The sequence below is a fragment of the Vibrio gazogenes genome (assembly GCF_023920225.1).
Classification (GTDB): domain Bacteria; phylum Pseudomonadota; class Gammaproteobacteria; order Enterobacterales; family Vibrionaceae; genus Vibrio; species Vibrio gazogenes.
Window position 1 is genome coordinate 2,479,874 of sequence record NZ_CP092587.1, and the last position, 57,671, is coordinate 2,537,544.

56 protein-coding genes and 14 tRNA genes (1 of these 70 cut by a window edge) are annotated in these 57,671 nt (G+C 45.0%); 32 read left to right on the forward strand and 38 right to left on the reverse strand.

The features are described 5' to 3' along the window. The 6 genes from flaG to MKS89_RS11005 form a co-directional block, all read right to left on the reverse strand. On the reverse strand, positions 1-296 hold the 5' portion of the coding sequence (flaG, locus tag MKS89_RS10980) for a flagellar protein FlaG (protein ID WP_072956547.1). The gene continues 148 nt to the left of window position 1, outside the view; 296 of the gene's 444 nt are visible here — the first part of the coding sequence; its start codon is at positions 294-296; its stop codon lies beyond the left edge, outside the window. Between the two features lie 74 nt (positions 297-370). Next, positions 371-1,501 (reverse strand): flagellin, encoded by a 1,131-nt coding sequence (locus MKS89_RS10985; protein ID WP_072956545.1) that lies wholly within the window; start codon positions 1,499-1,501, stop codon positions 371-373. Positions 1,502-1,757: 256 nt separating this feature from the next. Next, the gene (locus MKS89_RS10990; protein ID WP_072956542.1) at positions 1,758-2,891 is read right to left on the reverse strand and encodes a flagellin; all 1,134 of its coding nucleotides are present in this window, start codon (positions 2,889-2,891) and stop codon (positions 1,758-1,760) included. Between the two features lie 601 nt (positions 2,892-3,492). Continuing rightward, a complete protein-coding gene (locus MKS89_RS10995; protein WP_072956540.1) occupies positions 3,493-4,626 on the reverse strand; it encodes a flagellin in 1,134 nt (377 codons plus the stop codon). Positions 4,627-4,763: 137 nt separating this feature from the next. Next, positions 4,764-5,666 carry a Dyp-type peroxidase gene (locus tag MKS89_RS11000; protein ID WP_072956537.1) on the reverse strand — a complete coding sequence of 301 codons (903 nt, stop codon included), beginning with the start codon at positions 5,664-5,666 and terminating at the stop codon, positions 4,764-4,766. A 490-nt stretch (positions 5,667-6,156) separates the two neighbouring features. After that, positions 6,157-6,444 carry a winged helix-turn-helix domain-containing protein gene (locus MKS89_RS11005; RefSeq protein WP_038183694.1) on the reverse strand — a complete coding sequence of 96 codons (288 nt, stop codon included), beginning with the start codon at positions 6,442-6,444 and terminating at the stop codon, positions 6,157-6,159. Between the two features lie 204 nt (positions 6,445-6,648). Between MKS89_RS11005 and MKS89_RS11010 the strand changes: the two genes are divergently transcribed. Genes MKS89_RS11010 through MKS89_RS11025 form a run of 4 tightly spaced genes read left to right on the forward strand, consistent with a single transcriptional unit; the run spans position 6,649 to position 9,025 of the window. Next, on the forward strand, positions 6,649-6,996 hold the full coding sequence (locus tag MKS89_RS11010; RefSeq protein ID WP_072956535.1) for an ArsC family reductase: 348 nt from the start codon (positions 6,649-6,651) through the stop codon (positions 6,994-6,996). A gap of 14 nt (positions 6,997-7,010) precedes the next feature. After that, positions 7,011-8,147 carry a succinyl-diaminopimelate desuccinylase gene (gene dapE, locus MKS89_RS11015; protein WP_072956533.1) on the forward strand — a complete coding sequence of 379 codons (1,137 nt, stop codon included), beginning with the start codon at positions 7,011-7,013 and terminating at the stop codon, positions 8,145-8,147. 1 nt (position 8,148) lies between these two features. Further along, positions 8,149-8,832: a M15 family metallopeptidase gene (locus tag MKS89_RS11020; RefSeq protein ID WP_072956531.1), complete on the forward strand. Its 684-nt coding sequence runs from the start codon at positions 8,149-8,151 to the stop codon at positions 8,830-8,832. A gap of 1 nt (position 8,833) precedes the next feature. After that, complete coding sequence (locus tag MKS89_RS11025) at positions 8,834-9,025, forward strand: hypothetical protein (RefSeq protein WP_072956530.1); 192 nt, start codon at positions 8,834-8,836, stop codon at positions 9,023-9,025. 29 nt (positions 9,026-9,054) lie between these two features. Here MKS89_RS11025 and bamC read toward each other — a convergent pair whose 3' ends face one another. Both bamC and dapA read right to left on the reverse strand, forming a co-directional pair. Further along, entirely contained in the window at positions 9,055-10,077 is a 1,023-nt protein-coding gene (bamC, locus tag MKS89_RS11030; protein ID WP_072956528.1) for an NlpB/DapX family lipoprotein, read from the reverse strand. A 100-nt stretch (positions 10,078-10,177) separates the two neighbouring features. After that, positions 10,178-11,056 (reverse strand): 4-hydroxy-tetrahydrodipicolinate synthase, encoded by an 879-nt coding sequence (gene dapA / locus MKS89_RS11035; RefSeq protein WP_072956526.1) that lies wholly within the window; start codon positions 11,054-11,056, stop codon positions 10,178-10,180. A 387-nt stretch (positions 11,057-11,443) separates the two neighbouring features. On the opposite strand from dapA, the gene bcp reads away from it, so the two are divergent. After that, positions 11,444-11,908 carry a thioredoxin-dependent thiol peroxidase gene (gene bcp / locus MKS89_RS11040; protein WP_072956525.1) on the forward strand — a complete coding sequence of 155 codons (465 nt, stop codon included), beginning with the start codon at positions 11,444-11,446 and terminating at the stop codon, positions 11,906-11,908. 221 nt (positions 11,909-12,129) lie between these two features. Here the strand turns inward: bcp and MKS89_RS11045 are convergent, their stop codons facing one another. Then, entirely contained in the window at positions 12,130-14,001 is a 1,872-nt protein-coding gene (locus MKS89_RS11045) for a methyl-accepting chemotaxis protein (protein WP_072956523.1), read from the reverse strand. 156 nt (positions 14,002-14,157) lie between these two features. Beyond that, positions 14,158-15,216 (reverse strand): AI-2E family transporter, encoded by a 1,059-nt coding sequence (locus tag MKS89_RS11050; RefSeq protein WP_072956521.1) that lies wholly within the window; start codon positions 15,214-15,216, stop codon positions 14,158-14,160. A 436-nt stretch (positions 15,217-15,652) separates the two neighbouring features. Here MKS89_RS11050 and bepA point away from each other — a divergent pair, with 436 nt between their 5' ends. From bepA to wrbA, 3 genes are read left to right on the forward strand one after another with little or no spacing between them, the layout of a single operon-like run. Continuing rightward, a complete protein-coding gene (bepA, locus tag MKS89_RS11055) occupies positions 15,653-17,113 on the forward strand; it encodes a beta-barrel assembly-enhancing protease (RefSeq protein ID WP_106406928.1) in 1,461 nt (486 codons plus the stop codon). An 18-nt stretch (positions 17,114-17,131) separates the two neighbouring features. Continuing rightward, on the forward strand, positions 17,132-17,482 hold the full coding sequence (gene arsC / locus MKS89_RS11060) for an arsenate reductase (glutaredoxin) (protein ID WP_072956519.1): 351 nt from the start codon (positions 17,132-17,134) through the stop codon (positions 17,480-17,482). Next, positions 17,479-18,063 (forward strand): NAD(P)H:quinone oxidoreductase, encoded by a 585-nt coding sequence (wrbA, locus tag MKS89_RS11065; protein ID WP_072956516.1) that lies wholly within the window; start codon positions 17,479-17,481, stop codon positions 18,061-18,063. The genes arsC and wrbA overlap by 4 nt, the downstream gene beginning before the upstream one ends. Positions 18,064-18,194: 131 nt before the next feature. Here the strand turns inward: wrbA and MKS89_RS11070 are convergent, their stop codons facing one another. Next, on the reverse strand, positions 18,195-19,616 hold the full coding sequence (locus MKS89_RS11070; RefSeq protein WP_159439588.1) for a DUF2066 domain-containing protein: 1,422 nt from the start codon (positions 19,614-19,616) through the stop codon (positions 18,195-18,197). A gap of 103 nt (positions 19,617-19,719) precedes the next feature. On the opposite strand from MKS89_RS11070, the gene MKS89_RS11075 reads away from it, so the two are divergent. Beyond that, a complete protein-coding gene (locus MKS89_RS11075; RefSeq protein ID WP_072956512.1) occupies positions 19,720-20,961 on the forward strand; it encodes a uracil-xanthine permease family protein in 1,242 nt (413 codons plus the stop codon). Positions 20,962-21,037: 76 nt separating this feature from the next. Here the strand turns inward: MKS89_RS11075 and ybaK are convergent, their stop codons facing one another. The 8 genes from ybaK to hemA form a co-directional block, all read right to left on the reverse strand. Then, the gene (ybaK, locus tag MKS89_RS11080) at positions 21,038-21,541 is read right to left on the reverse strand and encodes a Cys-tRNA(Pro) deacylase (protein ID WP_072956508.1); all 504 of its coding nucleotides are present in this window, start codon (positions 21,539-21,541) and stop codon (positions 21,038-21,040) included. Positions 21,542-21,652: 111 nt separating this feature from the next. After that, positions 21,653-23,377, reverse strand: a complete 1,725-nt coding sequence (gene ushA, locus MKS89_RS11085) for a bifunctional UDP-sugar hydrolase/5'-nucleotidase UshA (protein WP_077316361.1) — start codon at positions 23,375-23,377, stop codon at positions 21,653-21,655. A 299-nt stretch (positions 23,378-23,676) separates the two neighbouring features. Continuing rightward, on the reverse strand, positions 23,677-24,528 hold the full coding sequence (kdsA, locus tag MKS89_RS11090; protein ID WP_072956505.1) for a 3-deoxy-8-phosphooctulonate synthase: 852 nt from the start codon (positions 24,526-24,528) through the stop codon (positions 23,677-23,679). 24 nt (positions 24,529-24,552) lie between these two features. After that, entirely contained in the window at positions 24,553-25,362 is an 810-nt protein-coding gene (locus tag MKS89_RS11095) for a SirB1 family protein (RefSeq protein ID WP_072956974.1), read from the reverse strand. 18 nt (positions 25,363-25,380) lie between these two features. After that, a complete protein-coding gene (locus MKS89_RS11100; protein WP_072956502.1) occupies positions 25,381-25,764 on the reverse strand; it encodes a SirB2 family protein in 384 nt (127 codons plus the stop codon). Positions 25,765-25,820: 56 nt separating this feature from the next. Beyond that, on the reverse strand, positions 25,821-26,675 hold the full coding sequence (gene prmC, locus MKS89_RS11105; protein ID WP_072956972.1) for a peptide chain release factor N(5)-glutamine methyltransferase: 855 nt from the start codon (positions 26,673-26,675) through the stop codon (positions 25,821-25,823). A gap of 6 nt (positions 26,676-26,681) precedes the next feature. Continuing rightward, positions 26,682-27,770 (reverse strand): peptide chain release factor 1, encoded by a 1,089-nt coding sequence (prfA, locus tag MKS89_RS11110; RefSeq protein WP_072956500.1) that lies wholly within the window; start codon positions 27,768-27,770, stop codon positions 26,682-26,684. Between the two features lie 32 nt (positions 27,771-27,802). After that, on the reverse strand, positions 27,803-29,059 hold the full coding sequence (gene hemA, locus MKS89_RS11115) for a glutamyl-tRNA reductase (RefSeq protein WP_072956497.1): 1,257 nt from the start codon (positions 29,057-29,059) through the stop codon (positions 27,803-27,805). Positions 29,060-29,228: 169 nt separating this feature from the next. Here hemA and lolB point away from each other — a divergent pair, with 169 nt between their 5' ends. The 18 genes from lolB (at position 29,229) to MKS89_RS11205 (ending at position 35,530) form a co-directional block, all read left to right on the forward strand. Further along, the gene (lolB, locus tag MKS89_RS11120; protein WP_072956494.1) at positions 29,229-29,837 is read left to right on the forward strand and encodes a lipoprotein insertase outer membrane protein LolB; all 609 of its coding nucleotides are present in this window, start codon (positions 29,229-29,231) and stop codon (positions 29,835-29,837) included. Further along, on the forward strand, positions 29,819-30,727 hold the full coding sequence (ispE, locus tag MKS89_RS11125) for a 4-(cytidine 5'-diphospho)-2-C-methyl-D-erythritol kinase (protein WP_072956491.1): 909 nt from the start codon (positions 29,819-29,821) through the stop codon (positions 30,725-30,727). The genes lolB and ispE overlap by 19 nt, the downstream gene beginning before the upstream one ends. A 105-nt stretch (positions 30,728-30,832) precedes the next feature. After that, complete coding sequence (locus MKS89_RS11130; protein WP_072956489.1) at positions 30,833-31,777, forward strand: ribose-phosphate pyrophosphokinase; 945 nt, start codon at positions 30,833-30,835, stop codon at positions 31,775-31,777. Between the two features lie 198 nt (positions 31,778-31,975). Continuing rightward, positions 31,976-32,566 (forward strand): aminoacyl-tRNA hydrolase, encoded by a 591-nt coding sequence (pth, locus tag MKS89_RS11135; RefSeq protein WP_072956486.1) that lies wholly within the window; start codon positions 31,976-31,978, stop codon positions 32,564-32,566. A 10-nt stretch (positions 32,567-32,576) separates the two neighbouring features. Beyond that, on the forward strand, positions 32,577-33,668 hold the full coding sequence (gene ychF / locus MKS89_RS11140) for a redox-regulated ATPase YchF (RefSeq protein ID WP_072956485.1): 1,092 nt from the start codon (positions 32,577-32,579) through the stop codon (positions 33,666-33,668). 283 nt (positions 33,669-33,951) lie between these two features. After that, positions 33,952-34,028: transfer RNA gene (locus tag MKS89_RS11145), tRNA-Met, on the forward strand. Between the two features lie 43 nt (positions 34,029-34,071). Further along, positions 34,072-34,156 (forward strand) — tRNA-Leu (locus MKS89_RS11150). A 37-nt stretch (positions 34,157-34,193) separates the two neighbouring features. After that, a tRNA-Gln gene (locus MKS89_RS11155) sits at positions 34,194-34,268 on the forward strand. Positions 34,269-34,347: 79 nt separating this feature from the next. After that, positions 34,348-34,424, forward strand: a tRNA-Met gene (locus MKS89_RS11160). Positions 34,425-34,449: 25 nt separating this feature from the next. Next, positions 34,450-34,536, forward strand: a tRNA-Leu gene (locus MKS89_RS11165). A 15-nt stretch (positions 34,537-34,551) separates the two neighbouring features. After that, positions 34,552-34,626 (forward strand) — tRNA-Gln (locus MKS89_RS11170). A 75-nt stretch (positions 34,627-34,701) separates the two neighbouring features. After that, positions 34,702-34,786, forward strand: a tRNA-Leu gene (locus MKS89_RS11175). 38 nt (positions 34,787-34,824) lie between these two features. Further along, positions 34,825-34,899 (forward strand) — tRNA-Gln (locus MKS89_RS11180). Between the two features lie 76 nt (positions 34,900-34,975). Continuing rightward, positions 34,976-35,060 (forward strand) — tRNA-Leu (locus MKS89_RS11185). Positions 35,061-35,091: 31 nt separating this feature from the next. Beyond that, positions 35,092-35,168, forward strand: a tRNA-Met gene (locus MKS89_RS11190). A gap of 25 nt (positions 35,169-35,193) precedes the next feature. Next, positions 35,194-35,280, forward strand: a tRNA-Leu gene (locus tag MKS89_RS11195). 15 nt (positions 35,281-35,295) lie between these two features. Beyond that, positions 35,296-35,370, forward strand: a tRNA-Gln gene (locus MKS89_RS11200). A 75-nt stretch (positions 35,371-35,445) separates the two neighbouring features. Further along, a tRNA-Leu gene (locus MKS89_RS11205) sits at positions 35,446-35,530 on the forward strand. 163 nt (positions 35,531-35,693) lie between these two features. Here the strand turns inward: MKS89_RS11205 and MKS89_RS11210 are convergent. From MKS89_RS11210 to MKS89_RS11280, 15 genes are all read right to left on the reverse strand, one after another. After that, complete coding sequence (locus tag MKS89_RS11210; protein WP_072956419.1) at positions 35,694-36,827, reverse strand: flagellin; 1,134 nt, start codon at positions 36,825-36,827, stop codon at positions 35,694-35,696. 547 nt (positions 36,828-37,374) lie between these two features. After that, a complete protein-coding gene (locus MKS89_RS11215) occupies positions 37,375-38,514 on the reverse strand; it encodes a flagellin (RefSeq protein ID WP_072956417.1) in 1,140 nt (379 codons plus the stop codon). Between the two features lie 437 nt (positions 38,515-38,951). Beyond that, positions 38,952-40,145, reverse strand: a complete 1,194-nt coding sequence (flgL, locus tag MKS89_RS11220; protein WP_072956414.1) for a flagellar hook-associated protein FlgL — start codon at positions 40,143-40,145, stop codon at positions 38,952-38,954. A 13-nt stretch (positions 40,146-40,158) separates the two neighbouring features. Beyond that, the gene (gene flgK, locus MKS89_RS11225; RefSeq protein WP_072956411.1) at positions 40,159-42,033 is read right to left on the reverse strand and encodes a flagellar hook-associated protein FlgK; all 1,875 of its coding nucleotides are present in this window, start codon (positions 42,031-42,033) and stop codon (positions 40,159-40,161) included. Positions 42,034-42,187: 154 nt separating this feature from the next. Beyond that, positions 42,188-43,126, reverse strand: coding sequence for a flagellar assembly peptidoglycan hydrolase FlgJ (gene flgJ, locus MKS89_RS11230; protein WP_072956409.1), 939 nt, complete (start codon positions 43,124-43,126; stop codon positions 42,188-42,190). Between the two features lie 11 nt (positions 43,127-43,137). After that, on the reverse strand, positions 43,138-44,229 hold the full coding sequence (locus MKS89_RS11235) for a flagellar basal body P-ring protein FlgI (RefSeq protein ID WP_072956406.1): 1,092 nt from the start codon (positions 44,227-44,229) through the stop codon (positions 43,138-43,140). Between the two features lie 70 nt (positions 44,230-44,299). Beyond that, the gene (gene flgH / locus MKS89_RS11240) at positions 44,300-45,082 is read right to left on the reverse strand and encodes a flagellar basal body L-ring protein FlgH (RefSeq protein WP_072956404.1); all 783 of its coding nucleotides are present in this window, start codon (positions 45,080-45,082) and stop codon (positions 44,300-44,302) included. Between the two features lie 24 nt (positions 45,083-45,106). Further along, the gene (flgG, locus tag MKS89_RS11245) at positions 45,107-45,895 is read right to left on the reverse strand and encodes a flagellar basal-body rod protein FlgG (RefSeq protein ID WP_072956402.1); all 789 of its coding nucleotides are present in this window, start codon (positions 45,893-45,895) and stop codon (positions 45,107-45,109) included. Between the two features lie 19 nt (positions 45,896-45,914). Continuing rightward, entirely contained in the window at positions 45,915-46,664 is a 750-nt protein-coding gene (locus MKS89_RS11250) for a flagellar basal body rod protein FlgF (protein WP_072956399.1), read from the reverse strand. A gap of 184 nt (positions 46,665-46,848) precedes the next feature. After that, positions 46,849-48,153: a flagellar hook protein FlgE gene (gene flgE / locus MKS89_RS11255; protein ID WP_072956397.1), complete on the reverse strand. Its 1,305-nt coding sequence runs from the start codon at positions 48,151-48,153 to the stop codon at positions 46,849-46,851. Positions 48,154-48,180: 27 nt separating this feature from the next. Further along, entirely contained in the window at positions 48,181-48,891 is a 711-nt protein-coding gene (gene flgD, locus MKS89_RS11260; protein WP_072956395.1) for a flagellar hook assembly protein FlgD, read from the reverse strand. Positions 48,892-48,908: 17 nt separating this feature from the next. Next, entirely contained in the window at positions 48,909-49,325 is a 417-nt protein-coding gene (gene flgC / locus MKS89_RS11265; RefSeq protein ID WP_038183591.1) for a flagellar basal body rod protein FlgC, read from the reverse strand. A gap of 5 nt (positions 49,326-49,330) precedes the next feature. Beyond that, complete coding sequence (gene flgB, locus MKS89_RS11270) at positions 49,331-49,726, reverse strand: flagellar basal body rod protein FlgB (protein ID WP_072956392.1); 396 nt, start codon at positions 49,724-49,726, stop codon at positions 49,331-49,333. Between the two features lie 235 nt (positions 49,727-49,961). Then, the gene (locus MKS89_RS11275) at positions 49,962-50,789 is read right to left on the reverse strand and encodes a CheR family methyltransferase (RefSeq protein ID WP_072956389.1); all 828 of its coding nucleotides are present in this window, start codon (positions 50,787-50,789) and stop codon (positions 49,962-49,964) included. After that, the gene (locus MKS89_RS11280; protein WP_072956386.1) at positions 50,786-51,739 is read right to left on the reverse strand and encodes a chemotaxis protein CheV; all 954 of its coding nucleotides are present in this window, start codon (positions 51,737-51,739) and stop codon (positions 50,786-50,788) included. The genes MKS89_RS11275 and MKS89_RS11280 overlap by 4 nt, the downstream gene beginning before the upstream one ends. 84 nt (positions 51,740-51,823) lie before the next feature. Here MKS89_RS11280 and flgA point away from each other — a divergent pair, with 84 nt between their 5' ends. From flgA to MKS89_RS11295, 3 genes are all read left to right on the forward strand, one after another. Beyond that, on the forward strand, positions 51,824-52,567 hold the full coding sequence (gene flgA / locus MKS89_RS11285) for a flagellar basal body P-ring formation chaperone FlgA (RefSeq protein WP_072956383.1): 744 nt from the start codon (positions 51,824-51,826) through the stop codon (positions 52,565-52,567). 117 nt (positions 52,568-52,684) lie between these two features. After that, positions 52,685-53,005: a flagellar biosynthesis anti-sigma factor FlgM gene (gene flgM / locus MKS89_RS11290; RefSeq protein ID WP_072956381.1), complete on the forward strand. Its 321-nt coding sequence runs from the start codon at positions 52,685-52,687 to the stop codon at positions 53,003-53,005. 62 nt (positions 53,006-53,067) lie between these two features. Further along, a complete protein-coding gene (locus MKS89_RS11295; RefSeq protein ID WP_072956368.1) occupies positions 53,068-53,493 on the forward strand; it encodes a flagella synthesis protein FlgN in 426 nt (141 codons plus the stop codon). 132 nt (positions 53,494-53,625) lie between these two features. Here MKS89_RS11295 and flgP read toward each other — a convergent pair whose 3' ends face one another. Further along, positions 53,626-54,057, reverse strand: a complete 432-nt coding sequence (gene flgP, locus MKS89_RS11300; protein WP_072956365.1) for a flagellar assembly lipoprotein FlgP — start codon at positions 54,055-54,057, stop codon at positions 53,626-53,628. Positions 54,058-54,066: 9 nt separating this feature from the next. Then, entirely contained in the window at positions 54,067-54,702 is a 636-nt protein-coding gene (locus tag MKS89_RS11305) for a FlgO family outer membrane protein (protein WP_072956363.1), read from the reverse strand. Between the two features lie 235 nt (positions 54,703-54,937). Here MKS89_RS11305 and MKS89_RS11310 point away from each other — a divergent pair, with 235 nt between their 5' ends. Next, a complete protein-coding gene (locus tag MKS89_RS11310; protein WP_235862502.1) occupies positions 54,938-56,014 on the forward strand; it encodes a flagellar assembly protein FlgT in 1,077 nt (358 codons plus the stop codon). 84 nt (positions 56,015-56,098) lie between these two features. Beyond that, positions 56,099-56,174 (forward strand) — tRNA-Arg (locus MKS89_RS11315). Positions 56,175-56,187: 13 nt separating this feature from the next. Here the strand turns inward: MKS89_RS11315 and MKS89_RS11320 are convergent. Beyond that, complete coding sequence (locus MKS89_RS11320) at positions 56,188-56,784, reverse strand: class I SAM-dependent methyltransferase (RefSeq protein ID WP_072956358.1); 597 nt, start codon at positions 56,782-56,784, stop codon at positions 56,188-56,190. 202 nt (positions 56,785-56,986) lie between these two features. Further along, a complete protein-coding gene (gene ompW / locus MKS89_RS11325) occupies positions 56,987-57,631 on the reverse strand; it encodes an outer membrane protein OmpW (RefSeq protein ID WP_072956355.1) in 645 nt (214 codons plus the stop codon). Positions 57,632-57,671 lie beyond the last annotated feature (40 nt).

A 57,671-nucleotide genomic window follows, 5' to 3' on the forward strand; every position in this document is an offset into this window, starting at 1 on the left:
TCATCAACTCGAAACGCCAACCCTTTATTGAGTGAAGAAACAAATTCATGCATCTGCTCCATCACTTTAGCTCGCTGTTCTTCGTTAATTCGCTTCCGCTCTTTTGACAGTTTTTCGACTGTCTGAGCGGAATCTGCTTGCCGATCTTTCATCTCTTCGGCAAGTTTGTCCATTCGTTCTGCATCGTTATTCACAGAAACACTTCTTGCACTATTACTGTCATTCTCTGAAGCAATTTTAGTGCCATTTTGTGAGCCGTAAGGCTGGATGTTCGATGTGTAGGATGAAACTTCCATAACAATCTCCCTTCCACCTCATTGGGTTCAAATCATCAGACTACTTTGACCCCAAGCTCAAAATAGTCCGTCGATTATCCCAATAGACTAAGAGCTGCAGATGGAGCCTGTTTCGCCTGCGCCAGTACCGAAGTACTTGCTTGTTGCAGAATTTGAGACTTGGTCATCTGCGTTGTTTCTTTGGCATAGTCAGTATCTTTAATGCGACTCCGTGATGCATTCACGTTTTCGTTAATATTTTCAAGGTTACTGATTGCATGTCCAAAACGGTTTTGGAAAGCCCCCAAAGAAGCCCGCTGACTATCAACTGATTTCAGCGCACCGTCAATCACAGCCACCGCCAGTTGGGAACCACCGACAGTTGAGACATCAACACTTTGAACGTTCATATCCTGACCTTGACCGAAACCGATTTCAGATCCCAGTCCACCGCCAATGGTGACATCGCCAGTTACTTTTTGTGAAGAAGCAAATAGCTGTAATTTACCATCATCTCCAACAGAAGCCTGAATATCACTATTCTGTCCATTAATGTAAGTTGCTACCTCTTCCAGATCATCGCCAGCTTTCGCATTAATCGTCAACTCTTGAGCGTCACCATCTTTGTTAGTATAACTCAAGGTAAGATCGGTTGCGTTAGAGACCGTCCAGTCTGATGCTTTTCCCTCTTGCGCGACATAGGCCCGACCACCCATATTTTGCGTATCGGTACGCATGTTACTCATCGTCAAAGATACGGCTTCACCAGAATCAGCACCGATCTGAAAAGATTTGCTACCAAACGTCCCATTGAGGAGTTTATTTCCCCCGAACGATGTCGTTTCAGCAATCCGATTCAGCTCATCATTTAATGCTGAAACCTCTTCCTGAATCGCACTACGCTCCGAACTTGAGTTGGAGCCATTTGAAGATTGTAGAGACAGATCTCGCATCCGCTGCAAGATAGATGTGGTTTCACTCATCGCACCTTCAGCGGTTTGTGCAATTGAAATGCCATCATTCGCATTTCTAACCGCCATGTCTAACCCGCGGCTTTGCGAAGTTAAGCGATTCGAAATTTGCAACCCTGCGGCATCATCTTTCGCACTGTTAATCCGATAACCGGAAGATAGCCGCTCCATTGATTTCTGAGCGCTATCCGCAGCATTATTCAAATAACGCTGCGCGGTCATACCCGAGATATTGGTATTTACACTAATTGGCATATTGATCTCCTTTAACGGATAGTTGATGTGCTGCTGTGTCTCTCACCTCACTTTCACACATCTCATTTCTCTCAATCTTGTTAACGGCTAGGGATCTATATCCTTTAGAATATTTTTAATTTTTTCGTTCAACTGGCCCATTGTGTAAAAAAAGCGTGAATTACATCAAAATTATTGCCTAAACGATGCCTCTCATGTACAAAAAAATCCAGCCGAAGCTGGATTTTTAAACAAAGTCTGTCTTGTGGTAAATGGTTTATCCAAGCAGGCTCAATGCTGAGTTTGGCGCTTGTTTGGCCTGCGCCAGAATCGAACTTGATGCCTGACCCAGAATCTGAGCTTTGGTCAATGCAGTTGTTTCTTTCGCAAAGTCGGTATCTTTGATCCGGCTCTTCGATGCATTGACATTCTCATTGATGTTATCCAAGTTACTGATTGCATGGTTGAATCGGTTCTGGAATGCACCCAGTTCAGCACGATGACTATCAACATATTTTAATGCTGAGTCAATGATAGCAACAGACTGTTGCGCGCCACCGACAGAAGTCACATCAATGGTATCGACGGTTACATCTTTACCTTCACCAATGCCTAACTCACCCGCTAATGCACCACCGAATGTAACGTTACCATCAACTTTATTATTACCGGCAAAGATTTGTAGTTTGCCATCTTGGTCGACTGACGCTTTAATCGCATCGGTTTGACCATTGATGTAGGTTGCAAGTTCTTCAATATCATCGCCCGCTTTAGCAGAGATAGCGATGTTTTGCTCTTTCCCGTCTTTGTCTATCAGATTGATCTGAAGATCATTCTGCCCGGCTTGAACGCTCCAGTTTTTGTCCTTACCATTTTCCGCGATATAGCTGGTGCCACCCATGTGTTTATTATCGCTACGCATATCTTTCAGGTTCAGCATAACAGCTTCACCATTATCAGCACCAATCTGGAACGATTTCGTTTGGAAAGTGCCGTTTAAGAGCTTGTTACCACCAAAAGAGGTTGTTTCCGCAATCCGATTCAATTCATCATTCAACGCTGTCACTTCTTCTTGAATCGCAGTTCGCTCTGATTTAGAGTTCGAACCATTCGAAGACTGGAGTGACAAGTCTCGCATCCGTTGCAGAATGTTGGTCGTTTCGTTCATTGCCCCTTCAGCGGTTTGCGCAATAGAGATACCATCATTCGCGTTGCGTACAGCGACATCTAAGCCGCGACTTTGTACACTCAAGCGGTTAGAAATTTGCAAACCCGCAGCATCATCTTTCGCGCTATTGATTTTAAAGCCTGATGATAAACGTTCCATTGATGTATTCTGAGCTTGTGTTGCAGAATTCAGGTAACGCTGTGCGGTCATTGCTGATACGTTTGTGTTTACATTCACTGCCATGATGACTTCTCCAATTGATTTTCCGATGTTTCCGGTTTCCGACGTCTCGGAAAACCAAGTAGCTCTCTCAAAGTTACTTTTATTAACGACGTAAATAGGAAAATCTTAAGTATTTTTTTGATTTTTTTCCGACAAAAAACTCAATCGCGCAAGGATTGAGCAGTTAATCATGTTCATTGCATTTTTTGCTAAAGATGCTCTCAAACCGGACGATACAGGGCGTTTTTCTTTTTTTTGCAACGGTTCATCAACAGCCGTAGACCGTGACATCAATATACTTTTGATACCTTTTAGCCTTTTCTACGACGAATCCCTTTTTTTACTCGATATGAGAGAACATACTTGATATGAGAAAGACGAGCGGAAGACATTTCGAACAAACCAGAAGGGAGCCTGCAACCATATCGGTGTTAAATCACTCAACTCATATTCTCACTGAATAGGATGTGAGTCGCTAAATCATGCACAATATGAAAGGCAATGATTCACTGGGGAAATAGGATTTGTTTAACGGGCATCAGCAACCATACGCTGCTGCAAAACCGTGAACCCCAAACGAGATACAGTACTTATCTCAATCGTCTTTTATTTCTAAACTGATTCATCTTAATAAGTATAAAGCGACATTGGGCTGCCTTTTGGCTTGTGCCAAAATTGACATACTGACTCGCTGCAAGATCTGTTGCTTCATACTTTGAGTTGCTTCCCGAGCATAATCCGTATCTCGGATACGGCTTCTGGAAGCGGCCAGATTCTCATGAATATTGTCCAAATTCTGGATGGCATGTCCGAAACGATTCTGAAATGCACCCAACTCAGCCCGATTTTTATCGACGAACGATAACGCAGTATCCAAGACGGAAACCGCCCTTTGTGCACCACCGACCTGAGTGATATTGATATCATTAACCGATTCATACCCCATCACACCGATTTGTAGTTCACTGGCAAGCGAGCCACTGAAATCAATCGTGCCAGCGGTCTCTTTGCCGGCCATAAATATCTGCAATTGCCCCTGCTCATTCACCGAAGCAGAAACTTGATCCGTCTGGCCATTGATATAGGTTGCTAACTGTTCAATATCATCCCCGGCTTTGGCTTCAATATCGATCTGTTGATCGACCCCTTGCGCATCCTTAAAACGCATGGTGAGCTGATTCTGCTCCGACTGAACGCGCCAATTTGATGGTGGCACCTTCTGGGCGAGGTAGCTAAACCCTCCCATATCGAGTGTATCGGTACGCATGTTACTGAATGAAAGTTGTACTGCTTCTCCGGCACTCGCACCGATCTGAAAAGATGAAGTGCCAAAAGTCCCGTTCAATAACTTTCTGCCACCGAAAGAGGTGGTCTCAGCAATGCGGTTCAACTCATCATTCAGGGCAACATATTCTTCTTGCAACGCCTGCCGATCCGCTTGGGAATTCGAACCATTGGCCGACTGTAACGCCAGATCACGCATTCGCTGTAAGAGCGATGTGCTTTCCTGCATAGCGCCTTCAGCGGTCTGCATGATTGAAATGCCATCATTTGCATTTCTCACCGCAACATCCAACCCGCTCATTTGTGTCCCCAAGCGATTTGATATCTGCAAACCGGCCGCATCATCTCTTGCATGATTGATACGGTAACCGGAAGATAAACGCTCCATCGCTTGTACCCAGGCACTGTTTGCCTGATTAACATAATGCTGAGCCAGCAATGCCGATATATTGGTATTGACTGTAATTGCCATAATTTTCACCTAAAATCACTCAGGATTCCCCCCCCTATCGGTGTTTCTAGAGATATCTTTAGTGAAAAAAACCGAGCGCTCAGGCTCGGTCACATTATGTACAGCTACTATGATATGAACTTTATAGTAATGCGTATTTATCGCATGGTCAGTGACTGTAGCATTGCTGCAGAGGGGGCAAATAAGTAAGCACCAGTCACCGCTTGCGTAAACCGGAGCATTTGATCTGTTTTACCATCACGCTCGCCATACATACTCTCTAACATCGCCTGGAAGTTATGCAAAGTCTGGCAATATGCGATGAAAAGTAAGCCATGATCACCACTCACTGTCCCATATGGCAAGCTATGTCTGAGGATTTTCAACCCTTGCCCGTTCTCTTTCAAATCAACACGCCCGACATGAGATGCAGCCGGCACATCATCTAGTTCAACTGAATCGTCTTTCGTTCTGCCGATTACTTTCTCCTGAGCGGCAATGTTCAATCTTTCCCATGCCGGTAACTGGTGAACAAACCGCTGCATCATCACATAACTACCACCGGCAAATTCACCATCGTGGATAAGTGCAACTTCCTGACGTCGTTCATCTTTCGGATTCTCAGTGCCATCAATGAACCCTGTCATATCTCGCGCATCGAGATAACGATATCCGTAAGTTTCATCAATAATGTCCACCCATTCGGAAATTCCACTCATCAGTTGGCGCAACACATAAAACAGTAAGTCATGGCGCTGACCGTGCACATGAATCAAAAAATCGACGTCGGTCGCTGGCGCACGAATGTTCCCCTGACCTAATGGGGTAAAATCCACCAACTCAGGCGGTAAAGCCGCGTCTAATTGTTTCCAGAATGAATGACTGAATGCAATGGAAAGGGACAGGTCAGCACCGGGCTGAGATGCATTCAGTGTCTCGACCAGCTCCGGTAAAGATTGTAACTGACGCAATACCGATGCCGCTTCTTGCTTGACTTTAAAGATGGCATACAGCGCAAATGGTCCGGGTTCTGGCAAAATTGCAGTTTGAGGATGAGACATAAAAGATCCCTGATGTGTAGTTGTCTTGGGACATATCATACTCCGTCAGGCGTGAAGAACAAACTGCTAACATCGTTATCTAAATCACGATGAATGACTTTATTGTGCTGTGCTTTAATGGCGAGATGACGGACGCTTGCGGCCCGAATTCGGCATGATTTCCATTATCAAAACAACCACCAAGGAGCATGATCCCCAGTAGCATGAATAGTGAAACCAAATCTAATGTCAAAACAGTGTGCGAACCTGTTTGAATGATGGACACAATTCAGAAAAGAGAAGGGACAAAAGCCAGAACATTCTGGCTTTTAGGCTTGTGTATTATCGACTCACAACCAAAGATAATCGTCAGCTGATTCTGCCAAGAATATCAATTCGAACATGCCCCTCGCTGCCTTTGACAAGCTCGGGCAGAGGAACCATAGACCATCATTGACTCTGTTGATTTTCATACAGTAAAGCGCGATGAAACGATACCCGTTTCCTCGATCTAAAGGGATTTACCCAGACTGGCGGCTATATCATCCTGACGCTCAACGATCCATTGACTATCAAATGGCCCCCAATCGGACAACCGATAGTACCCGTCATTATGTCGTCTCCCGTCTTGGATAAACATGAGTTGAATACCGATCGCCGGTAATGCTTTCAACACATCCTGAATTGTGCGACGAGGCCACCCGGTATGTTCAATTAATCTGGGGACATTTGGCCTGTCTAAATTTTCAACCAAGTAGGCTAGATAAAGCCTTCTTGCAAAAACAGGACTCAATTCCATTGACACCTCCTATCTACGTGCCAGACCATTATTTCGGTTTTCACACAAAGAGTGTTGCGTTCGATCAATAACTTCATTTTTATCTGTCACTCGATGAATAAAATACCCTCCATCTCAATCAAGCCTGCGGTAAATCATGACTTTGTCAGCGCACTCACTTCCTGCTACGATGCGCTCACAGCCTGCTCTAATTTGAGGAATCATATGACCATTACGCTTTATGGCATCCCCAACTGCGACACAATAAAAAAAGCACGTCGCTGGTTAGATGCTGAAAATATCGAATATCGTTTTCACGATTTCCGTAAAGACGGCATCCATGCCGAACTCGTTGAAGAATTTTGTCAGAATTTAGAATGGGACAAGGTTGTCAATAAACGAGGCACAACCTATAGACAACTGACACAAGCACAAAAAGACAGTTTAAACAGTACAACCGTGATTCCTCTGTTGGTTGAATACCCGGCAATGATTAAACGTCCGGTTTTGGTGGTCAACAACACCTTCCACCTTGGTTTTTCACCTGAACAATACTCTGAGATATTTGCATAGAAAGGAACAAATGGATGAGCGATAGCCCGGTACTCGCCCTTGCTAAAGAATTAATTTGTCGTCGTTCGGTTACACCGGAAGACGCAGGATGCCAAGACTTGATGATAGAACGACTCAAGGCACTCGGCTTTGAAGTTGAAATCATGGTTTTTGAAGACACAACCAACTTTTGGGCCCGCCGAGGGACACAGGCCCCCCTATTTGCCTTTGCCGGCCATACAGATGTTGTGCCTGCCGGAAAAGCAGAATTATGGCATACCCCGCCATTTGAACCGACCGTCATTGATGACTATCTACATGGCCGTGGCGCAGCAGACATGAAAGGGTCACTTGCCTGTATGATTGTTGCGGTTGAGCGCTTTATTGCAGCACATCCTGACCATCAAGGGTCTATTGCATTTCTGATCACATCGGATGAGGAAGGCCCGTTTATCAATGGGACAACACGGGTTGTCGATACCTTGATGGCACGGGATGAAATCATTGATATGTGTATTGTCGGTGAACCCTCCAGCACCCATGCCGTCGGTGATGTGGTCAAAAATGGTCGTCGAGGCTCGTTGACCGGTGACTTAGTCGTCAAAGGTATTCAAGGCCATGTCGCCTATCCTCATTTAGCCAATAATCCGGTCCATCAAGCACTGCCAGCATTGACCGAACTTGCCGCAATTCAATGGGATGAAGGCAATGCATTTTTCCCGCCGACGAGCTTTCAGATTCCTAATGTACATGCAGGAACTGGTGCATCCAATGTGATTCCGGGTGAATTCCATGTCCAATTTAACTTCCGCTACAGTACCGAGCTGACAGCAGAAGAGATTCAGCGTCGTGTGCATTCCACATTCGACGCCCATGGCCTGGATTATGACCTGAAATGGACTTTGAATGGTAAACCGTTTTTAACTGATGCCGGTAGCCTTGTGGAAGCCGTCACCAAGTCTGTCAGCCAGATTAATCATAAAGAACCGGCACTGCTTACAACCGGCGGAACCTCCGATGGTCGGTTTATTGCCCAGATGGGTACTCAGGTTGTTGAACTTGGCCCGGTCAATGCGACGATTCACAAAGTCAATGAATGTGTCAGTATTCCTGACCTTGAGAAATTGACCGATATGTATCAACACACATTGAACAACTTACTGGCCCGATGATATGACGCCTGAGCAATTAACCGGAAAAAGTGAGCAACATCTGCAAGCATGTCTTGTAGACAGTAAGACCTTCCTGATCCATCGGCAGGTCTTTCAAGATTTTTTTGCGTTGAAACAGGCCGCTGACCAAGCAGGATTCCAGTTACAGATTGCCAGCGGATTCCGTGATTTTCACAAGCAGCTTTCTATCTGGAATCTAAAATTTTCGGGAGAACGGCCGCTGCTCGATTCACAGAGCCATCCGCTTGACGTCTCAAACATGCCAGAGCAAGAAAAAGTTTTGGCAATTTTACGCTGGTCAGCCCTTCCCGGAGCCAGTCGGCATCATTGGGGCACAGACTTTGATGTGTATGACAGAAATGCGCTACCCGCCAATGAATCGCTACGTCTGGAACCCTGGGAATATCAATCCGGTCATCAGGCTCACTTTTCGGCATGGTTAACCAAGCATCTCTCTCAATTTGGTTTTTTCCTGCCGTATCAACAGGATCGGGGCGGCGTGTCGATCGAACCTTGGCATATCAGTCATCATCTCATTGCAACACAATGTCTCAATCAGATGTCACCTGATATTATTTTTCAGGCATTGGCTGATGAATCGATCGCAGGCAAAGACACGATCCACAAAATGATCCATACTATCTACACTCAATTTGTTATCAATATCGAGCAGAGCGGTGCATAACATGGATTTCCTGGCTTCCCCTTGGTTCATTATCACTGTCGTTATCAGCATCATTATTGGGAACATTGCCGCACTAAAATATCTGACGCCCAAAAATCTCGATAAGCTGAAAAAGAGACAAGGAAATGATTTGGATCGATTGATCGAGTTAGATAAAAAGCATCAACAAGAGATCAAAAAAAAGGATGAATAATCATCCTTTTTTTTGATCTATCACCGTGTCTAGTGCGATTGATGAAACAATGCCGCTAACGCGGTAGAAAACGCCTTAAGCTTCTCTTCAGTAACAGGTTTGTCACCCTTGCCTGTGATATTAATAGACGTCCGGTTACCCAAGTCCCCCAGCAATAATGTGTATGTGCCGTTATCAAGAGAAACAGGTGCGACACCAAGCGCTTGCCAGACTTCATCATCCGGTTGACTGAATTTAACTTTTATCGTGCCTTGAGAGCGGTTGCGATCTTCGACACTAAAACCAATCTTAGCTAAGGCATCTGGCAGGCGTTGCCACATATTGTCATATGGTGTTCTGGCTATCACTACAGGCAAACCACTGCGATCTGCCCCCATGGCAACAGCAATCTGTTGAGCCATTTGACGCGATTTTCTCGCCGCTTCTTCCTGAGCCTGACGATCATATTGCATTGTAATCGCATTCGCCATGATCACGGTGTAACGATTCTGAATGTAAATTGCTTTTTCTGCTGTTGAATCACGCTGCTGCATATCCAGCAAAGAGACCTGAATACCGTACTTTTTCCCCTGCTGTAAACGGGTATAGCGGTATCTCGCTTTCACGGGAGCAACTTCATCTTCTGCTGACCATGATATCCAAGCAGTATCGATCAGTGATGGGCGAGACTGCGAACGTGCGACTTGATGCTGCTCTAAATACTGTGAAATAACATGCCAGATTTCATCCGCAAGCTGTGGCTGCACCGTCCAGAACGTAACCTGATTCTTATCACTGTCGATCCGTACACCCGGGATCAAGGTCAATACGGACTGAGGCGGACGAATATCCACTTGCTCCCCCAATCCACCCTGATATTTTCCATCGGGAATATCGTAATTGTGGTAGCGCTGTAATTCAGCATCCGGAGGCATTTTCCAAGCCGTGGATAATTTTGCGTTTAAATAATCAAAGTCGCCTTCTGCAGTTTGTCGTGTCAACGCACTATCAGAACATCCAGACATCATAAATACAGCCAGTGAACTACAAACCAGCTGATTGAAAAATTTCATTCATACTCCTACACGAAAACCAACGCTCGGTTCCGTACAATTATTCTCGTACAACGATTGCCGTCCCATAATACTGGCACAGCAATCAAACCTCAAAAACCTATAGTAATCCGGCAGAAGCCAACGCCTGTAATACTATCGGTTGATTGGGCTCTGATAATTCTGTCATGGGTAAACGTAACAAGCCACCATCAATCAATCCCATTTTATGGGCTGCCCACTTCACTGGGATCGGGCTCGACTCAACAAACAGATTTTTATGTAAACTCATTAATTTTTCATTCAACGCTTCAGCGGCATCAAACTGCCCGTCCAAGGCAAGATGAACCATCTGTGCCATTGCTGCTGCCGCAACATTGTTGGTCACGGAAATCACACCATGACCACCCAACTTGATAAATTCCAATCCAGTCGAATCATCACCGCTCAGTAAGACAAAGTCTTCTCCGCAAAGTTCACGATGTTTCGCAACCCGGCTCAAATCACCGGTCGCATCTTTAATACCGATAATGTTCTTTATTTCAGCTAAGCGCGCGACTGTTTCCGGCTGCATATCCACCGCTGTACGGCCCGGTACGTTATATAAAATCAGCGGGATATCGGTCTCTTCTGCAATGGCTCGATAGTGAAGGAACAAACCTTCTTGCGTTGGTTTGTTGTAATAAGGTGTGACACTTAAGAACCCGGAAATACCGGTATTACACAACAGACGGCTAAATGTCAGAGATTCATGTGTGGCATTCGCACCTGTTCCGGCAATCACCGGAATACGGCCTTGTGCATACTCAACCGTTTTTGAGACAACTTTGACATGCTCTTCAATAGTCAGTGTTGCCGATTCTCCAGTGGTGCCAACGGATACAATCGCATCGGTTCCAGCATCTACATGAAAATCGACCAATTTTTTGAGACTTCCGTAGTCTACTTCTCCATCGCTATCAAAAGGGGTAATTAGTGCGACTATACTTCCAGAAAACATGTCTTTCTCCATAAGTTGACTCTCACTGCATGGTACTGTAAGGATACTGAGAAACACAAGTGAATAAGTTCTCTTATTTGAGTAAAATAAGAGAATCTATCCAAATGATTTATCGGTGTTGTTTCTTCATGTTTCCGGGAATATTTGTCCGAATGAATTGAATCTCAGTTTTCTTACAGTCTGACTTGAGTCTCTATCACTCTCAGGGTATAAAATCTCGAGAATATTAGAGTGCCACCATAAAGCCATCCACGATAGTGCGACCACTCAACAGAATAATTTGTTATCGATAAACAGACACTCTAACGATATAAAAACACAAAACAGGACGTCGCTAACAACACGACGCCATACCACTTAAATTGAGAGAGAGTAAGGACCAAAATCATGACGATCGAAGCAGGACAAACTGCACCAGATTTCACCCTCAATGACCAAGATAACAACCCAGTAACGCTCTCCGAGCTGCAAGGAAAGAAAGTCTTGATCTACTTCTACCCGCGCGCTTCAACACCAGGCTGTACCGTTCAGGCGCAAGGGCTGCGTGATACGAAAGCTGAGCTAGATGCCCACAACGTTGTTATTCTTGGGATTAGCCCGGACACACCGAAAAAGCTGACTAATTTTATCGACAAACAAGCGCTTAACTTCACCTTGCTCGCCGATGAAGAGCACGCAGTTTGTGAAAAATACGGTGTTTGGCAACTCAAGAAGTTCATGGGCCGTGAAAACATGGGCGTCGTCAGAACAAGCTTTTTGATCAATGAATCTGGTGAACTTGAGCATGTGTTCAACAAGTTCAAGACGAAAGATCACCATCAAGTCGTATTGGACTACCTAAATAGCAAATGATCGTCCATCCGCTTTTGACGCCCGACTGGAATGCAGACTGAATCAACTGCATTCCAGTATCCGGTTGATATAAAGCCAACGAAGAATCACCAAGAGAACATCGGCAGGGTGGTGCTTAGAACGTCCAGTCCAATCGGTGCGAAGAACCGGGAGCAACCGATGTAAAAATGCCAGCCTGACGGCTGGCATTATGTTTGGCAAATATCTCATTCAATCACAGCTCAAACAATAAACTGATTCAGCAGTTTTTCCTGTTGATGAACTTTATCAACCTGTAACTGGGTTGCATGGCTTGCCCCTTTGGCAGAATCAGCAACTTCACCACTGATATCTTTAATTTTCACCATGTTATTGTTGATTTCTTCAGCAACCAGACTTTGCTCTTCCGCTGCCGAAGCGATCTGAATATTCATATCACTAATCTGTTGAATCGCCTGACTGATACGCTGTAGTGCCTGATTGGCAATATGCGATTTATCAACCGCTTCAGCCGCCTTCCCTTTACTCTCGCCCATTGTGGCAGACACAGAAGATGCACCGGACTGCAACTGCTCAATCATGGTCCGAATCTCGGTTGTTGATTTCTGCGTTCTTTGTGCCAACGTGCGCACTTCGTCAGCAACAACAGCAAATCCACGTCCGGAGTCTCCCGCTCTGGCTGCCTCAATCGCAGCATTCAATGCCAACAGATTGGTTTGATCCGCAATCTCATTAATTACTTCCAGAATCGTTTCAATATTTGCCGTCGCCGACTCTAATTGTGTGACTTCTTCAACTGCTTGATCAATTCTTGCTGAGAGTTCATTAATTGACTGCGTGGTATAACTGACAACCTCAGCGCCTTCATTCGATGCATCATCAGCTTCTTTTGCTGCCGTCGCAGCACCTTGCGCATTATGAGCAACTTCAGATGCTGTCGCAGCCATCTCATTCATTGCCGTTGCAAGCTGATCCACTTCCAGCATTTGGGATTGCATACCTTCAGCCGAATGACTCGAATGATTAGCAATGGTTTTGATACCATCAAGAATATCGCTGCTAATCTCTTTCGACTGACTGATTTGATATTGTAGCTTTTCGGTAAACTTGTTGAAACCAATCGCTAGTGTCGCAAATTCCTGATCCAGATCGGTTTCCAGTCGTTTGGTTAAATCGCCTTCACCGGAAGCAATATCGTCAATCGCAGTATTCAGGATACCAAGCGGACGCATCAGCCGTTTAATCAGCAGAGATAGCAAGATCAAGCTGATAATCACACCAGCCAGCGTATAGAGAATAGAGCTGTTTCTTAATGAAGAAAGTGTACTAAAAGCGATAGATTCATCAATCACAGCACCAACATACCAATGCTCACTCGGCACTGCCGTGAAGTTAATCAGGTAATTTTTACCATCAATTTCTACACGCTGCATACCCGTTTTCAACTGGGCACCGGGTAGATAATCGGTAAATTTCTTCCCATTATACTCCCGGTTCGGATGGGCAATGGTTTCCCCTTTTTCAGTCACGATAAATAGGTGACCTGCATCGAAAAGGTTGACGGAGTTCACTACATTCGAGAGACCTGAGAGATCCAGATCATAATACATCCCACCAACCCACTGACCATTTTTATAAATCGGTGTCGCAATAGAAATAATGATTTTCTTCGACGTGAAGTCTATATAAGGTTCGGTGACGAACATTTTCCCTTGTTTTTTAACATCAATGTACCAAGGCCGTTTCCTCGGATCATAATCCGATGTGGGTTCCCAGTTATCGTCGTTCTCGATCACTGCACCATCACCGGCATATCCCAACCCAACAGCAACAAAACCTGATTTGAGCGTGGGGGTTTCTAACACATTCTTAACGTAATCCCGATTATTGGGATCCAACTGAATGACCTCTGTCATCGAATGAGCCATTGCTTCTTTCGCTCGCATATCAGTCGTGATGCTATTCTTCACACCTGAAACTAACTCTTGTAAGCTGCTGTAAACTAGGGACTCAAAGCTACTTCTAACCGTTCTTAATTGTTGCAAAGACAACAACAAAATCGTCACGATCAAAAGTAGCGATGACGCTGCTACTATCTTTTGACTAAACCTCATAGCAAACCTCTCTGACACCACAATAAAAAACCACACTCATCAACACGACAAATGTGAAAACAAATTTTAAATATCCAAAAATACGGTCTTTTTTATTATGAATTATTATATGTATAAATACCGATTTTTATAATTTTATGATGCAGTTTGTAAAAGTTAATCCTCTACTTCACCAGAGGGTAAAGCATGCCAAACTGCTTTCACTAAAGTCGCCAGAGGGATGGCAAAGAACACGCCCCAGAAACCCCACATCCCGCCAAAAACCAGCACCGCCACAATAATTGCAACCGGATGAAGATTAACCGCCTCAGAAAACAAAACCGGAACGAGCACATTACCGTCAAGCGTCTGAATCACACCGTAAACGACCAATAACCAATAAAATGATGGTGTAAATCCCCATTGAAAAATACCGACAATCGCAACAGGGATCGTCACAGCCGCCGCACCGATATAGGGAATAAGCACAGAAAAACCGACAGCCACAGCAAGCAATACAGAGTACCGTAAATCCAGAATGGCAAACGCAATGTAACTCACCCCTCCAACTATCAGGATTTCCAGCACTTTGCCACGGATGTAGTTCGAAATTTGTTCATTCATTTCGAGCCAGACTTTAGTCACCAGTTTTCGGTTTCTGGGCATGATATTGCTGGCAGTGTTGAGCATCTCTCCCTTATCTTTCAGGAGAAAAAAAATCAGCAGCGGGACTAATATCAGGTATACCGCCAATGTCGCAATACTCACTAGAGAAGCCAACGAACCTTTAACGACACTTTCACCAAAATGCAGTGCCTGATTCTTAATGTTGTCCATCATCGGCTCGACAATCGCCAGATCAGCCAGCTCCGGGTATTTTTCCGGCACGGTATTGATCAGATGTTGTAATTGACTATACATGTTCGGAATATCATTAATCAGGTTGCCGACTTGGTTCCAAATCGTTGGTATCAGCACGAATACAGCGACCAACATCAAACTGACGAAAACAGCAATAACCAGAATCACACTCAACGTTCTTGGGATCCCCATTCGAACCATATGTATGATCGGCCACTCCAGCAGGTAAGCCAGCACAATGGCAACCAGAAGCGGTGCAATTAAATGCCCCATAAAATAGATAATCAGGAACCCGAAGAATAACATTGCAAAAAGGCTAACGGCATGGGGGTCGGAAAAGCGCCGTTTGTACCACCGATTCAACATATCGAACATGTAATGACGTCCTTTTATTACGTGAAGTTGAGAATAACCATCGAATTACTTACATTCCGCGGATATATGCACATTGACCAATGAGATCTGAAAATATTCTAAGCTGGTTTTGTATTGATATTGTCAGATATGGGAGAGCCGACCTCATCACTAAAATATTGCTTTCTGGCATTGATGTTAAACCATAAAACAAAGAAGATAAGGCTGCACTATGTGTGTCAATTGGGAGGAAACAGCGTTTCATGCTTTCACTTGATGCTTATTATAGGGCTGTTATTGTATAGTGTTTTACAACGTATGCCACCGTTAATCATGCCGTAAAATAGGAAAATGGATCGCACAAAATCACTCTGCTGCTGATGTCGATACATCGGGGAAACCAATAGCAGAAGAAAAGGTCCTATAGTCAGGACTGTAAAGGAAAAATAGTATAAATATGATGAGTCTACCAATCAGAAGTTTACTCTGTTCATGCCTGTCTGTATCGATATTGTTATCTGCATCAGTCTCGGCTGATACCAATGATCTTCCTGATATCGGCACGGTCGCTGGCGCGACACTGAGTATTGATCAGGAAGAACAATATGGTGATGCTTACATGCGGATTCTCCGTAGCAGACAACCCATCATTAATGACCCGGTGTTAAATGAATACATTAATACACTGGGCCACCGTTTGGTTTCACATGCCAATGATGTGAAGACACCATTTACTTTTTTTCTGATCCGCAACCGTGAAATCAATGCGTTTGCTTTCTTCGGCGGTCACGTTGCGCTGCATTCAGGGTTATTTTTACATACTCGGACAGAAAGTGAACTAGCCTCCGTCATGGCGCATGAAATTGCCCACGTGACCCAGCGCCATCTCGCCAGAAGCATGGAAGCTGAAGCAAAACGTTCTCCGGCAACCATTGCTGCACTCGCGGGTTCACTCTTGTTAGCGATTGCGGCCCCTGAAGCAGGGATCGCGGCAATCACAGCGACAACTGCGGGCTCAGTTCAGAGTCAGATAAACTATACTCGGGCGAATGAAAAAGAGGCCGATCGCTTTGGCATTGAAACTTTGGCAAGATCTGGATTTGATCCCTATGCCATGCCAGGTTTTTTTGGCAAATTATCCGCAGAGTATCAATACTCCAGCCATCCGCCAGCCATGCTGCTGACTCACCCATTACCGGATAGTCGGATCACAGACAGCCGAGCCAGAGCACAACACTATAAACATGTAAATATCCCTTACGCCGAGAACTATCAATTAGCCCGCGCCAGAGTCGTCGTACGCTATGCCGGAATTGATGATAAAGCCGCGCTGGATTGGTTACGGCGCCAACGGAAAAAGAACGACCCGGTGATTCAAGCCGCCTGTGATTATGGTACCGCGCTGGTCTATCTCGACAATAAACAGTACGATAAAGCGGCACCGATTCTGGAACGTCTGCTTAAAGCCGAGCCACAAAACAACTTCTATCTTGATGCGGCATCCGATCTCTATATCGGGCAGGGGAAAGCCAAACAATCCATTCAATTACTCGCACAAGCGCTGAAACAATCACCTCATAATTCAGTCCTGACGATTAACTATGCCAATGCTTTAATGGCGGACAAACAATATCAGCGTGCCGTACAGACACTGCAACGCTATACCCACAATCATCCGGATGATCCGAATGGCTGGTCTATACTCTCACAAGCCAATAACCATGTGGGGAATCAACAGGAAGAATACGCAGCTCGCGCTGAATTGTTTGCGCTGAAAGCAAACTGGGATCAAGCGATCCAGTATTATACCCGGGCCAGCCAACTCGCCAAATTAGGCAGTTTGGAGCAAGCCCGTTACGATGCAAGAATCGACCAACTCATCACTCAGCGGGAACAATTCCTCGCTTTACAAAAATAATCCGTTAAAGGAGTCATTATGTCAGTCGTCATTTATCATAATCCCAAGTGTTCAAAAAGCCGGGAAACGCTCACCCTTTTGGAAAGTAAAGGGATTCAACCTCAGGTCATCAAATATCTGGAAACCGAGCTTACGCCCTCTCTCCTGAAAACACTTTATTCGCAACTCGGCGTTCACAGTGTCAGAGATATGATGAGGACCAAAGAGAGTATTTATAAAGAACTCGATTTAGCCCGTGATTCACTCAGTGATGATGACTTGTTTCAGGCCATGATCGAGCATCCGAAACTCATTGAACGCCCCATCGTCGTTGCCAACGGCAAAGCCCGTCACGGTCGCCCACCCGAGCTGGTGCTCGAGATTCTATGAGCCACCGAATTATTGTGCTTTATTACAGCCGCCATGGTTCTACTCTGGCTCTGGCGAGACAAATCGCACGAGGAGTCAATGCGGTTGCTGGTTGTGAAGCATTGCTGAGAACCGTCCCGGATATTCCCCCCTCAGCAGAGCCGCCATCTGATCCTTATCTGACATATGATGAATTAAAAGATTGCGATGGTTTGGCGATGGGAAGTCCGGTTTGGTTCGGCAATATGGCCGCACCACTCAAACACTTTTGGGATGCAACCACACCACTCTGGATCAGTGGCGCTCTGATAGATAAGCCTGCGTGTGTCTTTACGTCATCGTCATCGTTACACGGTGGTCAGGAATCGACACTGCAAAGTATGCAATTGCCCTTGCTCCATCATGGGATGCTTATTGTCGGTATTCCCTACAGTGAACCGGCATTGCATACCACTCAAAGTGGTGGCACGCCGTACGGGGCCAGCCATCATGCTGCGGTATCAGGTCAATTGAGCACAGAAGAAAAAACACTGGCGCAACGACTTGGTCAGCGTCTTGCCGCATTATCGATTCGAATCAACCCTGCCACAGCAAATACATAAACTGCCTCGTCTATAAGCTTTATCGTTTCGTTTATAGACTTTCTCACCTGTAAGCTTTTTCATCTGTAAGCATCTTCACCTATAAAAAATTAGGGCCATTCAGGCCCTTATTTTTGCTAATGACATAATTGTTACGGTGTATCTTGAGGGATCTGACTCTGGGACAAAGTATCTCGTGAATCCTCTGCCTGAGGAGCATCATCTGATGGCTCGGTCACCGAGCGCTGGCGCCACTGATATTGCAGTGAAGATTGACCGGTTTCTACTGGCGGATTGACCGTTGCTTGCGAATCAACATCATTCACGGACTTCTTTTCCATCGAATCCTTCGGCGAATGTGCCTCGGATAATGGTTGATCAGATAGCGGTTGATCAGAGAATGATTCGTCACTCAGAGTTCCGTCAACGGCGGCCTCTTCAGATGATGTAGGTTGCTCCGCTTGAGAAGATACAACGGGTTGTTTATCGAACGCCTCCTCTCCATCAGGTTTAGGCTGTCGCTCAATCAAATTGAGTGAATCCAGCTCCTGTTCAAATGCTTCCTGAGTGGTTAACAGATGCACCCGGAATGTGACTTCATCCCCTTGAATTCGGATGACATCAACACTCGCCACTGAGCTTAGTTGGTTGAGCGCTTGTTCCAGCTTGAAAAAGTGAATGGCCCGGCTTAAATGTTTCACATTGAGAATCATCGAATGAGACGATTGCCCGGCAACCACCACCCGATTTTTCTTGGCATAGTATTGCGTTAATTGATTAACCAACTGTGCAAGTTCGTCGTCACCACTTAAGCTCCCGCTCATTGGTGGCACCGAAATATCTAACAGTTTTTCTGGTGTTTGATCATAGAGCTTCCAGTTCAGCGTGTCTGACTGAGCCCGAATAATCAAAATTGCATCCGGATGATAACGCTCACTCGCATCACGAATAGGCTGAAGAAACTCACCCCAGATATCCGAAGCTTCAATACTGGTAATATCGTCAAAGTCACCGACCGGGACAATGAGAGGTAATCCTCGTTTTTCAGCCAATTGTTTCAATTGCTGAACATTCTCATTCGTGACGTTTTCCCATGCGATATGACGCTGAAAATTTTGGTCTTCAACATACCAGACAAGAATCGTCGCCCGTTTCACCGGCCAGAAAGGGAGTTGTGCCTGAGTCAGCAATGTTCGTATCTGCTTAGCACTAAACTGCATCTTGACTATCTTTTGGTCATCTTTCTGACCATAGCTAATCTGAGACAAATAAAGACGATTTTGAGACAGCGCTTTTTTAACCACTGGGTTATTCACAGCGTCTTGCTCCCCGGTCGCCCGAATAATCACATTCTCCATGCCCTGAATTCGAGCCTGAGACTCATCTTGTTCTTGATCAAGCGTGACTTCCGAACGATAAATATTGACCTGAGTTGCCGCATAACCGGAAAAAGTCAGGCATAACAAAATCAGACAAGCGAAATTTCGCATAGTAATCCAAAATACATCAACAATCGTGTCCCGATCATAAGCAACTATTGGTTTCCCGGCAAGAAAACCCTGCCACAATGGCAAATATTCCTGCTTCCCCCTGACAAAAAATAGCATCTTTGAAACATGGCAAACGTTTCAATAAGTGATAGAATCCTCAAAATTTGTCTTAATCAGGGAAAAAAACATGAAAAATGCCATATTAGGCGTGCAAATGCTCTTTGTTGCATTTGGCGCGCTGGTTCTGGTTCCGCTGCTAACGGGACTCGATCCAAACGTCGCTCTCTTTGGCGCCGGTATCGGAACCCTTCTTTTTCAACTTATCACCCGTCGCTCCGTCCCCATCTTCCTCGCTTCTTCTTTCGCTTTCATCGCACCAATCCTCTACGGCGTTCAAGCTTGGGGCATACCTGCCACAATGGGTGGTCTGATCGCTGCCGGAGCCGTCTATGTTTTGCTCGGCGGATTAATCAAAGTCAATGGCGCAGAGTTTATCCATAAACTTCTGCCACCGGTTGTCATTGGCCCAATCATTATGGTGATTGGACTAGGGCTTGCCCCGACAGCCGTCAATATGGCACTGGGAAAAACGGGAGATGGTTCCGTTCAATTAATTGATGGACAGGTTGCCCTCTGGATTTCATGTATTTCTTTGTTTACGACAATTCTCATCAGTGTCTTTGCCCGCGGCATGTTTAAACTGCTGCCGATTTTCGGTGGCATTATCGCCGGTTATACACTGAGCCTGATTTTCGATGTGGTCAGTTTCGAAGCGGTTGAGAATGCTGCTTGGTTCTCACTCCCTCACTTCACCATGCCTGAATTTAATATTAATGCCATCCTGTTTATGATTCCGGTTGCCATTGCGCCGGCCGTCGAGCATGTGGGGGATATTCTTTCTATCTCCAATGTCACCGGCAAAAATTATCTGAAAAAGCCGGGACTACACCGCACCATTGCCGGTGACGGCATTGCAACCATCGCAGCGGCAATGGTTGGGGCACCACCGAATACAACCTATAGTGAAGTGACTGGCGCGGTCATGCTGACCAAGGCGTTCAATCCCGTGATTATGACTTGGGCGGCCGTGACTGCCATTGTTTTAGCGCTGGTCGGCAAACTCGGCGCTTTACTTCAAACCATCCCCGTGCCAGTGATGGGCGGTATTATGATTTTGTTATTCGGCTCGATTGCTTCGGTCGGTTTGAATACCCTGATCAAGAATCATGTTGATCTGCACAAATCCAGAAATCTGGTGATTGTCGCGGTGACCTTGGTATTCGGTATTGGCGGTATGGCCTTCGGTATCGGTGAATTCAGCTTACAGGGAATCAGTCTCTGTGGTGTCGTTGCTATCTTATTAAATCTCATCTTGCCAGATGACCTGGGCGAAAACCATGTCGTTGACAATGCGCAGATTGAAGATTAATCCACACATCACGAATAAAAAAATCCCGGGAGCGTCAACGCCCGGGATTTTTATCTGCTCTGACAATGTGGGTGATTTATTGATGTTCCAGTCCCGTCGGTTCACTCTCTAAACATAATGGTAAAAATTTTGCGTGTGTCAGATCCGCCAGATCCCGAGGCGCTAATTCAATTTCCAAGCCTCTCTTCCCCGCACTGACGCAAATCGTTTCTTGGTTTTCAGCACTAGTGTGAATGAATGTCGGCAACATTTTCTTCTGCCCGAGTGGACTAATACCACCAACCACATATCCAGTTATTTTCTGTGCAATGTCAGGATTTGCCATTTCCGCTTTTTTTACACCAGCCGCTTTTGCCGCCAGTTTCAAATTCAGCTTTTGCTCAACCGGAATAATCGCGACAGCCAGCGCTTTAGGTTCGCCGTTCAGCGCGAACAGTAATGTTTTAAATACCTTCTTCGGATCCTGCCCGAGCACTTCAGCCGCTTCCAGCCCGAAGCTGGTATGATTCGGGTCATGGTCATACTGATGGATTGTATGAGAAATCTTCTTTTTCTTTGCCAAACGAATCGCAGGAGTCATACGTCAGTCCTTTTTATCAATCAAGCAATGCGCCACCTTCAGCAATTGAAAAGGCGGCAATTTTGCCGCCTCAAGTAAAAATCACTCGGGAATCCGAGTCAAACACTTTTTTTATTGATAAGTGATTTCACCTTTCGGTTGGTATAGCGAAGCATCAACCGGGCTATGGGTCTGTAAATACTCTTTTAAAACATCGGCATCGACAAATCCGGTATTCACGTAACCGACATGCTCCGTCAGTTTTGGATACCCATCCCCCCCGGCAGCATTAAAACTTGGCACGGTAAACCGATAGGTTTTTGTCATTTGAATCGGGGCACCACCAATTTTCACGTCAGACACACCGGAAGCACTGACCGTCATGGAAAGACCGGCAAACTGAGCATAAGCCCCCGAATCAACGGGTTTAGTCGCAACCTGATTCAGATAGTCAATCACCTCAGCACCAGACATATCGACATAGGTGATAATATTGGCAAAAGGCTGCACTTTCAGCACATCTTTATAAGTAACATCCCCTGATTCAATGGAATCCCGAACCCCACCGGAATTCATCACAGCAAAATCAGCTTTGACTTTATTCTTATGTGCCGTTGCAATTAAATGGCCCAGATTGGTTTGCTGAAAACGCACCACATTTCTGTCACCTTCCAGACGCCCTTTTACGGTGGCAATTTTTTGCTCTAATTTAGCCTTTCCTTTCTCTTCATAAGGCGTCAAAAACTTCAGTAACGCTGGATCTTCTGGTATCTGTTGATTGATCAATACGCGTTGTTTCTTGCCATTGCGCATCACTTTTTTCTTAAGATTGACGGGTATCAGTTGATAACTGACCATCTTCAACTGCCCATTGCGGAACTCATAATCTGCCCGACCCACATATTTGCCCCACTCATGCGCCTGAACAATATACGTCCCGTTCTGAATATCCGGCTGACACTCATCTCCCGGCTGAAAATGAGTATCGGCAACGTTCGGGGATTCCATACAAACCGGCTCTTGAGAATGACCACCCACAATCATATCCAGTGATCCGGGCTCCAGATAACGAGCGAGAGCGACGTCACCCGGTGCATTGATGCCATGTTGACCATTGACGTAATGCCCCATATGCGTCACAGCAAAAATCAAATCCGGCTGTTCTGTTTTTTTCAGTGTCGCGATCACTTTCTTCGCTTCAACTTTCGGATCTCTGAATTCAACATTACCGATATATTCCGGATTACCAATTTTCGCGGTATCTTCTGTTGTCAAACCAATTACCGCGATACGAACCCCTTGCTCATCAAAGATCTTATACGGACGGAACAAGCGTTTGCCGGTTGTTTTGTCATAAATATTGGCCGAGAGCATGGGGAAATTCGCCCATAGGCGCTGTTTGAATAACACAGCCAACGGATTATCAAACTCGTGATTGCCAACCGCCATGGCATCATATCCGATGATATTCATTCCTTTAAAATCAGGCTCGGCATCCTGCAAATCCGATTCCGGGACACCGGTGTTGATATCCCCACCAGAAAATAGCAGTACACTACCGCCTTCGGCTGCCACTTCCTGACGAATCTGATCAATCAGAGTTTTTCGGGCAGACATACCATATTCATCATATCTGTTCTTCCAGAACCGACCATGATGATCATTGGTGTGAAGTACCGTCAGATGATACGTTTCATCCTGATGCCACTGTTTTTGAGGGGTTGTTGTACATCCCCATAGCAACACAAGTAGTAGTGCGCCGAGAATGGTTTTCGAGTAACGCCATTGATTTGAAAATAGTTGATTTGAAAACTGTCGATTTAAAAACCATCGCGTTGAAATAAGTGATAATCGCATAATATTCCTGCCAATCCTGATCCCTGACATAGCTGTCCATTGCTATTCAGGCCACCTCAAGAGACCTGAATATAAGTTAGCCCTATACATTAACTGATAAAGAATACTATAAGATTATGAACTTAAGGTCACAAATATTTGATGATGTGATCGCACGTCAGATCCCCATTCACCAGAGCCCGTACCACATTGATTGACTGTCAGAGCTACATTCAGCCCTACGACAGGTATAAAAAAACCATCGCATAAGACGATGGTTTCTACTGTTCTGATGTGTTCTGTCTCACCGGTGAAACAATTTACTCAATATCGATATCTGCAAAACTTTTAATCAAATCATCCAAGGCTTTCATCTGTGCCAAGAACGGCTCCAGTTTATTCAGAGGCAACGCTGAAGGGCCATCGCATTTGGCCTGAGCCGGATTCGGATGCGCTTCAATGAATAACCCGCCAATCCCGGTTGCCAGACCGGCTTTTGCCAATTCAACCGTCTGCTCACGACGACCACCGGAAGCTGCGCCGGTCGGATCTCGCATTTGCAGCGAATGGGTCACATCAAAAATAATCGGGCTGCCATGAGAGACTTTTTTCATCACACCAAAACCGAGCATATCGACAACAAGGTTATCATAACCATGACAAGAACCCCGTTCACACAGGATGATTTTATCATTGCCACACTCGGCAAATTTTTCGACAATATTGCCGACCTGACCCGGGCTCATGAACTGAGGCTTCTTCACATTGATTACCGCCCCTGTTTTTGCCATCGCTTCCACTAAATCAGTCTGACGGGCAAGAAACGCTGGCAACTGAATCACATCAACCACATCCGCGACAGGCTGCGCTTGTGCTTCCGTATGTACATCAGTGATGATCTTGACACCGAAGGTCTGTTTCAATTCCTGAAAAATCTTCATCCCTTCATCAAGTCCCGGACCGCGATATGAATGAACAGAACTACGATTCGCCTTATCAAATGAGGCCTTGAATACATAAGGAATCCCTAACTTTTCTGTCACTTTGACATAATGTTCGCAAACCTGCATCGCAAGATCACGGGATTCCAAGACATTCATACCGGCAAACAAAGTAAACGGGCGGTCATTGGCAACCTCAATATCACCAACTCTTACAACTTTCTGTTCCATCGTATTCTCTCTATAAACCCAATATTAGTGGATTGTTACGGCTGTACTACGCAACAAATTCACCTGATTTTTCAATAATTCGGCAGCGGGATCATCCGGACAATGCTCAATAAAATACTGATAATCCGAAAGCGCAATTTGATGACATTCCAGTTGCTGATAAATGAAGCCACGGTCACGAATTTCATAAGGATCATCGGGGACAAACGTTAATGCCAGATTGGTACACTTCAATGCCAAAGTATAACGTTCTTCACGCATCAACGCACTTTTCAGTAAAGCCAGCCAACGTCCGATGATGGTCGGGTGATCGCTGGCCTGAAGGTGTTTCGACTTTAATTTGGCAAGGGGTCCTTTGCTACCGATCAACCAAGCTTGCAACGTATGCTTCGAAACATATTCGCCAGAAAATGGATTCAAATAAACAAGTTCTTCATCGGGCCAAGCAACCTGAATCAAAAACTGGGTCGGAAACATCACTGGCTTCAGCGGAAATCCCAGTCGATGACTAAAATACAATATCAAGGCACCCAAACTGACAGGAATTCCTTTACGATGCTCCAGCACCTGATCGATGAATGCATTACGAGACTCAAAATAAGCCTCGTGATCACCGGCAAACCCCCAATCCTGATAAAATAATTGTAAAAAAGCGGCAAATCGTGCTTTTGGATCGGCATCATCATCCAGATACGCTTCGGCTTCATGGGTCATCTTCACTAATGTCTGTTCCGCCCACGTAACCCGGGTCTCAGGATTAATGGCCTGGTTCAGTACCAGCGCACCCTCCACCAGCTCCATCGCATCAAAATCTTCGTCAAATAATTCAATCATAGACATATCGGCCCAGTATTAATGCATAAATATCGGTAACTTGGTCCAAGAAATGTTTGCAGCCATGGCAACCCAGCCTAGCGCACCAAGGAATGCGAAAGTCCGCAGCAATTTCCCTCGGCCTAGTTTCAAGGTAAACACGCCTAATGCGATATAAGCCAGCATACACATGAGTTTTTCCGTCAGCCAAGCAGCCTCAGGTGTAAAGGGAATAAAGCCAGTCACGACACACAATGCAACACCGGATAACAACAATAATGTATCTATTACATGTGGTGCGATTTTCAAAAAACGATGGTGAAGCGCTTGAGAGTTCATCATCATCAGCCCGTAGCGAAGACAAAATAAAGCAACACTGGTCACAATGGTAAATAGGTGAAAATATTTTAATCCCAGATACATAAACGTCCTCTTATGGGCACTTTTTAGGCATAAATAAAGCGATGGTATCAATAACGTTATGGCAGAAAGCAACCGACTGTCACGCGATCATTTCCAGAATCATCTTGCTCAGTGTGAATCGACTGATAACCCAGAGATTGCAGTAATTCTCTAACTGATTCGGCTTGCTCATAACCATGTTCAAACAGCAGCCATCCCTGAGGTTGCAGGTATTGCTTTGCCGCGACTGCAATGGTTCGGATATCCGCCAGCCCCTGCTCTTCTGCAACCAAGGCAGACAGAGGTTCAAAACGAACATCTCCACATCGTAAATGCGGGTCGTCCGCATCGATATAAGGTGGATTTGAAACGATCAAAGCAAATTTCGTACCTTCATCAATACCATCAAACCAATTTCCCTGATGAAACTGCACATTGGTGATTCCCAACTGAGCCGCATTTGTCTTTGCCAACTCGCACGCTTTCGGCTGAATATCAACCCCGGTCACACGGATATCAGGTAACTCAGAAGCCAGAGCCAAGGCGATTGCGCCTGTGCCGGTACCCAAGTCCAAGATAGGCCCTGTCACTTCCCGCGCCTTTTCCAAAGCAACAATCACCAAACATTCGGTATCCGGACGTGGAATCAACGTGGCCGAAGAAACTTGCAACGGCAAAGACCAGAATTCCCGTTGCCCAAGAATATAGGCAATCGGCTCACCGCTTTGACGGCGGTTCAATAACTCAGCAAACCGGTTGAGCTGAGATTCGGTGAGTGTTTTCTCTGGCCATGTCAGCAAATATGAACGAGGTTTCTCCAGGACATGGCAAAGTAATACCGCGGCATCAATCGCAGGCGAAGGACTGCCGCTTTCCAATAACACGGCAGTGCTGTAACGAGTTAATTCGTCGATTCGGGTTGGCAGAGACATCATCGATTAGCTTTGCTCAGCCAATGCAGCCAGAAGATCGGCCTGATGTTCTTGCATAACCGGACCAATCAAGCTATCCAATTCTCCGTCCATCACATCTGAAAGACGGTACAATGTCAGATTGATCCGATGATCAGATACCCGCCCTTGCGGATAGTTGTAAGTTCGGATACGGTCACTGCGATCGCCACTGCCTAGCAAATTACGCCGGGTATCAGAGACTTCAGCCGCCCGTTTCGCTTCTTCAGCCTGCGCTAACCGAGCCGCCAGTACCGACATGGCTTTGGCTTTGTTTTTATGCTGAGAACGTTCATCCTGGCACTCAACGACCACACCGGTCGGCAAGTGGGTAATCCGAATGGCAGAGTCGGTGGTGTTAACGTGCTGACCACCCGCGCCCGAAGAACGGAAAGTGTCGATTTTCAGGTCACTGGCTTTCATCTCGGGTAACTCGGCTTCCGGTATTTCCGGCATAATGGCAACCGTACAGGCGGAGGTGTGAACTCTTCCCTGTGATTCCGTTGCCGGTACTCGCTGAACTCGGTGACCGCCAGATTCAAATTTTAATGTCCCGTAAACACCGTCACCATCGACTTTAGCAATCATCTCTTTATAGCCGCCATGCTCAGCTTCACTGAATGACATGACTTCAATACGCCATCCTTTTCTTTCGGCAAAACGGCTATACATGCGAAACAGATCACCCGCAAAAATGCCCGCTTCGTCGCCCCCGGCACCGGCACGAATCTCAAGAAAACAATTCCGCTCATCATTCGGGTCTTTCGGGAGCAATAATATTTGTAGTGTATCGGTTAGTTGTTCAATCGACGCTTGTGCTGCTTCTATCTCTTCCTGAGCCATTTCTTGCATCTCTGCGTCATCTTCTTTCGCCATTTCTTCGGCAGCAACTAAATCTTCTTGCGCCTGCTGATAAGCTTGAAAACATTGAGTCACTTCTTCAAGTTGAGAATACTCTTTTGATAACGCACGGAATCTGTTTTGATCCCCAATAATGTCAGGATCACCAAGCAGGTGCTGAACTTCCTCATAGCGCTCAGCGAGCGTTTCAAGCTTTTGTAAAATTGACGCTTTCATAGTTTCTTCTTTATACGGAAATAATATCGAAATTAAAGATTATCAAGCCCCAGACTCTGTCTGATTATAGCCAACTTCGCAGGCTCTCCCTGCTCGGCAGCTTGCTGTAATGCTCGAGTCGGCGCATGAATTAATTTATTGGTTAACTTATAACTGAGTTCCTGAAGGATTTTTTCCGGATCACCCCCCAACGAGAGCGCCTGAAGACTTTTATTGACCAGCTCTTCACGGATATGATTCGCGCTGTCACGGTAATCGCGGATACTATCAACGGCCTGTAACGACCGCATCCAGCTCATGAAGGCTGCACTTTCTTCACTGACAATCGCTTCAGCCTGAATCGCTTCGACTTTTCTCTGTTCGATATTGCTGTCTACAATCGACTGCAAATCATCGACACTATACAGATAAGCGTCTCCAATCTCGCTGACTTCCGCTTCAACATCTCTCGGCACCGCAATATCAACCAGTAACATCGGTTGGTAACGCCGGGCTTTAAGGGCTTTTTCCACCATCCCTTTACCGATAATCGGTAAAGGACTGGCTGTCGAACTAATCACGATATCAGCTTTGGCAAGATGTTCCGGAATCTCTTGTAAACGAATCACCTGCGCATCAAATTGCGCAGCTAATCCCATCGCTCTTTCCCGGGTGCGATTCGCCACGATAATCTTCTGACAACCATTGGCTGCCAGATGCTTCGCCACCAACTCGATAGTTTCGCCGGCACCGACTAATAACACCGTCGCATTGGTCAAAGATTCAAAAATATGTTTTGCCAGCGTACAGGCGGCATAAGCGACAGAGACGGCATTGCCACCGATATCCGTTTCAGTCCGGACTCTTTTGGCAACTGAGAATGCTTTCTGAAAGAGTTTCTCTGTCGCGGCATCAACCGATGCCAGATCTTTCGATTCTGAATACGCCTGCTTGACCTGCCCGAGGATTTGAGGCTCGCCTAAAACCAAAGAATCGAGACCACAACAAACCCGCATTAAGTGGCGGATTGCGGCTTGCTCTTCATGAATATAAATGCTCGATTTTAACTCTTGAGGATTGACACGGTGAAACTCAGATAACCAATCGATCAAACGTCCTTTACTCGTTGGTTTTATCTCACAGTACACTTCTGTACGGTTACAGGTCGAAAGTATCACACTCCCTTTAACATCCGCATATTCCCGAAGCTGACTCAGCGCTTCAGGAAGCTTATCTGGCCCAAACGCAACTTTTTCACGCAGTTCCAGAGGCGCTGTTTGATGATTTATTCCAATGGCAAGTAAGGACATCGACTGGAGGTACTCTGATCACATCTTCTAAGGGGTAAGACAGGAATTTTACTGTATGCCCTTATTGAAGAAAAGACTTTAACGGATTTGTTTTTATAACTTCGTGATATCAATGTTATAGTATTTTAGTTTTAAAGCACCCGTTTTTCGACCAACAAAAGCCGTATTTATGACTTATCGTATCCTCCAAGTATTCTTGAGTATCATCATTTTAGCTGGCTGTAGCAGTGTTCAGACACCACTTCAACCCGTGGAATGGCAATCACACCAGCAGCGTCTCCAACAGATCAGCGCTTATCAAATCGCAGGGAAATTGGGCTACATATCGCCACAAGAACGTCGCTCGCTCAATTTTCAATGGAAGAAATCTGACCATCATAGTCAACTGCGTCTAACCACATTTCTGGGGCAAACCGTCTTGAAGATGGATATTTATCCACAACGCGCGGAAGCCGAGACCTATGAGGGACAACACTATACAGCGCAGACACCGGAATTATTACTGCATCAACTGACCGGACTGGATATTCCCCTGAGTTCACTCAGTCAATGGATTCTGGGCCGTCCGGCCCTTGCGGATACGTATGCTCTCAAACCGGATAACACGCTGGATAGCCTAAAGAAAAAACTCGCCAATCAACAATGGCGAGTACAGTATAAAACATACACTGCCGTGACCTTCAAAGCGCAGCAACTTCCACTGCCCGAGCGTTTATTCCTGCAACAAGGACCAACCAAAATCAATATCCATATCTCGCAATGGAAAGTCACCCAATGAATACATCAGATGTTATCAATCCCGACCAAACTGTCTGGCCATCACCAGCCAAACTGAATTTATTTCTCTACATCACGGGTCAACGGGATGATGGTTATCATGAGTTACAGACACTTTTTCAGTTTCTCGATTACGGCGATGAATTGACGATCCAAATCAATACCAGTGGGGAGATCACTATCTCTCCGGAAATTGACGGCGTACCGTTACATGATAATTTGATCTGGAAAGCCGCCCGAAAACTTCAGCGCGACACACAAACATCGTTGGGCGCTGATATTCACTTACATAAAGTGTTACCGATGGGTGGTGGGATCGGCGGGGGCTCATCCAATGCGGCGACAGCCTTAGTCGCACTCAATCATCTCTGGCAATGCGGGTTATCCCAACATCAACTGTCTGAAATCGGATTGCAGCTCGGTGCTGATGTACCCGTTTTCGTTGAAGGCCATGCGGCATACGCAGAAGGCGTCGGAGAAAAGCTGACACTCGTCACACCCCAAGAAAAATGGTACCTCGTTGTCAGACCCGATGTCAGCATTTCAACCGCTACCATTTTTTCGCATCCCAAATTAACTAGAAACACGCTCAAGCGAGATCTGGCAACGCTTTTACAAGCGCCGTACGAAAACGATTGCGAAAAAATTGTCCGAAAGCTCTACCCAGAGGTTGATAAGCAACTTTCATGGCTGCTACAATACGCGCCGTCGAGATTGACCGGGACTGGGTCATGTATCTTTGCTGAATTTTCAAACAAAAATGAAGCACAACATGTTCTTTCCCGTTTGCCGGACGGAGTTTCTGCTTTTGTAGCAAAAGGATGTAATATTTCGCCGCTAAAAGAAACTTTGACAGGCTATACTCACCGTTGTGAAGACAACAATTGTTAAGATGGAAAGTGACACATAGGTCAGCTAACCGTCACGACAAGAGTATGATCAATCGGCCCACACCCAACCTATTTAAATACTGGACGCAACCCTGAGGTTTCCACCGTGCCTGATATGAAGCTATTTGCCGGTAACGCTACCCCTGAACTAGCCCAACGTATTGCTGATCGCTTGTATATTTCTCTTGGAGATGCTGCTGTTTCCCGTTTTTCAGACGGTGAAGTTGCAGTGCAAATCAACGAGAATGTGCGAGGAAGCGACGTATTTCTCATCCAATCAACCTGTGCACCAACCAACGACAACCTGATGGAACTCGTGGTAATGATTGATGCGATGCGCCGTGCTTCAGCAGGCCGTATTACCGCTGTTATCCCTTATTTTGGATATGCTCGCCAAGACCGTCGTGTCCGTTCTGCCCGTGTACCAATTACCGCGAAAGTCGTCGCAGACTTTCTTTCGAACGTTGGTGTTGACCGCGTACTGACGATCGATCTGCATGCTGAACAGATTCAAGGTTTCTTTGATGTTCCTGTTGATAACATTTTTGGAACACCCGTTTTACTTGAAGATATGAAAGCAAGAAGTCTGGAAGATCCAGTCGTCGTATCACCTGATCTGGGTGGCGTTGTCCGCGCACGCGCAACCGCGAAAGCACTCGGGGATATTGATATTGCGATTGTTGATAAACGCCGTCCCCGCGCTAACGTTTCTGAAGTGATGAACCTCATTGGTGATGTTGAAGGCCGTGACTGTGTCATTGTCGATGACATGATCGATACTGGCGGCACACTATGTAAGGCCGCTGAAGCTTTAAAAGAACGTGGCGCAAAACGTGTGTTTGCTTACGCGACTCACGCAGTATTCTCAGGCAGTGCAGCGAAGAATATTAAGAACTCCGTTATTGATCAGGTCATTATCACCGATTCCATTACGCTTTCGAAAGAAATGCAGGCAACAGGTCGTGTGACTCAGTTGACTCTCTCAACGATGCTTGCCGAAGCAATTCGCCGTATCAGTAACGAAGAGTCAATCTCAGCGATGTTCAATTAATCGTTCATTTCTGTTGTGAAAAGCATCTCTCCGGAGATGCTTTTTTATTTCCTAAAGTTTGCTATCAACTTTGGCTTCCTAAAAATAAGTTGCAACACAAATCATCACAACTGATGCCATTTTTCAGGAAGTTTGGGGATAAAAAATTCTGTGCTATCATACCGCGCTTTTCATTGTAGACATCAGGAGAGCCTGACTGTGAGTCAACCCATAAAACTACTTGTTGGGCTAGCCAATCCAGGCCCAGAGTACGCAAGAACAAGGCATAACGCAGGAGCATGGGTCATCGAAGAACTAGCCCGTGTTCACCATACAGTGTTAAAAAATGAGCCCAAATTTTTTGGCCTGACTGGTCGAATCACCATTCAAGGTCAGGATTTACGTTTATTGATTCCGACCACGTATATGAACTTATCCGGAAAAGCCGTCTCGGCTCTGGCAAAGTTTTATCAGATCCAGCCGGAAGAGATTATGGTCGCTCACGATGAGCTCGACTTACCGCCCGGTGTTGCTAAATTTAAACAAGGTGGCAGTCATGGCGGTCATAACGGCTTAAAAGATACCATCAGTAAACTGGGCAATAACAAAGAATTCTACCGTCTCCGGATAGGCATTGGTCACCCGGGACATAAAGATAAAGTTACAGGTTATGTGTTAGGTAAGGCGCCTGAAAAAGAACAGGAATGCCTCGATGCCGCTGTAGACGAGTCTGTCCGCTGTTTGGATATACTGCTCAAAGAAGGTCTTACGAAAGCACAAAATCGTTTACACACATTCAAAGCTGAATAAGGTTATAGTCATGGGGTTTAAATGTGGCATTGTTGGTTTACCAAACGTTGGCAAATCAACACTTTTTAACGCTTTAACCAAAGCAGGAATTGAAGCGGCAAATTTTCCGTTTTGTACGATCGAACCAAATACAGGTATTGTTCCTGTTCCGGATTTGCGTCTTGATGCGCTGGCTAAAATTGTAAACCCTCAACGGGTATTGCCGACAACCATGGAGTTCGTCGATATTGCCGGTTTAGTTGCCGGAGCATCGAAAGGGGAAGGGCTGGGCAACAAGTTCTTGGCAAATATTCGTGAAACAGACGCAATTGGTCATGTGGTTCGTTGTTTCGAAAACGAAAACATTGTGCACGTCTCTGGCAAAGTGTCTCCGCTCGAAGATATCGAAGTCATTAACTTAGAATTGGCTTTGGCCGATTTAGACACTTGTGAACGAGCGATTCAACGCCAAGCCAAACGTGCTAAAGGTGGTGATAAAGCGGCAAAATTTGAAATTTCCGTGCTGGAAAAACTTCTTCCCGTACTCACCGAAGGCGGAATGGCTCGCAGTGTGACACTGGCAAAAGAGGAATTGGCGGCTATTGGTTATCTCAATTTCCTGACCCTCAAACCGACCATGTATATCGCGAACGTCAATGAAGACGGTTTTGAAAATAATCCTTATCTGGATGCGGTTCGGGAATTCGCAGCGCAAGAAAATAATGTTGTCGTCGCTGTTTGTGCCGCCATTGAGTCAGAACTTTCTGAATTGGATGATGAAGAGCGAGATGAGTTCCTTGCCGATTTGGGTATTGAAGAGCCAGGATTGAACCGTGTGATTCGTTCAGGCTATGAACTCCTAGAGCTGCATACCTATTTTACTGCTGGTGTGAAAGAAGTCAGAGCTTGGACAATCCCTATCGGCTCAACAGCCCCACAAGCTGCCGGGAAAATTCATACGGACTTCGAACGTGGTTTCATTCGCGCGGAAGTCGTCGGTTATGATGATTTCATTCAGTACAATGGTGAGAGTGGCGCCAAAGAAGCAGGTAAATGGCGTCTGGAAGGGAAAGATTATATTGTTAAAGATGGCGATGTGATCCATTTCCGCTTCAATGTCTAATCCGATTACAAATATTCTCTGAACATAAGGCCTTCAATCGAAGGCCTTATGTTTAATATCCCCATCATATCCTCTTCTGAAACATCAATCCTGAATCGCTCTTCACGACTCTCAGCCAATTGATTTACGAGTTATTTTGTCTATAAACAGCTCGGTTTGACTAAAAAAAAAACGAACAGTTGTTTTTCATCGATTTATTCAAAAAAACTATTGACGCTCTCAAGTCATATCCGCATAATGCGCTCCGTTCGCAGGATTATGGTTTTCCTGTTCTGGGGTTTGTGGCTACGTAGCTCAGCTGGTTAGAGCACATCACTCATAATGATGGGGTCACAGGTTCGAATCCCGTCGTAGCCACCATTTCCTAAGTACTTTTAATATGAAAAGTCTTTAGGAAAGATATGCGGAAGTGGCGAAATTGGTAGACGCACCAGATTTAGGTTCTGGCGCCGCAAGGTGTGAGAGTTCAAGTCTCTCCTTCCGCACCATATTTAAGATAACTTCTTTAAGCGAAGTTATGACAACAGGTCTATAGCCAAGCGGTAAGGCAACGGGTTTTGATCCCGTCATCCCCTGGTTCGAATCCAGGTAGACCTGCCATATTTTATTTGTCTCAATCTGGGAAAAAAGAGATTGAAACAAACAGCGGGATTGATTATATTGTCTCGCTCTAAAATGAGGCTACGTAGCTCAGCTGGTTAGAGCACATCACTCATAATGATGGGGTCACAGGTTCAAATCCCGTCGTAGCCACCATATTAAATTCTTTTGCTACTCATATGCGGTGGTGGCGGAATTGGTAGACGCGCTAGCTTCAGGTGCTAGTGTCCGTTAGGACGTGAGGGTTCAAGTCCCTCCCTCCGCACCAGCAAAAGAATGTTACAGGTCTATAGCCAAGTGGTAAGGCAACGGGTTTTGATCCCGTCATTCCCTGGTTCGAATCCAGGTAGACCTGCCATATCAAATGACTTTGAACACTGTGTTGTTTAAGTACTATGTTGAAAGTCGGAGCGAAAGCTCAACAATATACAATGCGGAAGTGGCGAAATTGGTAGACGCACCAGATTTAGGTTCTGGCGCCGCAAGGTGTGAGAGTTCAAGTCTCTCCTTCCGCACCATATTTTAAGATAACTTCTTTAAGCGAAGTTATGACAACAGGTCTATAGCCAAGCGGTAAGGCAACGGGTTTTGATCCCGTCATCCCCTGGTTCGAATCCAGGTAGACCTGCCACATCGAATGACTTTGAACATTATGTTGCTTTACATACGATGTTGAAAGTCAGAGCGAAAGCTCAATAATATACAATGCGGAAGTGGCGAAATTGGTAGACGCACCAGATTTAGGTTCTGGCGCCGCAAGGTGTGAGAGTTCAAGTCTCTCCTTCCGCACCATGAATTTGTTATCATACTGATAACTGAATATGGCTACGTAGCTCAGCTGGTTAGAGCACATCACTCATAATGATGGGGTCACAGGTTCAAATCCCGTCGTAGCCACCATATTAAATTCTTTTGCTACTCATATGCGGTGGTGGCGGAATTGGTAGACGCGCTAGCTTCAGGTGCTAGTGTCCGTTAGGACGTGAGGGTTCAAGTCCCTCCCTCCGCACCAGCAAAAGAATGTTACAGGTCTATAGCCAAGTGGTAAGGCAACGGGTTTTGATCCCGTCATTCCCTGGTTCGAATCCAGGTAGACCTGCCATATCAAATGACTTTGAACACTGTGTTGTTTAAATACTATGTTGAAAGTCGGAGCGAAAGCTCAACAACATACAATGCGGAAGTGGCGAAATTGGTAGACGCACCAGATTTAGGTTCTGGCGCCGCAAGGTGTGAGAGTTCAAGTCTCTCCTTCCGCACCATGAATTTAACCCAGACGATTGTCTGGGTTTTCTTTTATCTGAACCACGCAAATCGCACCTAGTGATTTGTGGAATGCAATCGATTCAGCGCCTATTTTATGCCATTTTCTCACCATAAAAAAATCCAGCCGTAGCTGGATTTTTATCGTAAGGATAGAACTGATTATCCAAGTAATCCTAATGCAGCACTTGGAGCTTGTTTCGCTTGTGCTAAAACAGAGCTTGATGCCTGAGAAAGGATTTGGGACTTCGTCAATGCGGTGGTTTCTTTCGCGAAGTCGGTATCTTTGATCCGACTCTTCGAAGCATTCACATTTTCATTGATGTTATCCAAGTTGCTAATCGCATGTCCGAAACGGTTTTGGAATGCACCGAGTTCAGCACGATGACTATCCACATACTTCAGTGCAGCATCAACGACAGCAACCGACTGTTGAGCACCGCCAACCGAAGTCACATCAATATCGCTGACTGTTGTTGCTTTCCCTTCACCGATACCGAGTTCGCCAGCAAGGCCGCCACCAAAGCTCACTGAACCATCCACTTTACTACTATCCGAGAATAATTGCAGTTTACCTTCATCATCAACAGACGCCTTCACCATATCAGTCTGACCATTGATATAGGTTGCCAGCTCTTCAATATCATCACCTGCTTTCGCATTGATATTGATGGTTTGCTCGCCATTTAACTTATCATTGACTGTAATGGTCAGATCGTTGGCACCATTTTGAACTTGCCAGTCTTTCCCCTTACCATTCGCAGCAATATAAGACATACCGCCCATCATGTTATTATCGCTACGCATATCTTTCAGGTGGAGCATAACCGCTTCACCGCTGTCAGCACCAATCTGGAAAGATTTAGTATCGAAAGTACCATTGAGAAGCTTATTACCGCCGAATGATGTTGTTTCCGCAACACGGTTTAATTCATCATTCAATGCTGTAATTTCTTCCTGAATCGCAACACGATCCGATTTCGAGTTAGAACCATTCGAAGATTGAAGAGACAAGTCTCTCATCCGTTGCAAAATACTGGTTGTTTCATTCATTGCCCCTTCCGCAGTCTGAGCAATTGAAATACCGTCATTCGCGTTACGAACAGCAACACCCAATCCCCGGCTTTGAACACTCAAACGATTTGAGATTTGAAGGCCAGCCGAATCATCCTTAGCACTGTTGATTCGATATCCTGAGGATAAGCGTTCCATTGATGAATTCATCGACTTCGTTGCACTGTTCAGATAGCGCTGGGCCGTCATCGCAGAAACGTTCGTGTTAACATTAACCGCCATAGTGGTTTCTCCTATTGATTTTCCGACGTCGCGGAAATTCTTGACTGTTTTCCGACGTCTCGGAAAACTATAGTTCTCTCAAAGTTCGACCTTTTTAGCGACTCAGAATGGATTTCCTTTAGAAAAAAGAGGGGGTTTTCGTCATGAAGGAATCGTCCAGCATAGAAAATGAGAGAAGCAACACAAATTTCATATAAAACTCAGAAAAGACTCAAGTTTTTTCTCATTGTGCCGAGAGGGCTGGAATTGATGCTGCCGATGAACCGCTCACAATAGCGCTTGAAGTCATCTGATTTGGGGATAACGAATTGATATGGCGGGAAAAGAAAAAGCCCCTTATCTTTGAGAGAACCGGGGCTATTGGTGGTAAGTCAATCATGTGGAGATCAAGAGAAATGAACACATCATGACTAACCGGGTGTATGATAAGGAATGAATATAAAGCAGGTGTTAAACTTGAGAGAGCTTTATATCATCCACAAATCACACTTTACCAAAAAAGCTTTATCATATACCCACGTCTGAGCTGAATGATAAAGCTCTACTACTACTGCAATAGTGATATTGCAGAGTTTGGTAACTGTTTTGCCTGAGCAAGTATTGAGGTACCTGCTTGCTGCAATATTTGAGCTTTTGTCATCTGCGTCGTTTCTTTCGCAAAGTCGGTATCTTTAATCCGACTCTTCGACGCTTCAACATTTTCCTGTATGTTCGACAAGTTGTTGATACTGTGACTTAAACGGTTCTGTTTTGCCCCTAAGTCTGCTCGCTGTGAATCAACATACTGAAGCGCAGCATCAAGTACACCGACCGAATTCTGCGAATTACCAACATTCGTAATATCAGTGGTTTGAACCGTCGTATTCTGTCCAGGTCCGCCATTCAGACCTAACTCTGTTGCTAACCCGCCAGAGATAGAGAGGTTACCCTGAAGATTAGGCTCCGCCATAAAGAGCTGAAGGTGTCCGTCATCATCTACTGAAGCGGTAACATCATCGACCTGCCCATTGATGTAAGTTGCCAACTCTTCGATGTCATCACCAGATTTCGCCATGACATCCACAGATACCTGCTCACCATTTTTCTTGGTAAACTCTAACTTCATATCCCGAGCATTCTCAGGAACGCCCCAGCTCATGTCTTTCCCTTGTTCGGACACAAATGTCTGACCACCCATACGGAAATCATCGGCACGAATACTGGTGAGACCAACAATGATCGCTTCACCGGAGCTGGCACCAATTTGGAAAGCAGACTCACCAAACGTACCGTTCAACAGTTTCCGACCACCGAATGAAGTTGTTTCAGCGATTCGGTTTAATTCATCTTGAAGGGCTGAATACTCTTCATTCAGTGCCTTACGCTCAGATGTGGAGTTCGTTCCATTTGTAGACTGGAGTGCCAGATCTCGCATCCGTTGCAAGATACTAGTTGACTCATTCATTGCCCCTTCAGCAGTCTGTGCAATCGAAATACCATCATTGGCATTTCGCATCGCGACATCCAACCCTCGGGACTGAGCAGTCAATCGATTCGAAATCTGAAGACCTGCCGCATCATCTTTCGCACTGTTAATTCGGTTTCCCGAAGACAGGCGCTCCATGGAGGTGTTTAACTCACCCGTTGCCTTATTCAGGTAACGCTGAGCGGTCATCGCTGACACATTGGTATTGACTGTGATGGTCATAGTTTGCTCTCCTATTGAGTCCGCAAGCTTTCTGCGAAGCGGTCAGCTTTAACTCTTATTTGGAAGCACTGACCGTAAATAACTTGCCACATCTGCAACATTGCCGGTTCCAAACCGATAACTTGCGCTCTGATAGATTTAATTCAATTACTGTGCCAACTTTAAAATAAATTTTTTTATCAAATTAAATCAACAGGTTAAATAAAACAGAACGACATAAAAACGGATTTTGTTTGCTCTGTAATCCTGTTTTATTTCCGCTTTGCCGCTCGATTGCCGCTTGATTGCCTCGGCAATAACGACGTTGACATCCGCAACAGACAAAGCCTTGCCTTCCTTAACTTGCGCCTCAAATCAGAGTGCTCGTTTCAACGAAGAACAATATTCAACACAACTCCTTTCGCGACTTATGGCATGGCACATAAGGCAAGTGAAAGTTAGATATAGTTGAATAGTGTCAAATCCTTCGTTTTGCTGAAAGCCTTCTGAGATGCCTGAAGTGCACGAGTATTTTCATTAAAGTCGATCACGGCATCTGCATAATCAAGATCTTCAAAACTACTTTTGGATTTTGCCAATGTCAGTTTGAAGTCTTCATGTTCTTGCTCCTGAATATCCAATGTATTCAGCCGCGCACCAATATCCGTTCTCACTTTTGTTAAGTGGATAAAGGCCGCGTGGAACTCTCTTGTCACTTGATGGAGCTTAGCGGTCGCTGATCCATCGGCAACGGAATCACGTGAGTATTCCATTGCCTTTTTGAAACTATCAAAAATATTGAATGTCTTTCTGGGAGACAGCTCGATAACATCCCCCGGTGAAATCTGGCCTTTCAGCTCAATATTGACCCCTTCGTAATTAATACCGGTTTTGGGGTCAAATTCTCCGGCCTGAACAGCACTGCCATTTTGTTCCAACTGATAGCCATATTTGCCGTTACCCATATCAACAAAAGTAACCGTATATTTCGATTGATCTTGAGGATCGGTATTGGTGGCTTTTTCCAGTAATAACTCAGAGCCTTCCTGCAACCGATAATCAGGTTCATAGTCACCAAAAGGATTATTGATTTGCATAAATACTTTACTGCCGGGATTGTTGAACGGCATTTCCAGACTATTGGAGATTTTCATCTTGCGTTGATAATCATCACCGGCATAGGTCACATTGCCTTCTTTATCACGAAAGAAAGGCTGCTTATTCGGTTTAGTCCCGGAAAAAATGTAGTTTCCCAGTTCATCCTGAACATTCGCCAGATTCAAAAAGTTATCAGCCAGCTCTTCCAACTCTCGCTCTTTCGCCTGGCGATCTTCAGGTGATAAAGAACCATTGATCATCTCCATGACGGTACGCTTTGCCTCATCGGCATAATCTTCCGCATTGGAGATAATGACTTCTTGATGGCCAAGTCGGTTACGCACCAGAACAATCGAATCAAGGTATTGGCGCAGTTGCTCTTCTTGCTGCCCCACATTCTGAATGTAATGCGTTGCCAGTGGATTATCACTGGGAGACATCAGCTTTTTGCCTGATGCCAATTGAGCCTGATTGTGATAAACCTTAGCTTCTTGACGGCGAATATCATTCTGAACAGCCTGATAGTTATGGAAGCTTGAAATACGACCAACCATAAGATCCTCCTCCCTATCTCAACTGTAAAATGGTATTAAAGGTGTCATTGGCCGCCTGCATAATCCGCGAAGATGCCATATATGCCTGCTGAAATTTCATCATGTTGGCGGCTTCTTCATCCAGATTCACCCCGGACACAGAAGCAATCCGTTCTTGGGCAGCTTCTTTCTCGAGTCGGGCTACATCAGTCAATCGAGACGCAGTAGACATTCTCAGACCAACATTGGTATTCAGATTGTGGTACACATCCAAAATCGTGGACTCATTATTGTCTAGCTTCTTCTCCGTCTGGATATCCTGCATTTTTCTCAGGTTGCCGTTGTCCCCTTCAGAGGGCACCAAGTTCGCGGTAAACTTATCTTTCGGCAAAGCACCGGCAGACAGTTCAAATGTTGTTCCCATCACGGTCACAGGGCCAGACGGCGGATAAGCTTGATTTTCTGCCACGATATTGCCGTCTTTATCTTTAACCGTGAAGGTATCTCCCAGCTCAGAGACATCAATTTCAAACTCTCGCAAATCACCGGCCTGTACAATGTTAAAAGTGGCGCTTCCCTGAGCAAAGGTGGTTGAAGCTTCATAACTCTGAGCGGCAATTTTTGCCGGATCGTTCATTTCCATTTTGATGGTTGCCGCACCGGAACGAGTTGGCCGGACGAGCACTCGCTCACCTTTTTTCGGTTCATTGCGAATTTCAATTCTCATCCCGTCGATATAGATTTCGCCACTACTGGGAGAAAGCACCTTCTGCTCACCATTTGGTAAAATCGCAATATAGTCACTTCCATCATAAAGGAGTGAATACTCACCGCCTTTCAGTTGTGAAACATCTTCGATATAAGCCGCCATATCAGCTTCAGATTCACTACTGGTGATCACCCGTTCTTTGGCGATCCGTTCATCATTCACATCGGTAAACATCAAGTCACCGATATCACCATTCAAATCGAGACCCTGCCGCTGCAGTTTATTCACACCATAAGAGAAGCTGGTCGCAAGACGGCCAATCTCATCAAGTACGTTGGGAATTTCGTTATCACGCATATTAAATAACGCCCCGATTTTGCCCCCCATATCTTTCGATGTAATGGCTTTAATACCTTTCCCTTCAACCATTGCCAGACGCCATTGATGTGTATCAGGATAACCATCGATCATCTTCAATTGGCTAGCTTCAGTACCAGAAACCAAGGTGTGTCCGTTACCGATATGAATATTAAAGCCTTCGGCATTTTTCCGTGGTGTGACGGTCACTTTGGTGTACTCAGAAAGCTCTTTCACTAACTTTTCATGTTGGTCCATCAGGTCATTATGTGGCCCGGGAGTTCGCATCATTAAACGCTGTAAATCTCTAATTTCTAAAGCAAGTTGGTTAATTCTCTTGATGCCGAGATCTAATCCTTTATTGACCGTCTCATACTGGCGACGAATCGTTTCATGAAAATCATTCAGGTTTTGGGTCATTAACTGAGATTTTTCCAGCACAACTTTCCGTGCTCCCATATCATTCGGGCTATCAGCGAGCGTTTTGAGCGCATCAAACCATTCATTCATATTTTCCGGGATTTTCTTAGAAGCAACGGAAGAGAGCATCTTGGATAACATATCCAGATTTTGCTCAGTATCATGCTTGTAGGAGTAATCTGTGGTGGCAATATTTAGCTCTTTGACGGCAAACTGATCCCACGAGCGGCGAACATTTTCCACATGAACACCCATACCATAGGTCTGACCGCCGTACATACGCGGGGCATTCACGCCCTGAATTACAGATTGACGACTGTAACCTTCTGTATTTACGTTAGATATATTGTGACCGGTTGTGTTGAGCTGTCTTTGAGATGTTAAGACACTCTGAGTCCCAATATTCAATAAATCAGACGCCATACCGCCCCCACAAGATAAAAATCATCAGTAAAAAACTGAACCTTCTATCAACATGAAGCAATATGTATGCCATTAAATTAATCAGATAAAATACAATGGGTTACTAAGATGCCGGAAGGAAATTTCCGCCCGGCAGAGAAAGGGAGGAAGTGTACTAATCCATTTGCTGAATTTGAGAACGAACCCGCAGAACTTTGTTTGCGTAATCAGGGTCGGTTGCATATCCTGCCTGATGAATCCCTTCAATGAAAGAATTCGGATTCCCCTGATGATTATTCAGCGCAGCCATGTAACGCGGATTCTTTTTCAAGAAGTGGACATAGTCATTGAAACTGTCTTGATACGAGTCATAAGAGCGGAATGAAGCTTTTTCGACAACCGGAGTTTGATCATAATATTCTAGGGTCTGAGTTGCCATTTTGTCGCCCTGCCAGCTTCGATCGGCTTTGATATTAAACAAGTTATGGCTGCTTCCGCGAGCATTCGCGACCACTTTAGTCCCCCACCCTGTTTCCAGTGCGGCCTGAGCCAACAATACCGACGCATCAACCCCCAATACGCGAGCCGCTTTTTCGGCATAAGGTTTCAATGTACGAATAAAAGATTCTGGAGAATCGAATCGACGCGGCTCCGTCACAGCAGCAGACTGACGAACATCCGTCATACTTTCCGGCTCAGAAGTTTGCTGTTGATGTGCCCGGACACGAGCCAATGCCTGTAACAAAGGATCAGGTTGGGATGATTCTTCAGCGGTTTGCGAAGCCTGCCCATCAATATTGGTAGAAAGCTGCGCGACAATCATGTCTGCGAGCCCTAACCGACCAGAAGAACTCAGTTGGCTCGCCATCTGTTCATCCAACATCTCGCGGTAAAAATCTTCCGTTTTACTATGTAACAGATCGGATTCAAAACCGGAATTCGCCTTGCGCATCGACTTGAAAAGCATCGATGTAAACACCGCCTCAAATTGTTTGGCTGCGGCAGTTAATGCTGATTTCTCACTCGTTTTATCACCGCTGACCGCCTGCTTACGCAGTTGATCCAGTTGGGTAATATCTTGTACAAAGCCGATATCTTTTACGTCATTGACCATCGTGCTTCCCCTTAAATGATAATCAGCTGGCCTTCGATCGCACCGGCTTGTTTGAGTGCCTGTAAAATAGCCATTAAGTCCGATGGTGCTGCACCAACCTCATTCACGGCACGGACGAGATCATCAAGCGTGACTCCCGGCTGGAAATTGAACATTTTCCCTTTCTTCTCTTTCACAGAGATATCTGAATCCGGTACCACAGCCGTTTGACCGTTTGAAAATGCTCCAGGCTGACTCACACCCAGTTTCTCTTTGATAGCAACAGTCATGCCACCATGTGTCACAGCAGCAGGCTTTAACCGCACATACTGACCAACCACGATCGTCCCAGTTCGCGAATTAACAATAATTTTCGCGGCACCCACAGCGGTGTTAAATTCAAGGTTTTCAACCGCAGAAAGAAATGCGACACGCTGCCCTGCATCTCTTGGCGCCCGAACTTGCACCGATGTCGCGTCAATTGCTGTCGCCATTTGGGGACCAAGAAACTGATTCACGGTATCCGCCATACGCTGGGCGGTAGTGAAATCGGAGTCAATCAGATTAAAGGTGATGTAATCGCCCCGGGCAAATGGATTCGGGACTTCACGTTCAACACTGGCACCATTGGAAATGATACCGACAGTGGGGTTATTACCCACGATTTTGGAACCATCAGCACCATTGGCACTGAACCCACTAACCACGAGATTGCCCTGTGCAATCGCATAAACCTGACCATCCAGACCTTTAAGAAACGTCTGCATGAGTGTGCCGCCGCGTAAACTTTTGGCTGAACCAATCGAGGAAACAGTGACATCAATCGTCTGTCCCTGCTTGGAGAATGCCGGCAGCTCGGCTGTAACAATCACAGCGGCAATATTTTTAGTCTTCGGCTTTGTGCCTCGCGGCAATTGAATGCCGAAATTTTGCAACATAGCATTGAAGCTTTGATCGGTAAATGGCGTCGATTCGCCGGTTCCCGGTAACCCAGAGACTAAACCATAGCCCACTAACTGGTTACTACGCACCCCGGCCACTTGTGCGACATCTTTAATTCTTGCCGCCTGTCCCTGTAAGGAAACAAACAGTGTCGCCAGCAAAAAAAGTGTTAACTTTTTCATTCAATTTACCTTGTGCTTCTCTACTATGCACGCCGTCTTCTATGCCAAAAAAACGACGTTTAAACCGAACCTATAAAGCGATATTGAAAAATCGTGCCAAAAAGCCAGGTTCTTGCATATCTTGATTGGTTCCGGTACCTGAATATTGAATTCGGGCATTCGAAATCCGATTCGATGAAATGGTGTTATCAAAGTCAATGTCATCCGGACGAACCGTACCACTCAAACGAATATATTCATCACCGGTGTTCAATGTCAGCCACTTTTCACCACGAATCACCAAGTTACCATTGGTAAGTACATCAATGACTTCAACCGTGATTGACCCGGAAATGCTGTTACTCTGGTTGGCTGCGGCACTGCCAGAGAATTTATTATCGTTGCCAAGTTTGTATGAAAAATTGTAATCCCCAATTTTCATCTCCTTACCGCCCACTTCCAATGGGTCCATCGAAGCATCATTCTTTTTCGATAGATCGGCATCCGCACTTTTGGCTGCTTTAGTGCTTTCATTCAGGGTCACGGTGATGATATCGCCGACTTGTCTGGGCTTTGAATCATTATATAAGCTAGTGGCAGCACTGAGATTAAACAGAGAACCGGTTTCCGCGGCATAATGCTTCGGACGATGATTGGGATGGATCGGTGCCCAGGCTGGATCATCGGCAACCGGATCTGCACGCCGAGTCAATCCATCCAACAATCCCTGACCACCCGTATTGTCAGATTTATCGCCTTCGACTGCATCAACCAATGTTGTGCCACTATCACCTTGCTCTTCCGTGGTTCCCTGCGGCATGAGCGAGCAGCCCGATAAAAAACAGATGAATCCCAAAATGAATAAGCGTCTCATCGAATACCTCTCATATCATCTCAATTAGAGCTGTTGGTTCACGTAGCTCATCATTTTATCTACCGCAGAAATGACCTTGGAATTCATTTCATACACTCGCTGCGCTTCGATCAGATTCACTAACTCTTCAGTGACATTCACATTTGAACTTTCCAACATCGACTGACGAATATTTCCCAAACCATCTAACCCGGGAACCCCTTCTTGCGGATCACCACTGGCACCGGTGGGTAAATATAAGTTCTGGCCGACAGGTTCCAGGCCTCCGGGGTTAATGAAATCAACCGTCGTAATCTGACCAATGACCTGATTATTTTGCTGGCCTCGGACCCGAACAGAGACCTGACCGTCATTGCCGACCGTCACAGAAACTGCATCCTGTGGCACCACGATTTCAGGTTGTAATGGATACCCGGAACCGGATGTGACAATCGTTCCCTCAGCATTTAAGGTAAACTGCCCGTTTCGAGAGTAACCCATATTGCCGTCAGGCATCATAATCTGAAAGAACCCGTCGCCTTCAATCATCATATCCATACTGTTATTGGTTGTTTGCACATTCCCGTTGGTATGAACTTTCTGAGTCGCAACGACTTTAGAGCCGGCACCGAGCATCAACCCGCTTGGCAGTTCGGTATTCTGCGAAGACTGACCACCGGGTTGGTTGATATTCTGATAAAAAAGATCTTCAAACACAGCCCGGCTTTTTTTAAAGCCGACTGTGGAAGCGTTCGCAAGGTTGTTCGAAATCGTCGCAATGTTAGTCTGCTGCGCATCTAAACCTGTTTTACTTACCCATAGAGCTGGATGCATGTTCTTCTCCTCTCACTCATTAACCGGTGCGCAACAGAGAGTTGGACGCTTTATCCATTTCTTCTGCTGTACTCATCATTTTGACTTGCATTTCAAACTGGCGCTGTAGATCAATGAGATTGGTCATTTCTCCAACAGCATTGACATTACTTCCTTCCAGAGCACCGGTTAGTAAGGTCACACTCGCATCTGCATTAAATACTGTGTTCGGTTCTTTAGCCCGAAACAAACCGACTGAATCTTTGTATAACGTACGATTATCAGGGCGAACCAATTTAATTCGTCCGACAGTTTCGAGAGCGTTAGCCGGTGCACCTCGAGGAATGACAGACACGGTACCATCCTTGCCGATCTCAATTTTACTCAGTGGAACCGGCAAGGTAATCGGTGCATCATTGTCACCCAAAACCAGATGTCCACTACTATTCTTGAGTAAGCCATTGACATCAATCTGGAAGTCTCCGTTGCGGGTCAGGCCTTCTGTACCGGCATCATCCAGCACCGAAATCCATCCATCCCCCTGAATGGTGACATCCAAATCACTGCCTGTAGTCATGACGCTGCCTTGAGCAAAATTATTTCCCGGACGTTCCGTCATACTGAATACGCGGGTTGGTAGCCCGTCACCGTAGCTCTGCATAGCGCGAGCCTGAGCAAGGTCAGCCCGAAAGCCAGTCGTGCTCACATTGGCTAAGTTGTTCGCTCTGAGCTGCATCTCTTGCATATTCTGCTTTGCGCCACTCATTGCCAGAAACAATGCACGGTCCATAATCTACTCCTATCATCGTCATACGATAGACATTAAGCAATAGATATGCCAAGTTATAATAATCATATAATTCAAATAATTAGCAGCAGAAATGAAAACAGAAAGGCTGTTTTTGCCGCAAGATTGCCGGAGGGTGGAAAAAGTCAGACCGACTTTGCCGTCGGTCTGAGTCAAACATTATCAATTAGCGGATTTGTAGAATCGTCTGTTGGGTTTGATTATGGACTTCTAATGCACGGGAGTTTGCTTGGAAGTTCCGTTGTGCGGAAATCAAATCAACCAATTCTTGGGTCATATCAATATTGGATTGCTCTAACGTCCCACTATTAATCGTCCCAAATGAACCTTTATTGGATTCACCCCAGATCTTATCACCAGAAGCATTGGTCGAATCCCACTGGGTCCCACCTTTCTTATCCAATCCTTGTTCATTCGGAACTCGGACTAAAGCGACACGACCCAAGGTCACATTCTCACCGTTTGAATATGTTCCAAGAATGCTACCTTCTTCATTGACATCAACTTTGGTTAAAAATCCTGTTGTCGCGCCATCTTCATCAAACTTAGTCAGCTCAAATGGTGCCGCAAACTGGGTTGAAGAATCCAGACCGAATGAAAGCACTTGGTTGATATCCGCACCGTTGAGGTTAATTGGGTTTGCTCCGGTCCCTAGCGGTTCAGACACAACATTTTGTCCGTTGTTTATACTCGCCAATGTCCCGTCATTATTAAATTTCAAGGTATGGCCGACATGCCCTGTCGGTGTCGTCGCATCACCACCGACGATATTGATTGGTTTTTCCCCTGCAGAATCGGTCATCGTATAATAGACCTGCCAAGCATTAGGCTGAGTCTGATCCTTGAGGTAATAAGTCGTCATTTTGTAGGCTTGACCCATCGAGTCATAGATCGTCGATGAAGTCGAACGGTTATATGTCTCTGGATCCTCGTAATCGAACAGCGCAGGATCTTTCAAGTCACCGTTGGCTGGCAAGTTAACACCAACATCAATATTGGAGGTCTGCTTCGGTTTACCGAACTCAGCCGGAATATTGATCGGTGATGCCTCATAAGACAATACATCACCTGTATCTGGATTCACGTTATAACCGAGTAGGTATTCGTCATTCGAGGTGACTAAATAGTTATCATGGTTAATGTGAAAAGCACCGTTACGTGTCAACTCATTCTGTTGCGGTACCAAGCGATCTTTTGCTACAGAGAAAAAACCGGTCCCGGAAATCCGCAAATCCATGGGGTTGTTGGTATAAATGCTCGACCCTTCATGAAACTGTTGAGCAACCTTGTTGACCTGTACCCCTTTCCCCGGGGTTGTTTTCGCATTGGTAAACAATGAATTTGAATATACATCACCAAACTCTGCACGCGATTCTTTAAAACCATAGGTATTCGCGTTGGCAATATTGTTACTGGTGGTATTGAGGTCAAGTTGAGCGGCCGATAAACCACTTAATGATACATATGACATCCTGAATTCTCCTATCTAGCTAGCGTATTACGCTTTGCCTACTTCCAGTACCTCAGCAAGTCGAACTGGCGAATCAAAGCCAGCCAGATTGAGTAGTACGTTACCATCACCTTTGCCAAGAAGAACGCTGTTGACGTTTGCATAAGTTGAAACATCAAATTCTTTGCTCTTTCCGTCTACGAGACCTGAAGCTTTAACTTTATATTTGCCTCCCGGTAAAGGGTTGCCGTTTTGATCTTTGCCGTCCCATTCAATCCGGTTATCACCGCCAGGTTTAGCCCCGACATCAAATGTTCTTACCAGCTGCCCGGCAGCATCTTCAATCCGGACAAGTAAATTATCGACAGACGCAGGAAGTTTCACCATTGCCGCCATGTTGCCTTGATCTTTCTTCACTCCGCTGGATCCGGGCACCAATACGTCCCGACCAACTAATGAAGAGGCCTGCAACGCTTGATTCGACGTCATTGAAGAGTTAAGACTCTCAAACTGAGTGTTCATCTTCCCGATACCATCAACCGTCGCAAATGATGCCATTTGAGCAATCATCTGATCATTACTGACCGGCTTAAATGGATCTTGCTGTGACAGCTGTTTGGTGAGCAGTGACAAAAAGTCTTCCTGTTTCAGATCCTGTTTACCAGTGACCTCATCAGGCTTTTTCTGCTCTTGAAGCTTCTTGAGTTGATCGATATAGGACAAACTGCCATTTTGACCAACATTATCTATTCCGGCCATATGTTATCTCCTATACCTCACTGACCCATCTGCAATGTTCTGAGCAACATCTGCTTACTTGCTTCAGCCAGCTGAACATTGGTTTCATATGCTCGTGAAGCTGAAATCATATTTGCCATTTCTTCCATCACATTCACATTCGGCTTATAAATATAACCATCTGCATTTGCCAGAGGATGGTCAGGATTATATTCCGCAACTAATGGTTTGTTACTTTCCAAGACCCCTAAGACTTTCACCGGTACGGTATAGTCATCTTTCGATTTTGCTCGGTTTAACTCAGCGGCAAATATCGGATGACGCGCCTTATAAGTATCCTTTGCAGAACTACTCACACTATCAGCATTCGCCAAATTACTTGAGGTTGTATTTAGACGAACAGACTCAGCACTCATGGCAGAACCTGTAACATTGAATACGTTAAATAGACTCATCTAATTTACTCCCCTTTAATCGCTTTGGTCATTCCTTTGAACTTTCCACCTAGAAAGTCAAGGGAAGCCTGATGACGAAGCTGATTTTGCATAAAAAGATTTCGCTCTAAATCGACATCAACCGTGTTGCCGTCACCGGTATCTGGTTGTGTCGGGATGCGGTAAAGCTCTTCCCCTATTACCGACATGGAGGCAGGAATATGCCGTCCATTGGTACGAGTCAGACTAATACTTGCCCCCGAACTTGCCGCTTGTAATGCTTTGTCAAAATTTAAAGCTTTGGCCTTATATCCCGGCGTATTCGCTTGTGCGATATTGCTGGAAATCATCTCTGCATTACGCTCACGAACACCAACAGTATACTGGTGAATGCCCAACGCTTTATCAAATGAGATTGCCATATACGCCTCTTCATGAATATATTGATTGCCACACTATAACTTTTAGCAATTTGTGTACCAACTTTAACTTTTATTACTCATCCTAAGATAATCATAGTGAACATATCATCACTTTACTTCATCATGACTTTTACCATGACCTTTAACCTAAAATATACGCAAATTTCAGACCAATGCTGTGAGAGCAGAAAAGAAAAACCCGGCATTGCCGGGTTTAAAAAGAGAATGAAGCTATTTATTTAAGCTTATAGATGATGCCGGGATTACAACGCACCATCTCAAAACGGTCCGTCAGGCCAGTCAACGACTCTGAAGCCCCCAGCAATAGATATCCGTTCGGATTCAGGCTATTAGCCATTTGATTGAGAACTTTCGACTTCATATCCGCTGAGAAATAAATCAAGACATTCCGACAAAAAATAATGTCAAACTTACCCAGCATTGAATAGCTTTCCATCAAATTCTGAGGTTTAAAACTCACCAAACGTTTTACATTATCTTTGATCTTCATTCTGCCGTCTCCGGCATCTTCAAAGAAAATGCGGCGACGCTCAGGGGATAAACCACGTCCCAATGCTAGACTATCGTAACTACCGATACGGCAAATATCTAACATCGTTGAAGAGATATCCGTCGCGGTAATCGAACAATTCGTTAACAATCCTGGTTTCTTCTGCTGCGTTTCTAGAATCGTCATCGCAATTGAATAAGGTTCTTGGCCAGAAGAACTCGCTGCCGACCAAATCTTAATCGGCCGACGATTCGCTGCCAATTCGGGTAGCAATCGTTCTGACAGGACTGTAAAAGGGTAACTATCACGAAACCACAAGGTTTCATTGGTTGTCATGGCATCGACAGCGGCAATTCTCAGATCTCGACTGACACCTCTCGCCACTTCTTTCAGTAATGTCGATAAAGAATCCATCTTAAATTTTGTAACTAACGGGCTAAGACGGCTTCGAACTAGATATTGCTTACTATCCCCAAGTACAATCCCACATTGAGACTCTAAAAAGCGGCAAAAATCTTTATATTCTTGTTCGCTGATCGTTATTGCAGTCATTCACTTCTCTTTAGCTCAGTGTCAATCAATGCAGCTTTTACCGCATTACCAAGTTCATCAGGATTAAACTTCGCGATGAATGTATTCGCACCTACTCTTTCTACCATAGCCTGATTAAATACACCACTTAATGATGAGTGGAGAATAACATAAAGATCTTTCAGTTTCGGATTACGCCGAATTTCAGCAGTGAGGGTATATCCATCCATCTCTGGCATTTCGATATCTGAAATAACCAATGAAATATGGTTAAAAATATTATCCGTGTCAGAAAGCTCAACCAATTTTTCATAAGCTTCCTTACCATCTTTTACCGCAATCACTTCAAACCCGATTGATTCTACTGCACGCTGTACCTGCTTACGGGCAACGGTTGAATCATCAGCTATCAAAATACGACGAACAAATTCCTGTTCTTTATGTTCTTCGGCATGAGCAATATCTTCAGCAATGGTTGAATCCATCGTTTCATCAATCGGTGCGATTTCCGCTAAGATTTTCTCAACGTCAATAATTTCAACCAGTTCGTTCTCAATGTTGGTGACTGCTGTCAGATAGTTTGCTTTCCCAGCGCCTTCAGGCGGTGGTAAAATCTCTTCCCAACGCATATTCACGATACGTTCAACCGAAGCGACGAGAAACGCTTGAATGGTCCGGTTAAACTCAGCGATAACCACAAAACTTTTCTCGACATCAGTTGTTGCCCGCCCGCCAATCGCTAAGCTTAAATCAATGACAGATACGGTTTGTCCACGGATATGAGCAACACCTTTCACTAAACGATGTAGATTTGGCATTGCAGTTAGCTTTGGGCACTGCAACACTTCTTTTACTTTAAATACATTAATGCCGTAACGCTGGCGACCATTCAACCGGAATGTCAACAATTCTAAGCGGTTCTGCCCAACGAGTTGTGTACGCTGATTCACAGAATCAAGAATACCCGTCATAACCCCATCTCCATCTCTCAAACTTTTTCTGTAAAAAAGTGATAGTCTACAACAAGCGATGAATAAATTAAGGGAACCAGAATCATGTTCAAGAAACTGTGCTTATCCCCTCTGCTCTTTACTAAGTGTAGAGCTTTCTTCAAACTTTTTTATAGCATTATCGTCATTTTATCTGTTTTCTTTAATATTTCGACTCAGGCAGCAACTCAAGAACAACTTGATCATATTAGAGAAACCGCAGAGAAATACGCTACCACTGTTATCGAGCATCCAACAGGTGGGAAAATTGTTGCCACAGCAGCACCTCTTGATAATCGGATACAAGCATCCGATTGTCCAACAGGATTAAAGGCTTTTTCTTCATCAAGAAATGGTTCTGCAAGCCATATCACTGTTCTTGTTGAATGCCCGACAGATAATTGGCGGATTTATGTTCCCGTTCGATTGGATATCACAGTCCCTGCCGTACTCGCTGCCACCCCGCTAAATCGAGGACAAATCATTACTCAACAAGATGTTAGTTTGGGTATGGTAGATCTGCTTCGCTTCCGACAGCAAGGATTTTCGACAATTGATCAAGTGATCGGGGCAAAAGTTAAAAGAAATATTCCACGAAATGATATCATTAGTGACCGAGATATTTGTATTGTCTGTCGCAATGAAACCGTGACAATCAAAGCAATTAAAAATAGTTTATCCATTATTACGCAAGGAACCGCGCTGTCAGACGGTGACTTGGGAGAGCAAATTCGGGTTAAAAACGATAAATCCAACCGAATCATTGATGCACAAGTCTCAGGAATTGGTGAAGTAACCGTCCGGTTTTAACATTTCTACCATGCCGCATAAAAAAACATCATTTTTGGCAAAGAAAATGCTAAAGTAAGGTGTAGGTCTGTCGATATTGACGGTACAGGTATTTAACTTTGATAAAAAGGCTCAATTATGGCAAGCATTGATAATGTGCGTTCTGGCCAGTCTCTGACGAACACGAGTCGGAACTCGACCCGTACAGAGCACAATACATCAAATTCAGAGAAAATAAATCACGCTTCATCATCGGATAAGAAAGATGCAGTGTCTCTGAGTTCACAAAGTAAAGCGATGGGTGAAATTCATAGTAAACTTGCATCAAGCCCTGCTTTTGATAGCGCGAAAGTCGAGGCTATCAAAGAAGCAATCGCAAATGGTTCTTATCGTGTTGACGCAGACAAACTAGCAGATAACATGATCAAATTCGAAAAAGAGCTGGGTGGACTGCAATAATCGAACGATTGTTATCGGTCGATATAACGGACATCTGCGCCAAGAAATCAGGTAATTAAGTCATGGCAGCACTACAAGACCTACTTGAGTTTCAGTTAAACAATGCTCAGTCTCTCTCCGAACTTTTAGAACAGGAGAAGATCGCTATTACGCAGCGAGACTCATCGCAAATTGAAGCCATTGCCAAACAGAAAATTACTTTGATTAATCAGCTCAACGAGACTGACCGACGGGTTGAATCACATCCTCATGTATCGAGCCTGCAAGAGGATGAGACATTAAAAAGTCTGGTCGAACAAATTAAGTCCATCATTTGGGATTGCCAACAAGCAAATAATATTAATGGTGAAGCCCTCAATCGAGCACAGATGAGTTTTCATAAACTGAATAATCTGATGCAACAGAGTCAAGGGAAAATGGGCATGACTTACACTGCTGAAGGACAAACACGCTCCATTTCGACTTTGGGCACGAATATCAAAGCTTAATACTGCTTCCTCATTCATTCGCTCCCAACACTCTCGTAGATTTCAATATAAAAAAGCGGCAATCATTGCCGCTTTTTTATATTCTGGAGAGAAAGGAGAAAGAACTTGCCGCTCATGTGGCATCACGACGGATTAAAATAAGGTCTGCTGCCGCTTTTCAGGAACCTGCTGGACTTCACCATAATCTCTCAGCTTTTCCATCTTATCTACATTCAAACGCAGTTCTGTCACGTAACTATCACCGACTTTATAGCTTCTTACAACTTCGGCCCCGCGAATAACGCCGTCAACAGCACCAGATGTCGCTTCTGTTCCAAGCCGTTGATCCATAAGTTCCGCTCTCCCACTAACCCGCATACCATACACCTGCTCTGCCAGCTCACGATAAGCATCAATTTTAGATGCTCGCATGGCACGAACTTGCTTCTCTTCTACATTGCGACCTTTTTGTTCACTAATCGAAGCATAACCGACTGCCGTCAGCCATTCTTGTTTATTCATGGTCTGCAACGGCTGACATCCGACCAAGAATAAAAACATAGCGCTCATTAACCAAACTTTCATCAGCAACTCCTAAGGACGCAGAATAACAGTGTAAGGCTGAGTCATTGTTGGATCAGAACGAATCAATACCCCATCTTCAGTCCGAACCGCATTCAATGTATCCAAATCCCGACCAATTCGATCAGCTGGCAAGAATCCTTGAGCTGTTGCTACAACCACTCGGGATTGCATCCCTACAACTCGGGCATTAACCAGTACCCCACCTTCCTGACGTAACATGGTTCCGGTTAACACATATTGGATTTCCTGCTGTTGGACCAGGTCTTTCCAATCTCGACTAAACGCAAAATCCCCTTGATGGGTTACTTGAATGGAACCTGTTGTTTTAAAATCAACGACTTGGAACCCCCGTTGTTGCAACTGGTGAATGAATCCCTCAGTCACTGAATTCCCTAACCAGTTGGTGGTATCCATATTTTGCAAGTCGACGAATGAAGTGACGGCAATCGGTGTTCTTGCCGTTACACTGGTATTCGACTTCATTAAATCTTCAGTCATACTATCAACGAAAAAATCTAAAGTATGACGAGGACTCTCTAATAACATAAACTGGGAGCCTTTATAGGGCTCTTTACCATTATATATCGGGGCATAGGAACACGCTGTTAAAAATAACGCGGGCACTAACAATAGCCATTTTTTCATTTTTCCGCTCTCCAGATAGCTCGGTCATTCAAGCGTCCAGTTTTTGACGCAAAAGTGGAACACTCTTTGCTTTTCTCTTGTTATTCATCATAAAGAAAAGCTTTGCCGATAACTGCTCTTATCACCGTTATCAGAATAACAAGCAAATTTTATACCTAATTGGTAGGTAAATATGAAAAATGTAAGAACCATCCTCTTATCACTTTCTTTGTTCATATTCGGTACAGTGCCGACAATGGCTTCATGGTATGAAGTCACCGGCAGTGCAGCGGTCGTTTCATCAGAAAATCAGGCAAAACTGTATGCACTTGAAGATGCCGTATATAAAGCGATCAGTTTTTCCGGAGCGGATATCGGTAGCATCAGTAACCTCTACCCATTACTGGATGCTCAGCGTACTGAGTTTCAGTTTACCAATCATGAGGTCCGCTACATTCTGGTCGAAGAACAGACGGTCAAAAACAATGTTGCTTATGTCAAAGTTCGAATCGATATTTATCCATCCGCATCAGGTTGTCAGGTAGAACAGTATAAGAAAACCGTATTGGTAAGTAATATTACGGTAGCTTCCCCACAACAGGCTGTGATGGGACAAATCTACCAGATTGGCGATGACTTTTCCCAAGTATTAAATAAGCAATTGGATAAGGAATCACATAGTTTTATCTCGGTCGGTACCACAGATTATGAGATTGATAAAAATTATCCAGCAAGACTCAAAATGATTGCTGAAGATAATAATGCCCAATACATTATTGCCGGTAACATCACAGACCTCACAGCAACAATCGCTGCAGACCCATCAGGAGATGAAGTGGTTAATCGTCAATTTGCAATGGATCTGAGTGTCTTTGATGGCGAAACGGGAAATGCAATCATCAATCGCAATTATCGTGAAATTGCACGTTGGCCATTTCCAAGAACCAGTCAGGTCGATACGAAAAGCGCTCGTTTCTGGGCTTCCACCTATGGTGAGATGCTGCTCCGTCTTAGCCGCCACGTGATGTTGGATCTTGAATCAGAGCTATCGTGTAAAATCACTTTGCCGGAAGTCATTTCTAAATCAGGCCATATCGTTATGATGAATTTAGGCAGAATTCACGGCGTCCAAAAAGGAGATAAGCTTCAGTTGTGGCATACAGGTTCCTTTATCGATCAAAGGGGATTAGCTCGCAACAAGGTCACCCAAAGTGATATCACACTCACGGTTGATCGTGTCTATGAGACGGAAGCCGAACTGTCCGTTGATCAAGCCGAATTAGCTGATAGCATTCAAATTGGCGACGTAATGCACAAACAGCTCATAAAATGAAATCAAGGCTTAACTTATCTTAGTTAAATCAGTACTATATGGATACATTGCTGTACAGTTTCTGACTGTGCAGCAAATACCGATGTCCCCTTAGTTCAGCTGGATAGAACAAGGACCTCCTAAGTCTTAGACGTGAGTTCAAATCTCGCAGGGGACGCCACATCGGCCAATTTCTATGGCATATTTTTCATAATCGCCTGAACGACATGACTTCTGCCGCGATGCATGACCCCTTCGTAGATCTCCCTTTCTTTCTCTTCAATATACCAGGGGGACAACGTCGGAAGCTCTTGAATCAAAACTTGCCGTGATAACATCATATCAGCCACAGAAGGACCACCCGTTTTATATTTCAACTGCTCTGGCGTATACCCTTCTACCAGATAAACCCCATTTTCTTTAAGGCTTCCCGGCAATGACTGGTGTAATTTTTGCCGAACTACGGGTGGAAGATGGCAAAAGACTGCCACAACCGCTTGCCACTGTTCGAGACCTAAATCGAACTCGTCCAGATCAGCCTGAATAAAATTCACAGATACACGCTGTTTAGCTGCAAACCGACGGGCTTTTTCAATCGCAACTGCAGATAACTCAACCGCTGTCACGTCATAGCCACATTTCGCCAGATAAACAGAATTCCGCCCCTCACCATCAGCCAGACACAAAACCGGTCCTAGCGGAAGGTATTGATGTTTCACACTTTCATGCAGAAAATCATTTGGCTCTTTGCCATAGATATATGTATCGACCTGATATCGGTCATCCCACATAACATTGCCCTACCCATTAAATTAGAATATTCTAATTTAAAAGAAACGATCAATTATTTCAAGAGACAAACCATTTACCCTCACGATTCAACCACTCAGCACCACAGCCGTCATAAGAGTGATACCTTGCATGATGAAAAATAGCACAGACGAAAAAGGCAGCTCGATAAGCTGCCTTAAGTCCATATAAAAATGAGCGTGTCTAAAACTTATAGCCACCAGAAATCATCACGATAACAGGATCGATATGCACTTCAGTGGATTGGTTAGCACCTTTGTATTTATAGGTTGCCGTCGAATCAATATCAGCATACCAAACTGAAGCATTCATAAACCAATTGTCATTGAGTTTATAATCAACACCGGCATTCACAGCAAATCCCCAAGAGTCATCCATACTCAGATCACTCAAGCCGGCAGCAGCACCATTACCATTGATTTTTTCATCAAAGAATGTGGTGTAGTTGATACCAGCCCCGACATAAGGTTGAAATTGTGAGTCTGACTGACCGAAGTAGTATTCAAACATAAATGTTGGAGGCAGCTGTTTTGTCTCACCAATATCACCTAAATTTGAAAGTGGTGTTGAAATATCATGAGAAAAAGGCGTCGCAGCTAAAACTTCAAAGCTGACATTATCCGTAATCATATAACCTAGCGTTAAACCAAGTTGAGTATTCGTATTGACTTCCAACTCTTCCTGACTTCCTAAAATTTTATCACTGCTGTCATTTGGGATAACCGATGTAATCCCTGCACGCACGATAAAATCACCCGCTTGGTGAGCAAAAGCACCAGCAGAAACGAAAGCGGTCATGATGGCTAATCCACAAAGTGTTTTTTTCATTATATTTTTCCTTGTCATTGGGCGAAAAGACTCTACTGGG

What these genes read in the sequence shown, in the direction of transcription:
- MKS89_RS10985 (WP_072956545.1), bottom strand. Translation starts at nt 1,501, where the DNA reads ATGCCAATTAGTGTAAATACCAATATCTCGGGTATGACCGCGCAGCGT.
- MKS89_RS10990 (WP_072956542.1), bottom strand. Translation starts at nt 2,891, where the DNA reads ATGGCAGTGAATGTAAACACAAACGTATCAGCAATGACCGCACAGCGT.
- MKS89_RS10995 (WP_072956540.1), bottom strand. Translation starts at nt 4,626, where the DNA reads ATGGCAATTACAGTCAATACCAATATATCGGCATTGCTGGCTCAGCAT.
- MKS89_RS11000 (WP_072956537.1), bottom strand. Translation starts at nt 5,666, where the DNA reads ATGTCTCATCCTCAAACTGCAATTTTGCCAGAACCCGGACCATTTGCG.
- MKS89_RS11005 (WP_038183694.1), bottom strand. Translation starts at nt 6,444, where the DNA reads ATGGAATTGAGTCCTGTTTTTGCAAGAAGGCTTTATCTAGCCTACTTG.
- MKS89_RS11010 (WP_072956535.1), top strand. Translation starts at nt 6,649, where the DNA reads ATGACCATTACGCTTTATGGCATCCCCAACTGCGACACAATAAAAAAA.
- dapE (WP_072956533.1), top strand. Translation starts at nt 7,011, where the DNA reads ATGAGCGATAGCCCGGTACTCGCCCTTGCTAAAGAATTAATTTGTCGT.
- MKS89_RS11020 (WP_072956531.1), top strand. Translation starts at nt 8,149, where the DNA reads ATGACGCCTGAGCAATTAACCGGAAAAAGTGAGCAACATCTGCAAGCA.
- MKS89_RS11025 (WP_072956530.1), top strand. Translation starts at nt 8,834, where the DNA reads ATGGATTTCCTGGCTTCCCCTTGGTTCATTATCACTGTCGTTATCAGC.
- bamC (WP_072956528.1), bottom strand. Translation starts at nt 10,077, where the DNA reads ATGAAATTTTTCAATCAGCTGGTTTGTAGTTCACTGGCTGTATTTATG.
- dapA (WP_072956526.1), bottom strand. Translation starts at nt 11,056, where the DNA reads ATGTTTTCTGGAAGTATAGTCGCACTAATTACCCCTTTTGATAGCGAT.
- bcp (WP_072956525.1), top strand. Translation starts at nt 11,444, where the DNA reads ATGACGATCGAAGCAGGACAAACTGCACCAGATTTCACCCTCAATGAC.
- MKS89_RS11045 (WP_072956523.1), bottom strand. Translation starts at nt 14,001, where the DNA reads ATGAGGTTTAGTCAAAAGATAGTAGCAGCGTCATCGCTACTTTTGATC.
- MKS89_RS11050 (WP_072956521.1), bottom strand. Translation starts at nt 15,216, where the DNA reads ATGTTCGATATGTTGAATCGGTGGTACAAACGGCGCTTTTCCGACCCC.
- bepA (WP_106406928.1), top strand. Translation starts at nt 15,653, where the DNA reads ATGATGAGTCTACCAATCAGAAGTTTACTCTGTTCATGCCTGTCTGTA.
- arsC (WP_072956519.1), top strand. Translation starts at nt 17,132, where the DNA reads ATGTCAGTCGTCATTTATCATAATCCCAAGTGTTCAAAAAGCCGGGAA.
- wrbA (WP_072956516.1), top strand. Translation starts at nt 17,479, where the DNA reads ATGAGCCACCGAATTATTGTGCTTTATTACAGCCGCCATGGTTCTACT.
- MKS89_RS11075 (WP_072956512.1), top strand. Translation starts at nt 19,720, where the DNA reads ATGAAAAATGCCATATTAGGCGTGCAAATGCTCTTTGTTGCATTTGGC.
- ybaK (WP_072956508.1), bottom strand. Translation starts at nt 21,541, where the DNA reads ATGACTCCTGCGATTCGTTTGGCAAAGAAAAAGAAGATTTCTCATACA.
- ushA (WP_077316361.1), bottom strand. Translation starts at nt 23,377, where the DNA reads ATGCGATTATCACTTATTTCAACGCGATGGTTTTTAAATCGACAGTTT.
- kdsA (WP_072956505.1), bottom strand. Translation starts at nt 24,528, where the DNA reads ATGGAACAGAAAGTTGTAAGAGTTGGTGATATTGAGGTTGCCAATGAC.
- MKS89_RS11095 (WP_072956974.1), bottom strand. Translation starts at nt 25,362, where the DNA reads ATGATTGAATTATTTGACGAAGATTTTGATGCGATGGAGCTGGTGGAG.
- MKS89_RS11100 (WP_072956502.1), bottom strand. Translation starts at nt 25,764, where the DNA reads ATGTATCTGGGATTAAAATATTTTCACCTATTTACCATTGTGACCAGT.
- prmC (WP_072956972.1), bottom strand. Translation starts at nt 26,675, where the DNA reads ATGTCTCTGCCAACCCGAATCGACGAATTAACTCGTTACAGCACTGCC.
- prfA (WP_072956500.1), bottom strand. Translation starts at nt 27,770, where the DNA reads ATGAAAGCGTCAATTTTACAAAAGCTTGAAACGCTCGCTGAGCGCTAT.
- hemA (WP_072956497.1), bottom strand. Translation starts at nt 29,059, where the DNA reads ATGTCCTTACTTGCCATTGGAATAAATCATCAAACAGCGCCTCTGGAA.
- lolB (WP_072956494.1), top strand. Translation starts at nt 29,229, where the DNA reads ATGACTTATCGTATCCTCCAAGTATTCTTGAGTATCATCATTTTAGCT.
- ispE (WP_072956491.1), top strand. Translation starts at nt 29,819, where the DNA reads ATGGAAAGTCACCCAATGAATACATCAGATGTTATCAATCCCGACCAA.
- ychF (WP_072956485.1), top strand. Translation starts at nt 32,577, where the DNA reads ATGGGGTTTAAATGTGGCATTGTTGGTTTACCAAACGTTGGCAAATCA.
- MKS89_RS11210 (WP_072956419.1), bottom strand. Translation starts at nt 36,827, where the DNA reads ATGGCGGTTAATGTTAACACGAACGTTTCTGCGATGACGGCCCAGCGC.
- MKS89_RS11215 (WP_072956417.1), bottom strand. Translation starts at nt 38,514, where the DNA reads ATGACCATCACAGTCAATACCAATGTGTCAGCGATGACCGCTCAGCGT.
- flgL (WP_072956414.1), bottom strand. Translation starts at nt 40,145, where the DNA reads ATGGTTGGTCGTATTTCAAGCTTCCATAACTATCAGGCTGTTCAGAAT.
- flgK (WP_072956411.1), bottom strand. Translation starts at nt 42,033, where the DNA reads ATGGCGTCTGATTTATTGAATATTGGGACTCAGAGTGTCTTAACATCT.
- flgJ (WP_072956409.1), bottom strand. Translation starts at nt 43,126, where the DNA reads ATGGTCAATGACGTAAAAGATATCGGCTTTGTACAAGATATTACCCAA.
- MKS89_RS11235 (WP_072956406.1), bottom strand. Translation starts at nt 44,229, where the DNA reads ATGAAAAAGTTAACACTTTTTTTGCTGGCGACACTGTTTGTTTCCTTA.
- flgH (WP_072956404.1), bottom strand. Translation starts at nt 45,082, where the DNA reads ATGAGACGCTTATTCATTTTGGGATTCATCTGTTTTTTATCGGGCTGC.
- flgG (WP_072956402.1), bottom strand. Translation starts at nt 45,895, where the DNA reads ATGCATCCAGCTCTATGGGTAAGTAAAACAGGTTTAGATGCGCAGCAG.
- MKS89_RS11250 (WP_072956399.1), bottom strand. Translation starts at nt 46,664, where the DNA reads ATGGACCGTGCATTGTTTCTGGCAATGAGTGGCGCAAAGCAGAATATG.
- flgE (WP_072956397.1), bottom strand. Translation starts at nt 48,153, where the DNA reads ATGTCATATGTATCATTAAGTGGTTTATCGGCCGCTCAACTTGACCTC.
- flgD (WP_072956395.1), bottom strand. Translation starts at nt 48,891, where the DNA reads ATGGCCGGAATAGATAATGTTGGTCAAAATGGCAGTTTGTCCTATATC.
- flgC (WP_038183591.1), bottom strand. Translation starts at nt 49,325, where the DNA reads ATGAGTCTATTTAACGTATTCAATGTTACAGGTTCTGCCATGAGTGCT.
- flgB (WP_072956392.1), bottom strand. Translation starts at nt 49,726, where the DNA reads ATGGCAATCTCATTTGATAAAGCGTTGGGCATTCACCAGTATACTGTT.
- MKS89_RS11275 (WP_072956389.1), bottom strand. Translation starts at nt 50,789, where the DNA reads ATGACTGCAATAACGATCAGCGAACAAGAATATAAAGATTTTTGCCGC.
- MKS89_RS11280 (WP_072956386.1), bottom strand. Translation starts at nt 51,739, where the DNA reads ATGACGGGTATTCTTGATTCTGTGAATCAGCGTACACAACTCGTTGGG.
- flgA (WP_072956383.1), top strand. Translation starts at nt 51,824, where the DNA reads ATGTTCAAGAAACTGTGCTTATCCCCTCTGCTCTTTACTAAGTGTAGA.
- flgM (WP_072956381.1), top strand. Translation starts at nt 52,685, where the DNA reads ATGGCAAGCATTGATAATGTGCGTTCTGGCCAGTCTCTGACGAACACG.
- MKS89_RS11295 (WP_072956368.1), top strand. Translation starts at nt 53,068, where the DNA reads ATGGCAGCACTACAAGACCTACTTGAGTTTCAGTTAAACAATGCTCAG.
- flgP (WP_072956365.1), bottom strand. Translation starts at nt 54,057, where the DNA reads ATGAAAGTTTGGTTAATGAGCGCTATGTTTTTATTCTTGGTCGGATGT.
- MKS89_RS11305 (WP_072956363.1), bottom strand. Translation starts at nt 54,702, where the DNA reads ATGAAAAAATGGCTATTGTTAGTGCCCGCGTTATTTTTAACAGCGTGT.
- MKS89_RS11310 (WP_235862502.1), top strand. Translation starts at nt 54,938, where the DNA reads ATGGCTTCATGGTATGAAGTCACCGGCAGTGCAGCGGTCGTTTCATCA.
- MKS89_RS11320 (WP_072956358.1), bottom strand. Translation starts at nt 56,784, where the DNA reads ATGTGGGATGACCGATATCAGGTCGATACATATATCTATGGCAAAGAG.
- ompW (WP_072956355.1), bottom strand. Translation starts at nt 57,631, where the DNA reads ATGAAAAAAACACTTTGTGGATTAGCCATCATGACCGCTTTCGTTTCT.